The 57671-nt window shown below is 41.9% G+C and carries 29 protein-coding genes and 1 riboswitch; of the genes, 5 read left to right on the plus strand and 24 right to left on the minus strand.

The window, feature by feature from the left end; translation table 11 throughout:
- Positions 1 to 1137 precede the first annotated feature (1137 nt).
- From abc-f to trpX, 6 genes are all read right to left on the minus strand, one after another.
- Positions 1138 to 3054, minus strand: a complete 1917-nt coding sequence (gene abc-f / locus E4T79_RS00940) for a ribosomal protection-like ABC-F family protein (RefSeq protein WP_135026863.1) — start codon at positions 3052 to 3054, stop codon at positions 1138 to 1140.
- A 33-nt stretch (positions 3055 to 3087) separates the two neighbouring features.
- Complete coding sequence (locus E4T79_RS00945) at positions 3088 to 3873, minus strand: alpha/beta hydrolase family protein (RefSeq protein ID WP_135026864.1); 786 nt, start codon at positions 3871 to 3873, stop codon at positions 3088 to 3090.
- Positions 3874 to 4060: 187 nt separating this feature from the next.
- Positions 4061 to 5722 carry a ribonuclease J gene (locus tag E4T79_RS00950; RefSeq protein ID WP_135026865.1) on the minus strand — a complete coding sequence of 554 codons (1662 nt, stop codon included), beginning with the start codon at positions 5720 to 5722 and terminating at the stop codon, positions 4061 to 4063.
- 931 nt (positions 5723 to 6653) lie between these two features.
- Positions 6654 to 7412, minus strand: a complete 759-nt coding sequence (locus tag E4T79_RS00955; RefSeq protein ID WP_135026866.1) for an ABC transporter ATP-binding protein — start codon at positions 7410 to 7412, stop codon at positions 6654 to 6656.
- The gene (locus tag E4T79_RS00960) at positions 7409 to 8275 is read right to left on the minus strand and encodes an ABC transporter permease (RefSeq protein WP_135026867.1); all 867 of its coding nucleotides are present in this window, start codon (positions 8273 to 8275) and stop codon (positions 7409 to 7411) included. Before E4T79_RS00960 ends, E4T79_RS00955 begins: the two co-directional genes overlap by 4 nt.
- A gap of 178 nt (positions 8276 to 8453) precedes the next feature.
- Entirely contained in the window at positions 8454 to 9452 is a 999-nt protein-coding gene (gene trpX, locus E4T79_RS00965) for a tryptophan ABC transporter substrate-binding protein (RefSeq protein ID WP_135026910.1), read from the minus strand.
- Positions 9453 to 9959: 507 nt separating this feature from the next.
- On the opposite strand from trpX, the gene E4T79_RS00970 reads away from it, so the two are divergent.
- The gene (locus E4T79_RS00970) at positions 9960 to 11621 is read left to right on the plus strand and encodes an NFACT RNA binding domain-containing protein (protein WP_135026868.1); all 1662 of its coding nucleotides are present in this window, start codon (positions 9960 to 9962) and stop codon (positions 11619 to 11621) included.
- Between the two features lie 16 nt (positions 11622 to 11637).
- The gene (locus E4T79_RS00975) at positions 11638 to 12108 is read left to right on the plus strand and encodes an 8-oxo-dGTP diphosphatase (protein ID WP_135026869.1); all 471 of its coding nucleotides are present in this window, start codon (positions 11638 to 11640) and stop codon (positions 12106 to 12108) included.
- An 880-nt stretch (positions 12109 to 12988) separates the two neighbouring features.
- Here E4T79_RS00975 and budA read toward each other — a convergent pair.
- From budA to E4T79_RS00990, 3 genes are read right to left on the minus strand one after another with little or no spacing between them, the layout of a single operon-like run.
- A complete protein-coding gene (gene budA, locus E4T79_RS00980; protein WP_135026870.1) occupies positions 12989 to 13705 on the minus strand; it encodes an acetolactate decarboxylase in 717 nt (238 codons plus the stop codon).
- A gap of 3 nt (positions 13706 to 13708) precedes the next feature.
- Entirely contained in the window at positions 13709 to 14938 is a 1230-nt protein-coding gene (locus E4T79_RS00985; RefSeq protein WP_135026871.1) for a tetratricopeptide repeat protein, read from the minus strand.
- Positions 14931 to 16100, minus strand: a complete 1170-nt coding sequence (locus E4T79_RS00990; protein ID WP_135026872.1) for an AI-2E family transporter — start codon at positions 16098 to 16100, stop codon at positions 14931 to 14933. Before E4T79_RS00990 ends, E4T79_RS00985 begins: the two co-directional genes overlap by 8 nt.
- Before the next feature lie 135 nt (positions 16101 to 16235).
- Here E4T79_RS00990 and E4T79_RS00995 point away from each other — a divergent pair, with 135 nt between their 5' ends.
- Positions 16236 to 17240, plus strand: a complete 1005-nt coding sequence (locus E4T79_RS00995; RefSeq protein WP_194183748.1) for a lactonase family protein — start codon at positions 16236 to 16238, stop codon at positions 17238 to 17240.
- Positions 17241 to 17511: 271 nt separating this feature from the next.
- Here E4T79_RS00995 and E4T79_RS01000 read toward each other — a convergent pair whose 3' ends face one another.
- The 3 genes from E4T79_RS01000 to rexB form a co-directional block, all read right to left on the minus strand.
- The gene (locus tag E4T79_RS01000) at positions 17512 to 30531 is read right to left on the minus strand and encodes a DUF1542 domain-containing protein (RefSeq protein ID WP_228063750.1); all 13020 of its coding nucleotides are present in this window, start codon (positions 30529 to 30531) and stop codon (positions 17512 to 17514) included.
- A gap of 693 nt (positions 30532 to 31224) precedes the next feature.
- The gene (addA, locus tag E4T79_RS01005; RefSeq protein ID WP_135026875.1) at positions 31225 to 34833 is read right to left on the minus strand and encodes a helicase-exonuclease AddAB subunit AddA; all 3609 of its coding nucleotides are present in this window, start codon (positions 34831 to 34833) and stop codon (positions 31225 to 31227) included.
- Positions 34823 to 38068, minus strand: coding sequence for an ATP-dependent nuclease subunit B (gene rexB / locus E4T79_RS01010; RefSeq protein ID WP_135026876.1), 3246 nt, complete (start codon positions 38066 to 38068; stop codon positions 34823 to 34825). Before rexB ends, addA begins: the two co-directional genes overlap by 11 nt.
- A 162-nt stretch (positions 38069 to 38230) precedes the next feature.
- Between rexB and E4T79_RS01015 the strand changes: the two genes are divergently transcribed.
- The gene (locus tag E4T79_RS01015) at positions 38231 to 38437 is read left to right on the plus strand and encodes a hypothetical protein (protein ID WP_135026877.1); all 207 of its coding nucleotides are present in this window, start codon (positions 38231 to 38233) and stop codon (positions 38435 to 38437) included.
- 587 nt (positions 38438 to 39024) lie between these two features.
- Here E4T79_RS01015 and pcrA read toward each other — a convergent pair.
- The 12 genes from pcrA to E4T79_RS01080 all read right to left on the minus strand — a co-directional run bounded on the left by pcrA (position 39025) and on the right by E4T79_RS01080 (position 56790).
- The gene (gene pcrA, locus E4T79_RS01020; RefSeq protein ID WP_135026878.1) at positions 39025 to 41295 is read right to left on the minus strand and encodes a DNA helicase PcrA; all 2271 of its coding nucleotides are present in this window, start codon (positions 41293 to 41295) and stop codon (positions 39025 to 39027) included.
- A gap of 449 nt (positions 41296 to 41744) precedes the next feature.
- The gene (locus E4T79_RS01025) at positions 41745 to 43115 is read right to left on the minus strand and encodes an FAD-dependent oxidoreductase (RefSeq protein ID WP_135026879.1); all 1371 of its coding nucleotides are present in this window, start codon (positions 43113 to 43115) and stop codon (positions 41745 to 41747) included.
- 506 nt (positions 43116 to 43621) lie between these two features.
- Positions 43622 to 43858: a CsbD family protein gene (locus tag E4T79_RS01030; RefSeq protein WP_135026880.1), complete on the minus strand. Its 237-nt coding sequence runs from the start codon at positions 43856 to 43858 to the stop codon at positions 43622 to 43624.
- Positions 43859 to 43969: 111 nt separating this feature from the next.
- Complete coding sequence (locus E4T79_RS01035; protein WP_135026881.1) at positions 43970 to 45673, minus strand: sensor histidine kinase; 1704 nt, start codon at positions 45671 to 45673, stop codon at positions 43970 to 43972.
- Complete coding sequence (locus tag E4T79_RS01040; RefSeq protein ID WP_135026882.1) at positions 45670 to 46404, minus strand: response regulator; 735 nt, start codon at positions 46402 to 46404, stop codon at positions 45670 to 45672. Before E4T79_RS01040 ends, E4T79_RS01035 begins: the two co-directional genes overlap by 4 nt.
- Before the next feature lie 218 nt (positions 46405 to 46622).
- On the minus strand, positions 46623 to 47741 hold the full coding sequence (msrB, locus tag E4T79_RS01045) for a peptide-methionine (R)-S-oxide reductase MsrB (protein ID WP_135026883.1): 1119 nt from the start codon (positions 47739 to 47741) through the stop codon (positions 46623 to 46625).
- Positions 47742 to 47755: 14 nt separating this feature from the next.
- Positions 47756 to 48409, minus strand: a complete 654-nt coding sequence (locus tag E4T79_RS01050) for a redoxin family protein (protein ID WP_135026884.1) — start codon at positions 48407 to 48409, stop codon at positions 47756 to 47758.
- A gap of 34 nt (positions 48410 to 48443) precedes the next feature.
- Entirely contained in the window at positions 48444 to 49151 is a 708-nt protein-coding gene (ccdA2, locus tag E4T79_RS01055) for a thiol-disulfide oxidoreductase-associated membrane protein CcdA2 (protein ID WP_135026885.1), read from the minus strand.
- 762 nt (positions 49152 to 49913) lie between these two features.
- Entirely contained in the window at positions 49914 to 51239 is a 1326-nt protein-coding gene (gene brnQ, locus E4T79_RS01060) for a branched-chain amino acid transport system II carrier protein (protein WP_135026886.1), read from the minus strand.
- A gap of 642 nt (positions 51240 to 51881) precedes the next feature.
- Positions 51882 to 53702, minus strand: a complete 1821-nt coding sequence (locus E4T79_RS01065; protein ID WP_135026887.1) for a heavy metal translocating P-type ATPase — start codon at positions 53700 to 53702, stop codon at positions 51882 to 51884.
- Positions 53703 to 53760: 58 nt separating this feature from the next.
- A riboswitch (NiCo riboswitch) is annotated at positions 53761 to 53867 on the minus strand.
- Positions 53868 to 54346: 479 nt separating this feature from the next.
- Positions 54347 to 55654: a surface-displayed alpha-enolase gene (gene eno / locus E4T79_RS01075; protein ID WP_135026888.1), complete on the minus strand. Its 1308-nt coding sequence runs from the start codon at positions 55652 to 55654 to the stop codon at positions 54347 to 54349.
- A gap of 125 nt (positions 55655 to 55779) precedes the next feature.
- A complete protein-coding gene (locus tag E4T79_RS01080; protein WP_135026889.1) occupies positions 55780 to 56790 on the minus strand; it encodes a putative sulfate exporter family transporter in 1011 nt (336 codons plus the stop codon).
- Positions 56791 to 57119: 329 nt separating this feature from the next.
- On the opposite strand from E4T79_RS01080, the gene E4T79_RS01085 reads away from it, so the two are divergent.
- Positions 57120 to 57566 carry a DUF1694 domain-containing protein gene (locus E4T79_RS01085; RefSeq protein WP_135026890.1) on the plus strand — a complete coding sequence of 149 codons (447 nt, stop codon included), beginning with the start codon at positions 57120 to 57122 and terminating at the stop codon, positions 57564 to 57566.
- Positions 57567 to 57671: the final 105 nt, after the last annotated feature.

Genomic DNA, 57671 nt, shown 5'->3' on the forward strand with positions numbered 1-57671 from the left:
TTGTAGCTCGAGTTCGGTTACGCAAGATACGAGAGCGTTCGACGCGAGTTTCACTCGTTTTATTTCCAATCTCCCACAGTCTATTCCTAGACTGTGGGAGCAACTCCTAGACAAAATAGGCGTCGAACAGAAGTTGCAAGTAACTTCGTCGTGAGCCCCCTAGGCTCGTCACAAATGCAATGCAGGGAGGAGCCAGCTAGCTACCGCTAAGATACAACATTTATCTTGTGATTTTTATAGTCATTTTTTGACTGTTTTGTCAGAGAGTTGTAGCCCGAGTTCAGTTACATCAAGATACAAAGCCCGTAAAACTCAAGGTAAAAATAGGAAACTTTGCGAAGACGTTTCGTCTAGCAAAGGCTTCTCTTTTTTACGCAGAGTTTAGGGCGGGTTCAGTTACATCAAGATACCAAGTCCGTAAAACTCAAGGTAAAAATAGGAAACTTTGCGAAGACGTTTCGTCTAGCAAAGGCTTCTCTTTTTTACGCAGAGTTTAGGGCGGGTTCAATTACATCAAGATACAAAGCACGTTAAAAACTCAAAGCGAAAATAGGAAATTTGACGAGTGAAAAGCTCCAGTGGAGGTTTTCAGCCTACTTCCTAAAAGTATCCGTAAGCGAACATAATTCGCAACGGCTTCGTCTCTTTTTTACACAGCTCTTAGCCCGAGTTCAGTTATGCAAGATACAAAGCCCGTAAAACTCAAGGTAAAAATAGGAAACTTTGCGAAGACGTTTCGTCTAGCAAAGGCTTCTCTTTTTTACGTAGAGTTTAGGGCGGGTTCAATTTCACAAGATATACGGGTAGCCAATGTTCAAGAAACTCTTCACTGGAGTGCGCACATTTTCCAATTTCGGGCCTGCTAGGTTTGTCTTAGCCCCTGCTTTTGAGTCTCTAATCTCCATAGTCAAGAGATGATGGAGGCTTTCTATCTATTATAGTCATTTCGTTTATCTTTTATGACTTCGTTCACTCGCTTTGCCGTACTCCAGTACAGCCTGCAGCTCCTTGCCTAGTACTAAGAGATAAACGAAAAGACTATATCTAAATATTTACACTTTAAAAGGAGCCTCCATTAGCGGATAGGCTCCTTAAACTATGTATATCCTCCCTTTTCCCTAAAAAAACCATAGTCTGTTATACAGAAGCAAGTATCTCAAGCTTCTCTGTTAAGTTCTCCCATTCCTGCATGAAATCAGCTTGTTGGTGCATTAAAGTATCCATTTCCTTTTGGAGTTCGGTCAATTCACCAACATCATTGGTCCCAAGCATCGCCTCTTGAAGCTGGGCTAAGCGATTTTCTAGATCGTCAATTTCAGTTTCGAGCTGCTCAATTTGGCGGGCTATTTTTCGCTGCTCTTTTTGGTTTTCTTTCTGCACTTGATAATCGCTAGCTCCGCTCGAATTCATTGTCTTTGCAAGGTCTCTTGGCTCTTCTACACTTGCTGATTGCTCAGCTTTTTTCTCCAAATAATAATCGTAATCCCCTAAATAAAGAGTACTGCCTGTCTCGGATAGTTCGAGAACCTTGGTTGCTACCCGATTGATAAAATAGCGGTCATGACTGACGAACAGTAGGGTTCCATCGTACTGAATCAAAGCATTTTCCAAGACTTCCTTGCTATCAATATCCAAATGGTTGGTCGGCTCATCCAGAATTAGAAAATTATTGTTTTCCATAGACAGTTTTGCCAACAAAACCCGCGCTTTTTCTCCACCAGAAAGCATAGAAATTGATTTTTTGACATCATCACCTGAAAAGAGAAAGGCTCCCAAACGGCTACGGATCTCCACTTCAGGAATTGTTGGAAACGCAGACCACAGTTCTTCTAAAACAGAATGAGAGGGGGTCAAGACAGACTGGGTCTGGTCATAGTAACCAACTTCAACATTGGCACCAAATCTCGCTTCACCTTTGATAAAAGGTAGCTGACCAATAATCGATTTTAAAAGGGTCGTTTTTCCGATACCGTTAGGACCTACAATAGCAATAGCATCAAGCTTCCGCTGGTCAATGTGAATCGGTTCCGAGAGAACCTCACCATTGTAGCCCACTGCAGCCTGCTCGACTGTAAGAACAATATTCCCAGAGGACTTGTTCGAATGGAAAGTCATCTTAGCAGATTTTTGCTCCAAGCTCGGCTTATCCAATCGCTCCATTTTCTCCAGTTGCTTACGCCTTGCTTGAGCCCTCTTGGTAGTGGAAGCTCGGACAATATTCTTCTGGACAAAATCCTCCAACTTAGCAATCTCTTTTTGCTGCTTTTCATAGTTTTGCCATTCGGTCAACAACTTTTGTTCTTTTAATGCAACAAAGGTCGAATAATTCCCTACATAGCGCTCCAGAGAAGTCGCAGTCAAATCAAGCGTAATCGTTGTAACCTTGTCTAAGAAATAGCGGTCATGGCTAACAATAATAAGCGCCCCCTTGTAATGAACAAGATAGTTTTCCAGCCAGGCAATCGTTTCAATATCCAGGTGGTTAGTTGGCTCATCAAGAACCAATAATTCTGGCTTTTCTAACAACATTTTAGCCAAAGACAGGCGGGTGTTTTGTCCACCTGATAGGGCTGAAATCTTCATCTGCCACATGGACTCGTCAAACTTAAAGCCGTTTAAAATAGCGTGAATATCTGCCTCATAGGTAAAACCGCCCGCTAGGCGAAATTCTTCTGACAAATGATCATAGGCTTGAATTAACTGATCCAATTCTAAGCCTACCAATTCCCCCATTTGAATTTCCATATCCCGCAAGCGTTTTTCAATCTGGCGAAGCCCAGAAAAGACCTGTAGCATTTCCTCATAAATAGTATTTTCTGATTCAAAACGGCTATTTTGCGCCAGATAAGACAGGGACAAATCTTTCTTACGTATCATTTCCCCACTAGTCGGCGCTTCCTCACCGACTAAGATTTTGAGCAAGGTTGACTTACCAGCACCATTTTTCCCTACAATGGCAATCCGATCTCGTTCGTCCACCTGCAAATTGATATTTTCAAAGAGCGCTTCCCCTGCAAAGGAGCGCTCAATTTTAATTCCTTGTAGTATCATCATAATTATTGCATCACATCTTCTATTCATCTTCTATTAAGACAAACGTTCTTCTAATTGAAAATCAATTGGAAGCCAAGACAAAACCACTTCTAACTGCTTATCCCAATAGTACCATTCATGCCTACCAGGCGCTGTCTGATAATCAACCGTATAGCCTAGTTCTTTAAAGGACTGAGCTGCAAAGTTATTGGAAGCTAATAGGAAATCTTGCTCCCCACACCAGATATACATCTTCGTCATTTTATCTGCTTTTTTTGCTAGATTGACGAGGGAATAAGGATTCTCTGGACTTTCCCAATCTGTAATCTCGCCAAAGGTTCCTGTCCAATAGGCAAGATTTCCCAAACTTTCCTTTCTTGGGTCAAACTCCTTAAAGCTAAGAGCACCTGATAGACTGGCAACATGAGAAAAGCGATTGGTTTCTAAGGCCAAATACATAGCTCCATAGCCTCCCATAGACAAGCCTGCAATGAAAGTCTTCTCACGTTTATCTGTCATATTGGGAAAAAAACGCTTTAACACATCTGGCAGTTCAATTGCTAACGCATCAAAATAAGGATACCCATACTGGGTATTAACATACCAACCATTATGGGTATCTGGCATGACAACAATTAGATTGGTCTTGCGCACCAAGCGTTCCAAGGCTGTCAATCGCAACCAAGTCGTATCTCGCCCACCCATTCCATGCAGAAGATATAAGACAGGAATATCTGTGTCATCAGGCTTGTCCACTCGTCCCCTATCAGGGTACAAGATTTGGACTGATAAGTCCAAGTCCATCACAGATGAATAATAAGTAATACTCATTAGGGCCATAATTCTTCTCTCCTTCTCAATAGAAAAAGTGCTGCTTTACCTTGTTCACAACTGCCACCTGTTTCTGGTCATACTCAATTAAAAATCAACAGCATAGTAACAAGTGAAATGAAAAGTCGAACTAGCTTTCACCAAAGCAAGTTGACAAAGTATAGTGTTGATTTTAGTAGAGTATCATTTTGCTATGCTATTTGACTTCCATAATAACAGGTAGAATAGCAGGGCGTCTCTTGGTTTGGTCAAAAAGGTATTTTGCGAGTTCGTCACGGACAGATGCCTTAAGCTCTGTCCAGTCAAAATTATCTTTTGTAAAGTAATTTTCTACCGTTATATTGACTAATTCTGAAGCCTCACGTAAAATATCACGACTCTTTTTCACATAGATAAATCCACGTGTATTAACCTTGGCTTTTGAAACAATCCGTTTTTCACGACGATTGACCGTGATTGCTACAATGAAAATACCATCTTCTGATAAGATTTTACGATCACGAAGAACGATGTTGCCAACATCTCCAATTGCATTTCCATCAATCATGACATCGCCTGCTGGGACAGAACCATTATGGACAAATTCGCCTCGCTCATAGCTCATAATATCCCCACGTTTAACAATGAAAATATTTTCCGGATACAAACCTATTTCAAGTGCTGCTCGTGCATGAGCATCTAGCTGTCGATATTCCCCTTGCACTGGGAACAAATACTTAGGACGCAAGATATTCAACATTAGCTGCAAATCACGCGCGTTCCCATGCCCTGATACTCGCAAATTCTTGGTGATTGATTTAACCACACCGCCTGCTTGGTAAATCATATTTTCCACCCTTGCCACAACTGCTTCTTTTGAAATAGTCGGTGTTGTGACAATGTAAACCAAGTCTCCCTCCTTGATTTCAACATAACGATGGCGACCGATTGACATCTTACGTAAGCCATTTAAAGGTTCACCCATACGGCCTGTTTCTAAGATAATCAACTCATGTTCCTCAAACTTACTCATTTCTTTTGGCTTAATCAATAAACGTTCACTAACTAAGCGCAATTTCTTCAACTGAATAGCAGTGCGAACGATATTTTCTACGTCGTAGCCTGTCAACACCACACGGCGACCTGTTGCTTCAGCAGCATCAAAGATTTGCTGGATACGGACAATATTACTGGCAACCGCAGCAACGATGACGCGCCCTTCCCAATCTGCAATGGTATTGAGAATTTCTTCTGCTTCCTCATGCATACTGGCAACCTGAATATTGCTATCTGCATTGGCTGAGTCAGACAAGAGCGCTAGTACACCTTCATTTCCAATTTCTGCTAAACGACCAAAATCTGTCTTGTAAAAAGAATCTGCAGCTTGGTCAAATTTAAAATCGCCTGTATAAACAATATTTCCCTCATCTGTCTTAATGACAACCCCTAAACTTTCAGGAATCGAGTGGGTCGTTTTAAAGAAAGACACAACAGAGGTCCCAAAATCAATCTCTGTTTCTGAATTAATGACATGAAAATCCTTGAATTTTTTAGTTGCATTATAATTCTTAACAACCAATTTAGCCAATTCAATGGTCAAATGAGATCCAAAAACGGGTACCCGTACATTTTCTAGCAAATAAGGCAAGGCTCCAATCGCATCCGCATGCCCATGGGTCAAAAATACACCCGCCACACGTTGCTTATTTTCCACCAAATACTCAAAGTTTGGTACGATTACATCTACACCAAGCTGTTCATTCTCTGGATATTTCAGCCCAGCATCCAAGACAAAAATTGTGTCATTGACTTCGGTAATGTAGAGATTTTTTCCATTCTCACGAACACCGCCCAAAGCCACAATATTGATATCAGTCATGATAACTCCTTTATTTATTTTTTCTCTTTAAAGAAAATCGAAATCAGATTTAGCTTCCCAGACAAAAAAACGAGCTTTCAATCATAGAAAGAAACGAAATTCCGCAAGTTAATCCAACAAAGTATGATAGATTTGATTTTCAAAGAGTATTACTAACGGTCCTTGGTATCCCAAGTCGAATTACAGTCTTGCAATTTCTTGCATATCTGTACTATTATACCCTTTTTCCAATATTTTTTCAAAATATAGCTCAAAACAAGATACGAGGTGTTGAGGCGCATAGTGTACTCCTAGGGCAGCCGTATCTGTAAGCAGGCACAGCCCTGCAACAGCTACGGTAAAATTAGGAAATCTGAAGGGAGTGGGAAAGAACTCTATAGGTCCGTTTTTCCTTATTTCCTGCATTCTAGCTTAGGAGTGAAACGGTATATTCCCAGACCCTTTCACTCCCACCCCACACAGCTCCAATAGTCTGAGTAGTGACTGTTGGAAGTTGAACATGAAGCCAACGAGTTCGCAACAGTCGTAGAGGTCAGATTTGGAGTGTGAAACAGGAACAAAATATGAGTAAAAACTCCAGTGGAGCTTTTTAGTCTGTTCCCTTAAAACAAAAAGGAGCAGCCGTTCATCTCCAACTTTCAAGTGCATAGCAATCAACCACTGCGCCAACGTCATTCGGTTCATAAAGTGAGAAAGCTGGGACTTTGTGCTAGCAAACGTCTATTTTCCCCTCCCAAGTATGGTATACCTAAAGATAGCCCGTACCTGTAATCAGCGAAAGCCGAAATAGCTGCAGCTCTTTTTCCGAACTTTTAACCCGAATTCAACTCCGTAAGATGAGATAAGATAACAAAATGTTGTTTTGAGCTCCAAAGAGAATGTAAGAGCTAGCCATCCAAAAATCCCCAGTCTTTGACTAGGGATTTGCATTCTATTCAAACAAGCGATAGTAATCTTCCAAGGTCAGGGCTTCTTTTTCTACTTTATTCAAATCCTGAATGATATGGCCGTCCTTCATGACTAGAAGACGATTGCCATATTTGAGAGCATCTTCCATCTGGTGGGTAATCATAAGGGCAGTTAACTGATCCTTGGTCACAAAGTGGTCAGTCAATTCCATGAGAGCCACACTAGTTTTGGGGTCAAGAGCCGCTGTATGTTCATCCAACAGCAGTAATTCTGGACGCTTCAAAGTCGCCATTAGAAGACTTAAGGCCTGTCGTTGCCCACCAGAGAGAAATTCAATCGGAGTGTCTAGGTGGTTTTCAAGACCATTACCAATCTGAGTAACTGTTGCTTGAAATTCTTTCTTATAGCTATTCAGTTTTCGCGGAACAAGCCCACGACCTTCTCCACGGAACTTCGCAATCAAAAGATTTTCTGCAACCGTCATCCGCGGAGCTGTTCCCATTTTGGGATCCTGGAAAACCCGTGCCAGGTACTTGGCCCGCTTTTCAGGTGAAAGCTTGGTCACATCCTCTCCCAGGATACGAATAGTACCGCTCGTAAGAGGCAAGGTCCCTGCAATCACATTGAAAAGAGTTGATTTTCCCGCACCGTTTCCCCCTAAAATTGTGATAAAATCATGCTCATGAATGGTCAGTGAAACCTGATGTAAAATCACTTTTTCTTCATCCAAGCCATTATTAACCACTTTTGTGGCATTTTCTAATTCTACAATTACTGTCATTTGCTAATGGTCACTCCTTTGAAAAATTTTGTTTTCAGAGTTGGAATCATGAGACAGAGAGCCAAAATCACAGCGCTGTAAATACGAAGATAACTAGTATTAAAGCCAAGTGCAATCACCGTCCAGATAAGAAATTGGTAGATAATCGCTCCCACAACAATGGTTATCAAACGCTCTGCCAAGGTTAAGCTCTTAAAGAGAACTTCTCCAATGATAAGACTAGCAAGACCAATGACAATAACTCCAATGCCACGCGAAACATCTGCATATCCCTCCTGTTGGGCGATGAGCGCCCCTGCTAAGGCAATCACACCATTTGACAAGACCAAGCCCATCAACTCCATACTATCAGTATTGATACCAAAACTCCTCGCCATATCGGGGTTGTCTCCTGTTGCAATATAGGCCTGCCCCAACTTTGTATCAAGGAAAAAGAGCAAGGCTACAATAACTAAAACCACAAAAATCAAGTCCGCAACCAAATTATTGACAGGATTGCTAAAAGGGAGATAATCTTGAATCTGTTGGGTCCCTAATAGACCGAGATTAGCTCGCCCCATAATCATCAACATAATGGAATGGCAAGAAGTCATGACTAAAATTCCTGAAAGAAGAGTCGGGATCTTTCCCTTGGTATAAAGCAACCCTGTTGCTAGACCTGCTACGCAACCTGCCAGAACGGCTAAGAGGGTTGCAAGAAATGGGTTCATACCACTACTAATCAAAGTGACAGCAACCGCACCGCCCAAAGGAAAACTTCCCTCAGCTGTCATATCTGGAAAATTCAAAATCCTAAAAGTCATATAAATGCCAAGTCCCAAGATGGACCAGGCCAAGCCCTGTGATACTATTGATACAATCATATTTTCTTCCTATGTTTTAAGAAAAGAGCAAGCCATTATTGGGCAGTGATCTTTCCTTACTCTCTTTTCTCTTCTTTATATAGTCTTTTATTACTTCGTTCACTCGCTTTGCCGTACTCTAATACAGCCTGCAGCTCCTTGCCTAGTACGAAAAGTAAACTAAAAGACTATACTTCCTTTATTCTACAATTTCGCCAGCAGCTTTTTCGATTTCTTCTGGAATCATAATCCCCAATTCTGCTGCCACTTTTTTGTTAATGATTGGTGCACCTTGGTCCACCACATCAACAGGTGTCTCAGCCGGTTTTCCACCTCTCAATATCTTAGCTGTCATTTTTCCTGTCGAAACTCCAAGACCATATTGGCTGACAACAACAGATGCCAAGCCACCTTCTTTTACCATAGTATCCGCACTTGGAAAGATGGGGACTTTTGCTTCTCTATTACTTGCAACTACTGTCTTAAAGGCTGAAGCAATAGCATTGTCTTGAGGAATCCAGATAACATCCACCTTACTGGTCATGACTGACATGGTTGAGGCAATCTCATTGCTGGATGGAACTGGGTAAGCCAGTACGGTGTATCCGTCTTTTTCTGCTAATTCGGTGAATTTTTCCACGTTTAATGTGGAATTGTCTTCGTTACTGGAGTAAAGAACACCGATGACTTTTGCCTTTGGAGTGATTTTCTTCATTAAATCCAGCTGTTGAGCAATCGGTTGAGGACTGGCAACTCCTGTCACATTTGCACCTGGTTTTTCAATACTTTTAACCAACTTGGCACCAACTGGGTCGGTGATTGCTCCCATGACAACTGGTAAATCACTAGTTGCATGAGCAAGTCCCTGAGCTGCTGGTGTCGCAATACCTACCAAAACTTGATTGCCGTTTGATACCAATTGCTTGCTCATGGTAGTGATTTTTCCTTGATCACCCTCAGCATTCATAAAGTCAATCTTGATATTGGCTTCTGTATAACCCTCTTCTGCAAGACCATCTTGAATCCCGCGGTAAATTTCATCAAGGGCTTCGTGGGTCACAAACTGAAGTACCCCGACCTTAACCGTCTTCCCCTCAGTCTGCACTTTCGTATCTTCTTTTTTATTTGTTAGGAAAATTCCCCCAACAACAATGACTACCAATGCTAAAATAGTTAGCAATAAATTCTTGTTTTTCATCATTTCATCTCCTTTTTACCTACAAACTATCTCTATATTTCTATTTCATACTTTATAAAAACCACCTTCGCCAACGCTTTTTCATCCTCTAATCCCTCCTCATATAGTGTCTATTATCCATAACACTATAGAAAAAGCCCTTGCATACAAAAAACTGTATGCAAGGGCGTCAATGACACGGTGCCACCTCACTTATGGAAACTGTCTAGAATGGTTCCATATCTCCACCTCCTCTATCAAGGAGTTGCACGGTAAGGGGTGCCAACCGAATTCTCATTGTTTTGAATTCAACATATGACCTCAGCCCATTTCATAAATGTCCGCTACTTGTTCACAATACCCACAAGCTCTCTGAAAACTTACCATTTACTACTTCTTCTGATTAGTAAACATTATAGAACTTCCACCTTACTTTGTCAATAGTTTTTTATAAATTTTCTAAAAAATGGTATAATTGGAAAGCAGGTTATATATAAACCGCAGGAACTAGAAATACGAGGAATAGATATGTCTTTTGACGGATTCTTTTTACATCATATGACAGCTGAATTGCGAGAGGCGCTTGAGGGCGGTCGAATTCAGAAAATCAATCAGCCTTTTGAGCAGGAACTAGTCCTCCACATCCGTAACAATCGAGCCAGCTACAAGTTACTTCTTTCTGCTCATCCCGTCTTTGGACGCGTCCAACTGACCCAGACTGAATTTACCAATCCCAAAATCCCAAACACCTTTACCATGATTTTACGGAAATATTTACAGGGTGCCATTATTGAATCAATCCAACAGTGGGATAACGACCGCATTCTGGAATTCATTGTATCCAACAAAGACGAGATTGGAGACCATATCAAGGTCAGTCTTATCATTGAAATCATGGGCAAGCATAGTAATATTCTCCTCCTTGATAAGATTGAGGAGCGAATCATTGAAGCGATTAAACACGTCGGCTTTTCTCAAAATTCCTACCGAACTATCCTACCGGGGGCAAGCTATATCCGCCCTCCTGAAACCCAGAATTTTAATCCCTTTACGATTGGCAATGAGAAATTATTTGAACTCTTGAGTACAGAAGAGCTCACACCCAAACGGCTTCAGGTTCTTTTCCAAGGTTTGGGACGCGATACTGCAACAGAATTAATGCGGCATTTGACAACTGATAGACTCAAGAATTTCCGTAACTTTTTCGAACAAGCCTGTCAGCCAAATGTAACGTCGTCATCCTATTCTGCCGTACCTTTTGCAGACAGTCAAAAAGACTTTGCGAACCTCTCCCAACTCCTTGACTACTACTATCAGGATAAGGCAGAACGCGACCGGGTTGCCCAGCAAGCTCAGGAATTGATTAAACGGGTAACTAGTGAACTGGATAAAAATCGCAAGAAACTCATCAAGCAAGAACAAGAACTTCTTGATACTGAAACTGCCGAACTCTTCCGCCAAAAAGGGGAATTGCTAACGACCTACCTCCATCAAGTGCCAAACAACCTAGCAAATGTCACTCTAGACAATTATTATACAGGAGCGCCTTTGACCATTGAATTAGATATCGCACTCACTCCAAGCCAAAATGCCCAGCGCTATTTCAAGAAATATCAGAAACTAAAGGAAGCTGTCAAACACCTAAATAGTTTGATTACAGAAACAACATCAACTATCAATTACCTCGAAAGTGTTGACACTATGCTGAAACAGGCAAGTCTTTCTGAAATTGAGGAAATTAGGGAAGAATTAATTGAGACGGGCTATCTAAGACGTCGTCATCGCGAAAAAATAGTTAAGCGCCAGAAACCAGAACGCTATCTAGCAACAGACGGTAAAACAATCATCCTTGTTGGGAAAAATAATCTCCAAAATGATGAAGTAACATTTAAAATAGCTAAAAAAGGCGAATTATGGTTCCATGCCAAAGACATTCCAGGAAGTCATGTCATCATCACAGACAATCTTGACCCTAGTGACGAAGTGAAGACTGACGCTGCAGAATTAGCTGCTTACTTCTCCAAGGCCCGCTACTCCAATTTGGTACAAGTCGACATGATTGAAGCTAAAAAATTACACAAGCCTACTGGTGGAAAACCAGGATTTGTTACCTACAAAGGCCAAAAAACGCTGCGAGTTACTCCAGATGAAACAAAGATTAAGACCATGAAGCAATCAGCTAAACAATAGGAAGAGTGCAAGAAATATGAACGAAACGATTCAAAGCTATGTCAATGTTTGTATTAAAAAGGAAAATCAAGTTCTCCTGCTAAATCGTCAGCATGATGATTTCAAGGGCTGGATTCAACCTGGTGGTAAGGTTGAATTTCCAGAGACTTTCTTTGAAGCAGCTATTCGTGAAGTCAAGGAGGAAACCGGACTGACCGTCCTCAATCTGCAATTAAAAGGCATCTCTGGCTTTACCAATCCAATCGGAAAAGAGCGTTATGTCTACTACGACTTTCTCTGCGAGAACTTTGAAGGCGAAATCTTGAGGGCATCGCCTGAGGGTACGCCAAAATGGTGGTCGATTGACCAACTTGACCAACTCGATATGCAAGATGATATAAGAGAGCGATTGCCTCTTTACTGGCGCAAGGGATCTTTCGAACGTATTCACTACTGGGATGAGAAAAATCAGTGCATTTCCCACACGGAAGAAAAACGATATGACTGAGGGAATGTAACAGATAGTCTTTCAGTTTGCTATTCGTACCCGAGATACAGATATATCAGAACCTGGGAAAGTGGTCTATTTGCTATCAAAATAGACAGCTTTCAGCATCAGGAAATAAATGTTTCGTCAGTAAAGACTTTTTCCTGCTGTATATTCGACTTCTCCTCCCATTAATAGCCTTATCAGGGACTAAATGCTCACCCTATTTCCCTATTTTTGATTGTTATTGATGAAGAATTGACATGTCGTAAAACATACACCGATGTCTGTAAAACGAGAGCAAACTCTCTTTCTGATTTAAGAAAAGAAGCTGGGCAAGACATCCATGATGGGGCTCCGCCCTCACCCACAGAATCATGAAAACGAAAGGAGCTGTGCAAAAGCTCAGCTCCACTTTTCAGAGTTCAAATCAACATCTCAGATCAGCGTTTGATTTTAAGGAAATAGGCTAAACATCTCCACTAGAACTCTTACTCATATTTGTCCGCTTTTTAAGCTCCAAATCTGACCTCTACGACTGATGACTGATGCGAACTCGTTGGCTTCATTTCCAACCTCCAACAGTCACTACTCTGACCGTTGGAGCTGTGCGGAGACAGTGAAGCAGTCTGGAGATAGACTGCTTCAACCCTAACCTAGAATATAGGGAGTTGGAACAACCGAGCTCTTTTTTCTACCAATTCAGTTCTTTTCCGCTCCCAACTTTCTCCCCCCCCTTTTCGTTACTCGTTTAGAATGAAAAACTCTTAAAAAGTAACTTCTATGCACTTTTTAAGAGTTCATTAAACGATTGTATCATTTCACACTCATTTTTAGACTTTTTGCCCTATGGAAAGTTTGACTACATTCTGAAAAAGGCAAAGGTCTCTTTTTGTGTCTTTCATTCTACCTTATCAATATCCTCTCGCATCTCTTTTGCATTGAATTTAGCAAAAAGAAATTGGCGATCCTGAACTGGGAAACGTTGGTCCAGCTGGTCAACAGCCCCTAATTCAACAAAGCCTTGATGAATGACATAATCCATAACATGCCCACCAAAACTATAGTCGTCTGAGATAAAATGCAGATGATAGCCTGCGACACTCACTCCGTGAAAAATTTCAGGTGTCCAGATACCGACAATGGTGCCTGAAATATTCTCTGCTGTATATTCTGGCTGTTGGGTTGCAACCTCTGCAAATTTCATATCTGATGTCGATTTTGGAATCATTCGAACATGCATTTTTGAGAAGTGACCGCGAATTTTAATCGAACGAAAGAGATTTTCACCATCGTAATAAGACTCAATCCGCGCCTGCAATTCCTTATCAGTCATTTCAAAACGTTGCTTAAAAATCACTTCTGCTTGATGGAAAATCACCGCCGCATAAGGCACCTTGATATCGTGCGATACCTCTACCACCTCTGGCTTGTCACCAGATCCTTTCGCTTGGTAGGCTTTCCCGTCTAACACAATCAATTCCCCGTCAATCGAATCAAGCGTTCCCAGCCCTAGATCACCATGTTCTAGCAATTCACCAACTGTCAGAGAGCCACCGTACAAGCCAGCCATCAAGGCACCGAGTGTATTATACTGAAATAATTTATTTGCTTCCATTCCTTATCCTTGATTATAAAATTCTTGTATGAGGAGATCATCTGGCACCAAGTGCAGGTAGTGACTCGCCAAGTTTCTGGCTTCTTGTACTCGACCTAGTTGCCGCAATAACTCGATATAATCTGCCAAAAACTCAGGATTTTCAGCCAAATCCTGCTGTAATTGTTCAAAGAGAGCAAGCGCCTCAGTATCTCTCTCCAAGGCTTGATAGGCTTTGGCAATATTCCAAATCGCTAAGACATGATCCAATTCTTCCGAATACAGGCGAACAGCTTCTTCATAGCGTTCCTGTTCTAAGTAGAGATTACTTAGGCGCAGAACGACTTCATTTTCATCATCAATATTTGACTTTGCTTGCAAGAGATATTCTTCTGCAGCCTTCACATCGTGATCCTCGTAGGCATACTGGGAGGCCAGTAAGAGCAGGGCTGGATCATATTCGTTTTTGGCAAGCCCCTTTGCTATCATCTCCCGTGCTTCTGTCAACTGATGCTCTCCGTGAAGAGCTTTAGCATAAGCATATTCATAGCCCTCAAATTCTGGATTCATCGCATCCAACTGCTTGAAATAGAGGGCCGATTTTTGATAGTCTTCCAGGTCTAACAACAAAGTCGCCAATTCAAAGACAGTCTGATCATCATAGGCCAGCTCAACTGATTTTTCAAAAAATTCAATCGCTACTTCAAATTTTCCAAGGCTAGCATAGGCCAGTCCAATCCGTTGATAAGTGGAGATACCTGTCCATTCATAGATTTCACGATTGTCTAGCTGAGCATAGTATTGAATAGCTTCCTTATATTCTTGCAACTCCATATCTAGTTCAGCTAGCCCAAACAAAATCACTGGTTCATCGGTCAAATGGCTAGCTTCTAATAACTTTTCCCTTGCTACATCAGCCAATCCCTCTGACTGATACAAGTCAGCTTTCACAAGCAAGGCTTCCAGGTAGGCTGGACTATCTGGAGTAATCAGCTCCAAATAACCAAATGCTTCATCTATCAAACCATCTTCATTAGCAATTTGAGCTAGTTGAATAGCAAGCTCCGGATAGTTTTCCTGCAAACGCAGATAGATTTCTTTTGCTTGTGGCAAAAAACCAATACTTTCCAGATACACTGCCAAATCTAGCAAAACCTCATCTGAATCAGTCTCCAAGGCCCGTTGGAAATATTTTATAGCCCTATGTAAATCTTGTTGCTCTAAACAAGTCAACATTTTTTCACTATTATTCATCCATCTCCTCAATCACTTCATCTTCTGGTTCGTACAAGCCACTATACTCCTTATACCAGTCAAAAATGGCTTTCAAGACCACCTTGATAGAGGCATAAATCGGAATTCCAAGAAGCACACCTACCACGCCAAACATCTGTCCAGCAGTCAAAAGGACAAAAAGAATGGTAATGGGATGAATATTCAAGGAACTACCGATAATCAGCGGTGTTACAAAGCGTCCCTCAATCGTTTGCTCCACTACAAAGACAATGACTACTTTTAGCAGCATAAATGGTCCTGCAATAGCTCCCAAAATAAGAGCAGGAATCATGGCAAGAAAAGAGCCAAGGTAAGGAATTAGGTTCAAAAAGCCAGCTACAATCCCCAAAGTAATCGGATAACTAAGTCCAATCACTGAAAACATAATCGAAAACATCAAGGCAACGATAACCGCAACCGTTACCTGACCGCGGACATAGTTGGATAATTGAGTATTGACGTCGGTCAAGACATTACCGATTGAGGTTCGCCATTTGATGGGCAGATATTTGGTAATATGTGCTTTCAAGTATTGCCCATCGCGCAAGAGATAAAAGAGTATGAAAGGCATAATCAAAACAGCTACCACCACCTGCGATGTCGCACTGATTAGCTCTTTCGCCCAATCCACTGCACTTGAAGATAATTTTTGGGCGAAAGAAATAATTTGACTATTAACATTGTCTAACGCTTCTAAAGCTGTTGGACGAAACTGCTCAAATCGTTCATCCTGTAAGAGAGAAGTCACCTGTAACTCGATTTCTTGAATATAGGTCGGAAGATTGCGAGTAAAGCTAGCCACCTGCCTTTGAATACTTGGAATGACAACTGCCAACCCCCAAACCAAGAGAAAGGCAATCACGACAAACAAAATAGCAATAGCGATGGTTCGGGACACCCTGCATCGTTCCAATACATCAACTATTGGATTGATTAAATAGTAGAGTAATCCTGTCAGTAACATAGGCAAGAGGATAATCTCAAAAAAACTAGCAATCGGGCTAAAAATAAAGCTAATCTTGGTTAGGACTAATATAGTCAGTAAGACCAAGAGCGTTACGAGAAAAAACGTGACTGCTTGATTATTAACAAACCATTTAAAAAACCAAGACACGTAAAACTTTTGTTTCTTATCGTCCATATGAAACCCTTTCTTGTATTTTTTTCTATTATACCATGTATCTTGGATTTTCGTGTTATAGAAATCAATAGAAAGCGGACTTTCTCCTCAAAATATGATATAATTTTTTCAATAACACAATGGGAGAACTTGATGATGACACTTTATTTTGGAACCTATACTCGTAGAGTTTCTGAAGGTATTTATGTTGCAGACTTCAATGCTGAAACAGGTGAGTTGAGCAACCGCCGCCTAGTTGTCGCTGAGCCAAATCCAACCTATCTTGCTTTATCAGCTGACCAGTTTCTTTACTCTGTAGGAACGAAAGGCAACCAAGGGGGGATTGCTGCTTTTTCTCCGGATCTTGACTTAATCAACCACGTAGTAGCAGACGGTGCACCGCACTGTTACGTGTCAGTTGATGAAGAGCGCCAACTGGTCTACGGTGCCAACTACCATAAAGGACAAGTCTTGGTCTACAAACGGTTGGAAAATGGGGGACTAGAGTTAGCAGACTCTCAACAGCATGAAGGATCTGGCCCTCATGAAAATCAGGCCAGCCCCCACGTTCATTTTGCTGACCTAACTCCCGATAAATACCTCGTCACCTGCGATTTAGGAACGGATCAGGTCATCACTTACACGGTATCTGACCAAGGAAAACTAGGGCCACTCGCTCGCTATCAGGCAACACCAGGTGCTGGTCCACGCCATATCGTTTTCCACCCAACTGCAAAAATTGCCTATCTCATCTGTGAGTTGAACTCAACCATTGAAGTACTCATTTACGACGGTTTGGGAGAATTTGAACTCATGCAAACTATCACTACCCTACCAAGCGACTACACCGGCTTTAATGGCACTGCAGCTATTCGTATCTCTCAAGACGGAAAATTCCTTTACAGCTCAAACCGTGGACATCATTCGATTGCGATTTACAAGGTGCTAGGGGATGCCAGTCTTGAACTGGTTGATATTGTTCCAAGCCTTGGCAAAACACCTCGTGATTTCATTCTCAGTCCTGACAATCGCTTCCTCATTGTAGCCCACCAAGATTCAGATAATATCAGCGTTTTTGGTCGCGATGAAGAAACAGGAAAACTCACTAACCTATCTTCTGACTTTATCGTCCCTGAGGCTGTCTGCATCACATTTGCATAAAAGAGTAAGGCTGAGTAAATAGTCCTAAAATAGATAAACCACGCTTACATCAAAGGCTGAACAACCGCTGATGTAAGCGTGGTTTATGTTTTTAGTACTAGGAAACAAGCTGCAGGCTGTACTAGAGTACGACAAAGTAAGTTAACGAAGTAATAAAAGATAAACGAAACGACTCTATGACAAAAAGCCCTCTAAGATTAAGACATAACTGTCAATCTTAAAGGGCTCTTCTCACATAAAGAGAAAGGAAAGATTTATCTAATAAGAACTTTTATTCTTCCTCTTTTTTCTTTTTACCAAGAATCGGTAAGATACCAAGTAAAGCCATCACTCCTCCCAGCACAGCGAGTGATTCTGTACCTGTATCTCCAGTATTTGGTAAGGTTCTTGTATCAGTATTCTTAGAGGCTTTTTGAGAAGCTACTGGATTAATCTGCGCGATAGCGATTAGACCTCTTTCTAGACCACTATTGACTTCTGCAAGAGTTTTTGCCTGGTCAATTGCGTCCTTAGCTTTCCGAACTTCTTCATCTACTTGTGCCTTAGCTGCCGCTTTTTCTTCAGCTGTCAAATCTGAGCGGGCGTCAATTTCCGCTTTCTTAGCGGCTGCCGCCGCATCGATGTCGGACTTAGCGATATTCTTAGCAGTCGCTTCTGGATTAATAGCAGTGATTGCGTCTATACCAGCTGTCTTAGCATCCGCTACACCTGCATTAGTCGTTGCCGCATCAATCGCATCTTTGGCAGTTTGTGCCTTGCGTTCCACCTCTTCCTTAGCGGCTGCTTTTTCCTCAGCTGTCAAGTCTGGACGAGCGTCAATCTCTGCCTTTTTAGCATTAGCTGCTGCATCGATGTCGGACTTAGCGGTATTCTTAGCAGTCGCTTCTGGATTGATAGCAGTGATTGCATCTATACCAGCGGTCGTAGCGTCCGTTACACCTGCATTAGTGGTTGCTGCATCTATTGCATCCTTAGCTTGTTTAGCTACTGCATCTACTTGTGCCTTAGCGGCTGCTTTTTCCTCAGCTGTCAAGTCTGGACGAGCGTCAATCTCTGCCTTTTTAGCATTAGCTGCTGCATCGATGTCGGACTTAGCGGTATTCTTAGCCGTTGCTTCTGGATTGATAGCAGTGATTGCTGCTGTACCAGATGTCTTAGCATCCGTTACACCTGCATTAGTCGTTGCCGCATCAATCGCATCTTTGGCAGTTTGTGCCTTACGTTCCACATCTTCCTTAGCGGCTGCTTTTTCCTCGTCTGTCAAGTCTGTGCGAGCGTCAATTGCTGCTTTCTTAGCATTAGCTGCCACATCTATGTCGGACTTAGCGGTATTCTTAGCCGTTGCTTCTGGATTAATAGCAGTGATTGCATCTGTACCAGCTGTATTAGCGTCCGTTACACCTGCATTAGTGGTTGCTGCATCGATTGCATCCTTAGCTTTCCGAACTTCTTCATCTACTTGTGCCTTAGCGGCTGCTTTTTCCTCGTCTGTTAAATCTGAGCGAGCGTCAATTCCTGCTTTCTTCTCTGCTGCTACAGTATCAATGTCAGACTTAGCAGTATTCTTAGCAGTCGCTGCTGGATTAATAGCAGTGATTGCTGCTGTACCAGCTGTATTAGCGTCCGTTACACCTGCATTGGTCGTGGCCGCATCGATCGCATCCTTAGCTTTCTTAACTTCTGCATCAACCTGTGCCTTAGCAGTTGCTTTTTCCTCGTCTGTCAAGTCTGTGCGAGCGTCAATTGCTGCTTTCTTAGCATTAGCTGCCGCATCGATGTCGGACTTAGCAGTGTTCTTAGCAGTCGCTTCTGGATTGATAGCAGTGATTGCTGCTGTACCAGCGGTCTTAGCGTCCGCTACACCTGCATTGGTCGTGGCCGCATCAATTGCATCCTTGGCTTTCCTAGCTTCTTCATCTACTTGTGCCTTAGCGGCTGCTTTTTCCTCGTCTGTCAAGTCTGGACGAGCGTCAATTGCTGCTTTCTTAGCTGCTGCTACCGCATCTATGTCGGACTTAGCGGTATTCTTAGCCGTTGCTTCTGGAGCGATAGCAGTGATTGCGTCTATACCAGCAGTCTTAGCATCCGCTACACCTGCATCAGTGGTTGCTGCATCTATTGTATCCTTAGCTTTCCGAACTTCTTCATCTACTTGTGCCTTAGCGGCTGCTTTTTCCTCAGCTGTCAAGTCTGGACGAGCGTCAATCTCTGCCTTTTTAGCATTAGCTGCTGCATCTATGTCGGACTTAGCAGTGTTCTTAGCCGTTGCTTCTGGATTGATAGCAGTGATTGCTGCTGTACCAGCGGTCTTAGCGTCCGCTACACCTGCATTGGTCGTGGCCGCATCGATCGCATCCTTAGCTTGTTTAGCTACTGCATCTACTTGTGCCTTAGCGGCTGCTTTTTCCTCAGCTGTCAAGTCTGGACGAGCGTCAATCTCTGCCTTTTTAGCATTAGCTGCTGCATCTATGTCGGACTTAGCGGTATTCTTAGCAGTCGCTTCTGGATTGATAGTATTAATGCTTTGCGTGCCAGTTGTCTTAGCACTTTCTACAGCATCATTGCTAGTTGCTGCATCGATCGCATCCTTAGCTTTCTTTACTTCTGCATCAACTTGCGCCTTGGCGGCTGCTTTTTCCTCAGCTGTCAAGTCTGGACGAGCGTCAATCTCTGCCTTTTTAGCATTAGCTGCTGCATCTATGTCGGACTTAGCGGTATTCTTAGCAGTCGCTTCTGGATTGATAGCAGTGATTGCATCTGTACCAGCTGTCTTAGCGTCCGTTACACCTGCATTGGTCGTGGCCGCACCAATCGCTTCCTTGGCTTTACGAGCTTCTTCATCTACTTGTGCCTTAGCAGTTGCTTTCTCCTCGTCTGTTAAATCTGAGCGAGCATCAATTTCTGCTTTCTTAGCTGCTGCTACCGCATCGATGTCGGACTTAGCAGTATTCTTAGCCGTTGCTTCTGGATTGATAGCAGTGATTGCTGCTGTACCGGCGGTCTTAGCGTCCGTTACACCTGCATTAGTCGTGGCCGCATCGACTGCGTCTTTAGCAGTTTGTGCCTTACGTTCCACATCTTCCTTAGCGGCTGCTTTTTCCTCGTCTGTCAAGTCTGTGCGAGCGTCAATTGCTGCTTTCTTAGCATTAGCTGCCGCATCTATATCGGATTTAGCAGTGTTCTTAGCAGTCGCTGCTGGATTGATAGCAGTGATTGCGTCTATACCAGCAGTCTTAGCATCCGTTACATCTGCATTGGTCGTGGCCGCATCAATCGCATCTTTGGCAGTTTGTGCCTTACGTTCCACATCTTCCTTAGCGGCTGCTTTTTCCTCAGCTGTCAAGTCTGTGCGAGCGTCAATTGCTGCTTTCTTCTCTGCTGCTACAGTATCAATATCTGACTTAGCAGTGTTCTTAGCATCAGCTGCTGGATTGATAGCATTAATGCTTTGCGTACCAGCTGTCTTGGCACTTTCTACAGCTTCATTGGTGGTTGCTGCATCAATCGCTTCCTTAGCTTTCTTAACTTCTGCATCTACTTGTGCCTTGGCAGTTGCTTTTTCCTCAGCTGTTAAATCTGGGCGAGCGTCAATTGCTGCTTTCTTAGCTGCTGCTGCAGTATCAATGTCAGACTTAGCAGTATTCTTAGCAGTCGCTTCTGGATTGATAGCAGTGATTACGTCTGTACCAGCGGTCTTAGCATCCGTTACACCTGCATTGGTCGTGGCCGCATCAATCGCTTCCTTGGCTTTACGAGCTTCTTCATCTACTTGTGCCTTGGCAGCTGCTTTTTCCTCATTTGTTAAGTCTGAGCGAGTATCAATTGCTGCTTTCTTAGCTGCTGCTGCAGTATCAATATCTGACTTAGCAGTGTTCTTAGCATCAGCTGCTGGATTGATAGCATTAATGCTTTGCGTGCCGTCTGCCTTAGCATCCGTTACATCTGCATTGGTCGTGGCCGCATCAATCGCATCTTTGGCGGTTTGTGCCTTACGTTCCACATCTTCCTTAGCGGCTGCTTTTTCCTCAGCTGTCAAGTCTGGGCGAGCGTCAATCTCTGCCTTTTTAGTAGTAGCTGCTGCATCTATATCGGATTTAGCAGTGTTCTTAGTGGTCGCTGCTGGGTTAATAGCAGTGATAGCTTCTGTACCAGCTGTCTTAGCATCCGTTACATCTGCATTGGTCGTGGCCGCATCAATCGCATCTTTGGCAGTTTGTGCCTTACGTTCCACATCTTCCTTAGCGGCTGCTTTTTCCTCAGCTGTCAAGTCTGGGCGAGCGTCAATTGCTGCTTTCTTCTCTGCTGCTACAGTATCAATATCTGACTTAGCAGTGTTCTTAGCATCAGCTGCTGGATTGATAGCATTAATGCTTTGCGTGCCGTCTGCCTTAGCGGTATCTACAGCTTCATTGGTGGTTGCTGCATCAATCGCTTCCTTAGCTTTCTTAACTTCTGCATCTACTTGAGCCTTAGCGGCTGCTTTTTCCTCAGCTGTTAAATCTGGGCGAGCGTCAATTGCTGCTTTCTTAGCTGCTGCTGCAGTATCAATGTCAGACTTAGCAGTATTCTTAGCAGTCGCTTCTGGATTAATAGCAGTGATTACGTCTGTACCAGCGGTCTTAGCACTTTCTACAGCATCGTTGCTAGTTGCCGCATCGATCGCATCCTTGGCAGTTTGTGCCTTACGTTCTACATCTTCCTTAGCTGTAGCTTTTTCTTCAGCTGTCAAGTCTGGACGAGCGTCAATCTCTGCCTTTTTAGCATTAGCTGCTGCATCTATGTCAGACTTAGCGGTATTCTTAGCCGTTGCTTCTGGATTGATAGCATTAATGCTTTGCGTACCAGCTGTCTTGGCGGTAGCTACAGTATCATTGCTAGTTGCCGCATCAATTGCATCCTTAGCTTTCTTAACTTCTGCATCTACTTGCGCATTGGCAGCTGTTTTTTCCTCAGCTGTCAAGTCTGGGCGAGCGTCAATCTCTGCCTTTTTAGCATTAGCTGCTGCATCTATATCGGATTTAGCAGTGTTCTTAGTAATCGCCTCTGGATTGATAGCACCAATACTTTGCGTGCCAGATGTCTTAGCACTTTCTACAGCATCATTGCTAGTTGCTGCATCGATTGCATCTTTGGTAGTTTGTGCCTTACGTTCCACATCTTCCTTAGCGGCTGCTTTTTCCTCGTCTGTTAAATCTGAGCGGGCGTCAATCTCTGCCTTTTTAGTAGTAGCTGCTGCATCTACTTCTGATTTAGCAGTGTTCTTAGCATCAGCTGCTGGATTGATAGCAGTGATTGCTGCTGTACCAGATGCCTTAGCACTTTCTACAGCATCGTTGCTAGTTGCCGCATCGATCGCATCCTTGGCAGTTTGTGCCTTACGTTCTACATCTTCCTTAGCTGTAGCTTTTTCTTCAGCTGTCAAGTCTGGACGAGCGTCAATTGCTGCTTTCTTCTCTGCTGCTACAGTATCAATGTCAGACTTAGCAGTATTCTTAGCAGTCGCTTCTGGATTAATAGCGGTGATTGCGTCTGTACCAGCGGTCTTAGCGTCCGCTACACCTGCATTGGTCGTGGCCGCATCAATTGCATCCTTGGCTTTCCTAGCTTCTTCATCTACTTGTGCCTTAGCGGCTGCTTTTTCCTCGTCTGTCAAGTCTGGACGGGCATCAATTTCCGCTTTCTTAGTGGCTGCTACAGTATCGATTTCTGACTTAGCAGTGTTCTTAGCATCAGCTGCTGGATTGATAGCACCAATACTTTGCGTGCCAGATGTCTTAGCACTTTCTACAGCATCATTGCTAGTTGCTGCATCGATTGCATCTTTGGCAGTTTGTGCCTTACGTTCCACATCTTCCTTAGCGGCTGCTTTTTCCTCAGCTGTCAAGTCTGGGCGAGCGTCAATCTCTGCCTTTTTAGTAGTAGCTGCTGCATCTATATCGGATTTAGCAGTGTTCTTAGTGGTCGCCTCTGGATTGATAGCACCAATACTTTGTGTGCCATCTGCCTTAGCGGTATCTACAGCTTCATTGGTGGTTGCTGCATCGATCGCATCCTTAGCTTTCTTAACTTCTGCATCAACTTGCGCATTGGCAGCTGCTTTTTCCTCGTCTGTTAAATCTGAGCGAGTATCAATTGCTGCTTTCTTCTCTGCTGCTGCAGTATCAATATCTGACTTAGCAGTGTTCTTAGTATCAGCTACTGGATTGATAGCACCAATGCTTTGTGTGCCGTCTGCCTTAGCGGTATCTACAGCTTCATTGGTGGTTGCCGCATCGATTGCATCCTTAGCTTTCTTAACTTCTGCATCAACTTGCGCATTGGCAGCTGCTTTTTCCTCATTTGTTAAGTCTGTGCGAGCGTCAATAGCAGTCTTCTTAGCATCAGCTGCAGTATCTATCTCTGACTTAGCAGCATCCTTAGCAGTCGCTGCTGGGTTGATACTACTAATGCTTTGCGTACCAGTTGTCTTAGCAGTATCTACAGCATCGTTGCTAGTTGCTGCATCAATCGCTTCCTTGGCTTTACGAGCTTCTTCATCTACTTGCGCCTTAGCGGCTGCTTTTTCCTCGTCTGTCAAGTCTGGGCGAGCGTCAATAGCAGTCTTCTTAGTATCAGCTGCAGTATCTATCTCTGACTTAGCGGCATTCTTAGCAGTCGCTGCTGGGTTGATATTACTAATGCTTTGCGTGCCAGCTGTCTTAGCACTTTCTACAGCATCGTTGCTAGTTGCCGCATCAATCGCTTCCTTGGCTTTACGAACTTCTTCATCTACTTGAGCCTTAGCAGTTGCTTTTTCCTCGTCTGTCAAGTCTGTGCGAGCATCAATAGCAGTCTTCTTAGCATCAGCTGCTGCATCTATGTCAGATTTAGCAGTGTCCTTAGCAGTCGCTGCTGGATTAATAGCAGTGATAGCTTCTGTACCAGCTGTCTTAGCACTTTCTACAGCTTCATTGGTTGTTGCTGCATCGATCGCATCCTTAGCTTTCTTCACTTCTGCATCAACTTGCGCCTTGGCAGCTGTTTTTTCCTCGTCTGTTAAATCTGAGCGACCGTCAATTGCTGCTTTCTTCTCTGCTGCTGCAGTATCAATGTCGGACTTAGCAGTGTTCTTAGTATCAGCTACTGGATTGATAGCACCAATGCTTTGTGTGCCGTCTGCCTTAGCGGTATCTACAGCTTCATTGGTCGTTGCCGCATCGATTGCATCCTTAGCTTTCTTAACTTCTGCATCAACTTGCGCCTTGGCAGCTGCTTTTTCCTCATTTGTTAAGTCTGGGCGAGCGTCAATAGCAGTCTTCTTAGCATCAGCTGCAGTATCTATCTCTGACTTAGCAGCATTCTTAGCAGTGGCAACCGGATTTACCGAAGATATAGCGGTGGAGCCGTCTGTCTTAGCCTTGTTTACTGCATCTTCAGTTCTTGCATTATCAATCGCTGATTTGGCAGTTTGTGCCTTGCGATCTACATCTTCCTTAGCTGCGACTTTTTCTTCGTCTGTTAAATCTGTACGAGCTTCAATCTCTGCCTTTTTAGCATTAGCTACTGCATCGACTTCTGATTTAGCAGCATCCTTAGCAGTCGCTGCTGGATTGATAGCAGTGATTGCGTCTGTGCCAGCTGTCTTAGCAGTAGCTACAGCTTCATTGGTCGTTGCCGCATCGATTGCATCCTTAGCTTTCTTAACTTCTGCATCTACTTGTGCCTTAGCAGTTGCTTTTTCCTCGTCTGTCAAGTCTGTGCGAGCGTCAATAGCAGTCTTCTTAGTATCAGCTGCAGTATCTATCTCTGACTTAGCGGCATTCTTAGCAGTCGCTGCTGGGTTGATAGCACCTATGCTTTGCGTGCCAGCTGTCTTAGCACTTTCTACAGCATCGTTGCTAGTTGCCGCATCGATTGCATCCTTAGCTTTCTTAACTTCTGCATTTACTTGCGCCTTAGCGGCTGCTTTTTCCTCATCTGTTAAATCTGAGCGAGTATCAATTGCTGCTTTCTTCTCTGCTGCTGCAGTATCAATATCTGACTTAGCGGCATCCTTAGCAGTCGCTGCTGGGTTAATACTACTAATGCTTTGCGTGCCAGTTGTCTTAGCAGTATCTACGGCTTCATTGGTAGTTGCCGCGTCAATCGCTGCCTTGGCTTTACGAGCTTCTTCATCTACTTGTGCCTTAGCAGCTACTTTTTCTTCGTCTGTTAAATCTGTACGAGCTTCAATCTCTGCCTTTTTAGCATTAGCTGCTGCATCGACTTCTGATTTAGCAGTGTCCTTAGCAGTCGCTGCTGGGTTGATAGCACCTATGCTTTGCGTGCCAGCTGTCTTAGCACTTTCTACAGCATCGTTGCTAGTTGCCGCATCGATTGCATCCTTAGCTTTCTTAACTTCTGCATCAACCTGTGCCTTAGCAGTTGCTTTTTCCTCGTCTGTTAAGTCTGTGCGAGCATCAATAGCAGTCTTCTTAGCATCAGCTGCGGTATCTATCTCTGACTTAGCGGCATCCTTAGCAGTCGCTGCTGGGTTGATACTACTAATGCTTTGCGTACCAGCTGTCTTTGCAGTATCTACAGCATCGTTGCTAGTTGCCGCGTCAATCGCTTCCTTGGCTTGTTTAGCTGCTGCATCAACCTGTGCCTTAGCAGTTGCTTTTTCCTCGTCTGTTAAGTCTGTGCGATCTTCAATAGCAGTCTTCTTAGCATCAGCTGCGGTATCTATCTCTGACTTAGCAGCATTCTTAGCAGTGGCAACTGGATTTACCGAAGAAATAGCGGTGGAGCCGTCTGTCTTAGCCTTGTTTACTGCGTCTTCAGTTCTTGCATTATCAATCGCTTCCTTGGCTTTCCGAGCTTCTTCATCTACTTGAGCCTTAGCTGCGACTTTTTCCTCGTCTGTTAAATCTGTACGAGCTTCAATCTCTGACTTTTTAGTAGTAGCTGCTGCATCGATTTCTGATTTAGCAGTGTCCTTAGCAGTCGCTGCTGGGTTAACACTACTAATGCTTTGCGTACCAGCTGTCTTTGCAGTATCTACAGCATCGTTGCTAGTTGCCGCGTCAATCGCTGCTTTGGCTTTCCGAGCTTCTTCATCTATTTGAGCCTTAGCTGCTGCTTTTTCCTCGTCTGTCAAGTCTGTGCGAGCGTCAATAGCAGTCTTCTTAGCATCAGCTGCAGTATCTATCTCTGACTTAGCGGCATTCTTAGCAGTGGCAACTGGATTTACCGAAGAAATAGCGGTGGAGCCGTCTGTCTTTGCACTTTCTACAGCATCGTTACTAGTTGCCGCATCGATTGCATCTTTAGCAGTTTGTGCCTTGCGTTCTACATCTTCCTTAGCCGCTGCTTTTTCCTCGTCTGTTAAATCTGTGCGGGCATCAATAGCAGTCTTCTTAGCTGCTGCTGCATTGTCAAGTTCAGATTTAGCATTATCCTTATTTCCATTAACCTCACCGTTTAGCGCTGTCTTTGCATTCTCAATCGCTTGAATAGCTTGATCAATCGCAGCTTGATCTGAATCAGGATTATTTAAAACTGTTTGTCCCTCTTGAAGAGCTGCATCGTAAGCTGCTTTTTTATCTGGATCAGCTTTCTCATAGTTAAGAGTTGACTTAACAGTATTTTGTTCATCAACCTTAGCAACTAGCTGACTCTTATCTACAACGGTTATTGTGAAAGTTTGCGCATCTGATCTATTTCCAGTCGTATCTTCAGCTGTAATCGTAACAGTATAAGTTCCTGGAGGTGCTGTAATTCTTCCTGTAATCTTTCCTTGAGCATTGGCAGTCAGACCAGCTGGTAATCCGCTTACAGTAACAGCCTTAACCCCAATATTATCAGCTACTTGTGGAGTAATATCAACTGAACTGTTTTTCTCAAATAGGCGGTTCTCAAGTGGTTCAACGGTCGGTTTCGTTTCATCAGGTCTAACGGTTGCCTGATAGCTTCCTGTTGCCTGTGTCCCGTTCACATCTCTACGAACCACTTGAAGCTTGGTTCCTAAACCTACAAAACTCTTTTCAGGAGTAAAGGTCACTCGACCATCTGCAGCAAGGGTATAGCTTCCTTCACCTACGATTGTCTTGGACGTTGTTCCATCTACAAATGTCGCTGCTTGAGTATCATCCATTGGTACAGAGGCATCACCTGGAGTGAAAGGAACTAGTTCAGACTGTACTTGACCTTGTTCACCTGTCGTCGTGACATCTCTACCACTTGGAGTAACAACTCTTACTGTTGGAGTGTAGGTACCCGTGGCTGTTCTTAGAATTGGAGTTCCATTCTTATCTAATCCCACACTAGTAGTTAGCTGAACTCGAACAGGAGTAGCCGTTCCAACAAAACTTTTTTCAGGAGTAAAGATCACTTGCCCTGTCGTTCCATCAACAGTATAAACACCTTGTCCACTCACAGCAACAGGAGTTGTAGTAGGAGAATTAGCTCCTGGTGCTAGAAGTTTTACTGGATAGGCAAGGCTAGGATTGACTCTAGACTGATCATCCGTTCTTTGGAAAACAAACTCAGCACTTTGAGCCTGCCCTTGTAAACCACTAGTTTCTTTGTTAGAGACCCTAATATCTGGAATGAGTACTTCTGGGATGTAAACCGCATCCATGGTTTGTCCACTGATAGTATTGATATTAGCTAAACCTGAACGGGCTTCTGCTGTCCAACCTGTATCAGCCCCGTTCTCATCCCAAGCTCGGATAACTACTCCAGTAGCCTTTCCTACGAAATCAGCCTCAGGAGTAAACGTAATAGCTCCGCTTTGCGGATTTAAGCTATAAACACCTTGACCTGCTACATTCAAAGTTGTGTTATCAGATACTTGACCATTGACTACAAATTTATAGGGTCTGCTTGTATCCAAACGGTTGGCAGCATTAACATTATAGGAACGTTTTCCATAGGCGGTAAAGGTTACAGTTGTAGATTGCTGCTCACCCTTTTTGCCCCGAGTTTCTTTCTTACTTCCTCTCGGTGGAATAGTTTGTTGAATTTGGAAGTCTTCCACCTCACCAGAATAGGCGGTTCCAGTAGGGTTTTCAATATCGTTACGATCCAGCGCAATTCGCACCCGTCCCCCAAGAACCATCTTCGTAACATCTACGTTTTGAGGAATTCCTCGGAAAGTAAAGGTCACTTTCTGATTATCCCCTGTTACTTGGACAATATCTGAAGACTCTACTGCACCATCAAAACGACCGTCAGCATTAAAATCAATAAAGGCTCTAGCATAGGCAGTTGCATTACCATTTTTACTTGCTAAAACTGTCAAGCGATACTCAGACTCTCCAGCCTTTTGAAGAGGATAATTTCCTTGGGTATTGACACCATTCTTATCCAGAATCTCCCCATTTCCTAAGAGCTGACGTGTCCCTTCATCAGCAGTACCAGTTCGGTCATCTCCCTCCCAAGGTGCTGCACTAGCAGTATTGCTCGCTATATCAGTATCTGGGGGAGTCGTTCCTAGATAGGGTTGTTGTAAGTTTTGCCCTACACCTTTAAAGATGGTATGACGAGCTTCACCGTAGGAGGCTGGGGCATCTCCAGTATCAAAAATCACAAACCCAATCATTGCCCCTTGTTTTCCAGTAGAATTCAAGTAGACACCAACGTTACGAGCGTCTTTCGTTAAGACAACAGGTACTGAATAGGTATGATTTTTGGCGATAATCGGTCCAAAAACTCGTGTTCCCAATCCATCTGTATAAGTTACACCATCTCTCGTACTTGTCTGCTGCGTTGCTGGGGTCACTTGGGTATTGAGCCAACCCTCATCAATCTTGGTGACGCGATTCCAGAAAGATCCAGTTGTATATTTTGCACTATTTGGAGCAGCCCAGGGATTATCCACCGGTTTATACGAACTCGTTGTTCTGGGACCAGATAATTCTGTCAAAAGCTCAAAGGGTTGACCATCTGTTGTATAGAGCTCTAGCTCGTGCTCTGTCGGCTCCTCACCAGTCATCAAGACAACATTAGCAGGAACCTCCCGACCATTCAAATTAGCCTTAATTGAGAACTCCACCCCTACATTATCCCCATCATTTTGCGATTGGATAACCGTTTTTCCCCGAGTATCCAAACCTGCATTTTTAGCAGCAGAATAATTCTGATCTTGGGTTGTTAGGATAATGGAAGCAGGTGCGTTCGTGTTGTTATTACGATTGGTCGCATTGGCATTATAGTTCTTTCCACCACGTTGACGATATAAATCTGTCGCATTAAAAGGACGGAGCTTAGTCACTTCGAGTGTAATGGTATAACCTGGTACAATTTCCTTGACAAAGCGTGTTCCCACTTGCAAGGTATTATTCGGTCCCACATTGGTCAAGGCTCTTTTATCATTGAAATCTAAGAAGACAATCTGATTTTTCAAACGTTCAACGCTTGTCCCAACATATTTTCTATAGTTTTCACTAGGATTTGAATTCGCTGCTGGAGTTGCATTTCGTAAGGCGGATCTTCTGACACGACGACCTCTTTCTCGCACCTCATCTGGTGTAATCTGTGGAGTTGTTGCAGCCTCTACTCTTTCCACTTCCTTACTTGCCTGCTTTACTTTTTCCACAACTGTAGCATCAGCAAGTGCTAACTTGTTAGCGGATGCAATTGTTTCCTCTCGTTTTAACTCTTTTGCTTGATTGTCCTTATTCTCTACAATAGCTGAGTTTCCTGTTTGAGGTAGTGAATCAGCTGCTATTGGTTCTTCCTGACTAGGAAGTGGCAATGCTGGAATTTCTGATACCGGTTGATCTGAACGAGAATCAGAAACTGGACTCACTCCCTGCTCCACTACCTGGCTAGCTACTAAGGTAAGCTGAGTTCCATTCGGTAGAGAAACTGTAACTTGACCATTATCAGCTACAGTAACTACAGAAGCTGCTGGCAATTCTTGGTTACTTTTTCGAATCTCCGCCTCAATCTGAGCTTTCTCTTCAGCTGTCAACTTTGAAAGATCTTGGACAGATACCTTGTGGGATAAGAGAAGACTAGAAATTGAAGCGTTTTCAGTTTCAGCCATGACAGAATTTAATCCTGTTGAATCTTCCGAAATCTTATCCTCATTTTTTTCTTCGACAAGCTTCACTATATCACTAGGCTCTTCTGTCACCTTTGTTGCATTTTCTTCTACAACTCCAAGACCAGAGCTGACCTCCACACTTTCTCCATCAGCCTGAACAGTTTGAATAGGCAGAAATGCCAAAAATGCAGAAACACCCAATAAGACCGATACAGTTCCAACATTATACTTGCGAATTCCAAATCGAAACCTTGTTAATTGTTTAAAAAATGATTGCATCACAATATTGACCACCTTTGTCTTAAAATTTATAGTTCTGTTATGTTCGTTTGAGCTTAGAATTTTTCTAAGTTTCTATAAAAATACATGAAAAGCGATACTAGTAGATTTATAGAAAACTACCCATCTATAATTAAAACAGATTTATTATGTAAAGTAAAGTATTTCCTCCTATATATTCGTTTTTTTCATCCCCCCAAGTGCTACAAGTTCATTCTTCAACTATGGTTCATTGCTTAGGCTATTTTGGCTAGCATAAATAATGAGAATCAAGTATCCTTTTCAGCTTATTCTTTATGAGCAAAATATGTTCCAATCCCCTGAATCTATACGTAAATTTAATAAAATTCCTTTTGAGAAAAACTCTCTAGCAAGTCCATTGAACTTCTCATTGTTCCTTTTCTCACATGATTGTTTGTCCTCCTGCATGGCTTTCCTCCTCCTAAAAACAAAAAGAGGCTGGGACCTTATGTCCCAGCTTTCTAACTTTAATTAACCGAGCTACGTTGACGCAGTGGTTGATTGCTTCAATGGCTACCATGCCGTTGAAGGTTGGAAATGAAATGCTGCTCTTTTTTCAGGGAGCAGGCTAAAAAGCTCCAATGGAGCTTTTTACTCATATTTGTTCGTGTTTCACACTAACTTAGGTGCTCCTGAACCAGTCCCTCTTACTCGTGATAGCCGTTGTTTATTTCATGGTAATTTAACAACCTCAATCTTTTCTCCCCCCAGTAAAATGAGGTATTTTTCCACTATTTCTACCGGGTAGACTTGCTTAAGAGCATCAGCATAGAGTTGCATTTGCCCGCGATAACGCTCAACTAACTGGCTCGGATGCTGATAATAATCCGTTTTGTAATCAAAGAGGACAATGCGGTCTGGATAATGGATAAAGCCATCAATAATCCCCCGTAAGACATAATCTTCCCCAGAATGCGCATCACGTTGCAAGACAGCAAAGGGCTGCTCCCTACGAAGCAGATTCTGCTGTGCTAAGATTTCCTGACCAAGTGGCATTTCAAAAAAGGCGGCAATCTTACTCACATCAATCTTTTCTTTGACAGCTTCTGTTGCATTTACATGTACGAGCGTATCTGCCACAATATCAGCTGTAATAGACGATAAAAGGGGCAAACGCTGCATCAACTCATGGACAGCAGAACCAATCTGTGCACCTGTCACTTTCTGCTCGTCACTAAAATCAGGCAGAACAAATTTCCTATTTGGGACATAGTCTTCCATGATTTCAAGACCATCATCTGTAAGAATAGGCTCATAGAGTTTCTTAATCTGACTAGGTGTCCGAACGCTCGGCAAGTCAATCGCAGCTCGATACTCTTGGTTGAGCTTTTCAACAGCTGATAATTGATCCAGAACAGCTACAATATCCTCTGACTGACGGTTATCTTTCACATCATCTTTTGGCACATGCGACGACACAAGCAACTGACCAATCTTATCTGGGGTCAAATCTCCTGCCTCCACGAACGTCTTTTTGAAATGCAAATCCTGTCCCTGAAAAGCTTCTTCAATCGCCAAAATCCAATCCTGAAAATTAGTCATCGATTCCCGCGTGGACTGGGCTAATACACCAAAACGAGACTTACCGTCATATTTATTGGACAATGTTTCCCGACTTCCTTTTCCGACCAGATAGAGTTTTTGCTCAGCGCGTGTCATAGCAACATAGAGCAGACGCATCTGTTCAGATAAGCTCAAACGTTTCAATTCTTCTTGATTAAGCTGATAAGGTAGAGTGTTCATCTGGACACGCACATGAGGCAACGGTGTCGCAAACTTATCTTTCATATCAGCCAAATATTGGGCTCCAATCCCATTTTCTCTACTGAGGACAATCGGACTTCTACTTTCTTGACGGCTAAAATCTTTATCCATATTGAGGAGAAAGACATACTTAAATTCCAAGCCCTTACTCTTATGAATCGTCATGAGCTGAACCGCATTTTGCGGAAGTGCAACCTCTATATCTGCCAAATCATTGTCGCTAGCAATCAATTTATCAATCATAGTGATAAAACGCGCCAAACCTTTAAATCCCGTCTTTTCAAACTGATTTGCTCGCAAACCGAGAGCATAAAGATTTGCTTGGCGCTTTTCACCATTAGGCAAGGCTCCAACATAGTCATAATAAAACTTTTCATTGAAAATCTTCCAGATTAAATCATAGATTGAATGGGTCTTGGAGTAAAGCCTCCAACTGACCAGATAAGTCTCAATATGGGCTAACTTTTGCTTCAAGGCAGGGGAAATCAACTGAGGATGAGCGCCATTAGCTTTCAAAGCCTGCTGAAATTTTTGATAAAAATAAGCCGAATCTGCCTGCAAGGCAATCCGTGTCAGCTCATCTTCTGTCAAGCGAAACATTGGTGATTTCAAGAGGGCAATCAAGGGATAGTCGTTGAGCGGATTATTAATGACCCGCAAAGTATCCAGCATGACCATCACTTCCAAAGACTTGAGATAATGAGCCTCACCACCGTCAGACACCAATGGGATACCATGCTGCTCAAAGCTGGTCAAAATACGCTCATTACGTGTCCGTGAAGAGACAAGCAAAGTAATGTCTGAAAAAGCAACCTGTTCTTCATTATGCAATCGAATGATTTCCTTGGCGACCAGCTCCACCTCACCTGCGCTGACTTCACCCTGTTCTAGCTTCTCTTCCTCTTCACTGTCAGTATTGTAAATCAAATATTCCATTCGATGATTGGGTTGTTGAATTTTCTGACGCTCGCTTCCTGCAACCAGACAATGGGTCTCGTCATAGGTGATTTGACCGACTGCCTTATCCATAAGACGTGTAAAGATTGCATTAGTTGCATCCAGTACCTCGCACTGGCTCCGGAAATTTTCTTTAAGAAGAATTAATTTGCCAGCAGTTGGATCTGCTTGATAGAGTTCAAATTTCTCTTGGAAAATACGTGGATCTGCTTGACGAAAACGGTAAATAGACTGCTTGATATCTCCTACCATGAAACGATTATGACCATTTGACAATAAGTCTAGCAGCCGCTCCTGAATATGATTGTTATCCTGATATTCATCGACCATGACCTCGTGATAGGTCGCCTGATAAAGTCCACGAATCTCTGGATAACCTGCTAATATTTGAATGGCAAAATGACTAATATCTGTAAATTCGTAACTATTTTCCTGCATCTTACGCTGAAGATATTGGTACGAAAAATCGAGGACAAAATCTCTCAAAAGACTGAGGATAGGTATCATCTGAGGCTGGTAGCTAAGAACCGTTTTCAAGTGTTTTAAATTAGCCAAGCGTACCTGCAAGTCCTTAAAGACAGGATATTTTTCACCTGCCACCGTCACATCTGTACCAGACGGCAGGATATCCACCAATTGTGCAGTCACTTCTAATAGCTGCTCCATTTCGTTGCATCTATCGTACTCCACCAACAATTCCCTCAACTGACGAATAATCACCAGATGCTTGGTATAATTAACTGTTGGTTTACCAGCCTTGGTCTCCTTTTTATAGGTAGGCAAATCCGTCACGTCCTGCAAATCATTAGCAGCCCGTTCCATGCTATCTAAGAGTCCTTCAAAAGTCGAAACTGGAAGACTTGCAAGAGTTGTAAACTGCTCATATCCCTTTAAAAAAGTTTCCTTTAGCCATTCTTGAGGATTGCTAGTCGATTGGCTAAAAGTATGGATCTGATAGACCACCTCCCGAAATCCTTTCATATCCTTACGATTATTAGAAAAATTCCGCACCAGTTGCTGAAAGCTTGCCTGATCCTTTCCCGCCATATAATCGCTGACTAAGTCCGAGAACACTTCCTGTTTAAGTAGATCCTGCTCGTTTTTATCCTGTAAAATTCGAAAAGTCGGTGCAATGCCTAAAAGATAGCCATAAGTCACCACCAACTGTTGGGTAAAGGCATCCATGGTTCCAATAGCAGCATTGGGAAGATCGGTCAACTGTCGAGATAAATGCCTCTTTAGCTCCTCATCTTGACTGTCAAAAATAGCCTTGGTCAGCTGTCGTTCAATCCGCTCTCTCAACTCACCTGCTGCCTTGACTGTGAAAGTCGAAATAAAGAGTTGGTCCACACCAATTCCTCGCTTCAGCTTGTCCAAAATCCGCTCCACCATAACGAAAGTCTTTCCTGAACCAGCAGAAGCCGACACCAGAACGTTTTGCCCATCGGTATAAATGGCTTCAATTTGCTCTGGTGTTCGTTTTTGCGCTTTCTCTGAATGGGCTTCTTCTCTCTGTAACACTGCAATCTCAGCTGAGCTTAAAAATGCCTTAGATTTCATCAGCAACTCCTTTCCTCATTCTGTCTAACCACTCCTCTTTCTTGCCACCTTTCAACAGTGGGCGAGCTAATGAGAAATGACGATCAGCTTCAAATCCCGTAATAGCCTTTAATTGCTCACCTGCCACGGATTGTCCATCTTCGGTATAAGGATTAACCGCAAACTGCCCCGCTACAATCTTCTCTGCTGCTCGCTGATACAAGGTCTGATTGTAAGCTAGCATAATGTTCAAATCCTGCTGGGTAAAAAGTGAAGCCTTGGTCTTAGCATATAGTTGGTTGAGGCGATTGCTCTCTTCTTCCAAAAATAATCCCTTATACACTAGAGCTTTATAAGCCTTTGCAAGCACCTGATCCGCTGATTTAGTATCTGTCAATCTGACAATCGGGTCTAACATGTGCAAATACATGGCTCCAAAAACCTTGTCTAACTGGCTAAATTCTGGCATTTGCTGAACTGCTGCAATGTAAGTCATCAACTGTGGACTAAGCCCATTGTAAAATTTGTCAATGTGGAACTGCTTGCTACTTGATTTGTAATCCACTACTCCGAAAGCCTGATTTGAAATTAGCTTATCCAAACGGTCAATCTTCCCCACTACTTGGACAGACCGTCCCTTTTCTAAAGTCAAAAAAGGCACTTGTTCTCCGCCAAAGACGGCTTCATTTGCCACGACTTGCGTCACAGGCTCCTCCTGTAAGACCAAGGATGTCGCCCGAGCAATGTCTAATAAAACTGCTTCTGAGAACTGACTTTCAGCATTGAATTGGTAAAGTGCTTCAAAAGATGGCTCCTTGCGAGTCTCGGTTATCGCTTGTTGTAATTTTTCATCAAACGATTGATTGCTATCATTCGTTGTTACTCGCTCAAAAATCCGGTGCAGGAAATTTCCATGACTGCGTGCATCCGGATGAATACTATCTCGCTCCCTCAAGCGTAGGACATGCTTGACAAAGTACACATATTCATTCTGGTAAAAGTCTGTCAAACTAGAAGCAGACAAAACAAGTGGCACTCCTACTGGATAGAGAACATCGAGTGTATCAACTGCCAATGGACTGGTTTCAATCTCACCTGTAATGGCTGGAATAACAATCTGTTCTTGTTCCAATTTCTTGCGCAAGTAACGAATAGCAACCAACCAGAAAGTTTCCTCTTCCTTACTCCACTCCGCATCAAACGGCAAGCGATTCGCTTCAATCACCCGAGCTAATAAACTCTTATAGTGTGCCAAATCGTCCAGCTGAAAACCAGTGGTCTTCCCTTTTTCCTCTTTTGGAATCCCCACATCTTCCAAGAGTTGCAAGTAGGGAGACATCCCATCTTCTGCTTCGTTAGCAAGCTGCGGAGCCGACAAAACTAGCTGCGTACTAGCCGCATTGAGTAGCGACAGCATAGCAAAATGATTTTTCTTCCCATTCTCACGACTCATCACATCAAACTTAGCAAACTGACCTGTCGCTTCATTAATCCGCATCCGTTCCACATCGGTCAATAAACTAGTATTTTTAGCTAGCTTTGGAAAATTGGTCTGGGTTAAGCCAATAGCAAAGACATACTTGGCTGTGTGGGGTTCAATTAAGTCGTAGGATTTAACCCGCACCACATCAACGGTCGCAGGTACAATACGATAAGTACTTGCAAGCATGCCTGCCCGCAAAATGGCTAGAAAATCAGCTACCGTCAGCTTCTCATCCCCAAAAATCTGGTTCATCTCCTCTAAGAGATGGACAAAGCAATTCCAGACCTGCTCATCCCTTTCCTGCTCCAACTCTCCGAATGACGCTGATAGATCTTTCATGTTATCTGGTAAGGCAATACCCTCACAAAAATCGCGAAACTGTCCTAATAGACTCTTTCCTAATTGAGGACGAGCCTTAAAAAAGGCTGTCAATGGTTTCATGACCTTCTCACGAATATGGTTGAGTTCTTTCAAATCGTAGCGACTGCCATTTTCTGCTGTAAATGCTCGTTCAAACTGGTTCTGCCCCTTGACATCTGCAAACAATAGATACTGCTCAAACCTATCTACTGTTTCCTGAGACCACTGCTGATAGAGGCCTGATTTCAAGAGATTGAGCATATCCTCGGTCCTAAAACGATAACGCTTTAAGCGCTCCAAAGACTCAATCAAATGCACCAAAGGATGATGGCTCATCTCCTCAGCTCTCCCTAAGTAGTAAGGAATATCATATTGGTCAAAGGTTTTCCCAAGTTGCAAATAATAGCTCTCCACATCACCTAAAAGAACAACAATATCTTTGTATCGTACTCCTTGATGAAGTAGCTGTCGGATTGCAAGTGCCACCTGACGAACTTCCTCTTTCTGGTTGGTCACCTCCCATAGCTGAACAACTTTTTTATCTTCAGCCGTCAATTCTATCTGATAATCAGAAAAATTATAACGATTTTCAATATTCTTCGAAATCTTTCCAAAAGCATCTAGCTCATCTGAAGCTACTAGATAGCTAGGATTTGTCTGAAAAGTTTGCGCCAAATGGCGGAGAAATTCCACACCGGCTTGATAGAGATTGCCCTCAATATACGTTGCTTGATAGGCTTTTTGGCTCGCATAGGTTGCAATGACCAATTCCGCCACACGTTCATTCAATGCTGCAATTAGCGCTTCTTCTTCAGCTGAAAAACGGGTAAAGCCATCCACAACAAGGACAACACCTGCTAATTCCTCATCGAGCTGACCGGTTTCAACAAGCTTGCGAAATTGGGCTATTTTAGTAGAAATTTGAAAATGTTCCGCCAACATCACTTTTTCAAAAGCCGCCAATAGCTTGACCAAATCCGTTTCTTTATCGGATGATTCTAGTTGTACCAGGTCCGCAACTGTTAGATTAGACCGTTGCATTTCCTGATATAAAGTAACTAGTTGCTGGATAAAGGCAATATCCTGTTTGACCTTGCCATAGACTTGAAATTCCGCTTCATCCATATGTGATAAAAGTCGGAAAAAGAGCATGGCTAGCCCTGTATCATCCAGCGTTTTCATCCACTCAGCCTGATTGAGGGTAAAATAGCGCGCCAGCTGTTCAAAACGGGTCACCACCATATCAAAAGATCCTTTCTCCTTTAAGGTAGTCAACACGGCGCGCTCTTTTTCAAAGGAGAGAGAATTGGGAGCAATGTAAAAGACCCGCCTCCCTATCTGTGTGTAGTTCCTTGCCAGTTCTGCCAAAAAGGGAGTCAAAGGATAACGAATATCTGCATAATATAATTTCATAGAATCTTCTTTCTATCATTTGCTCTGTGAATATTGTTCCCTCTATTATACCAAAAGTCGGAAAAACATGCCTCTTTACTAGATTACTTGAAAGACTGTAAAAAATAGGATATACTGGTCAATAAAGATGACATCCCCTCATTCAATAGAAAGGAGTTCTCTATGTTCCATTATCTGTCTGCCCTACGCCTTGTTAGCGTTATCATTTTACTCGTCTATATGGTGCTTGGTATCAGCTTTATTCGCTCTTTTCACCAAATTAGTCTACCAAAAGCCATCAAAGCCATTTTCTTACTTGGTTACCTACTTCTTCTAGCGGGGCTCCTCTATCTTACCTTTTTTATCCTCCTTCTAGGATTTAATTCTTAGACTGTAAAAGGAGTAGAACAAGGTCATAATTTCGTAGGAAGCAAGAAATCGCTTTTTGCTTTCTAAATTTAAATTTCCATAGTCACTATCCGGACTATGGAAATGCGTCAAATTGTTCATACTATAAAATTTTAAGAGGTTGGTGCAGTTCAAAACACCAACCTCTTTTATCTTTTAATACTCGTCAAACATCAACTTCTTACGTTGTTATAGTCATTTCGTTTATCTTTTATTACTTCGTTAACTCGCTTTGCCGTACTCCAGTACAGCCTGCAGCTCCTTTCCTAATACTAAAAGTAAACTAAAAGACTATAACTCACCCTGCTGAACCCTCGTTCTCCTCTCAGTTTAGAAGAGAAGAGCTCTACTATCCCCAAAACTTTTTACAATTACGGGTTAGAAAAGCTCGTCAACTCTTAATTTTTATACAGTAGAGAATTTGTATTCACAACCTGAGTCTACCATTCAAGACTGATTTTTCCCTGCTCATCATTCCTGAAATCAGGCAAGACCAAGCAACGACATGATAAATGAAAACTGAATGATTATCTCTCCTAAATCAAAACAGTCGCCGGTGCTCTAAGAACCTATTCCTCTTTTTCAATCGGTGCAAGGCTTGCTAAGACTTTTTTTAGCCCCATCTCTGGAAAATTAATTTTCAATTCTTGACTGCTACCATTACCCGTGACTTCAAGAACAGTCCCTCGTCCCCATTTGCGGTGAATAGCAATATCTCCCACCGACCAATCTACTTGCGGTGTAGCGCTAGATTTTCCAAATGGCAAATCATTTTCTAAACTACGAGGCTGAATCTGAGACTTACGAGACTGAATAGCCTGTTGTAGACTCATACCTTGACCGAATTTGCTAGTCTGACCATTGATATAAGATGCCTTAAAGGATGTGTTGGCGGGTCTAGCCAAACCTTGATAATCCAGTAAATCACTCGATATTTCTCTGATAAAGCGACTAGGCTGATTGTAGCTACTCCGCCCAAATAAAAGGCGCGAGTTCGCATTCGTCAAATAAAGCTGCTTTTCCGCACGAGTAATTCCCACATAAGCAAGGCGTCGTTCTTCTTCTAATTCATCCTCATCGTCAGTCGCTCTACTGAGTGGAAAGACATTTTCTTCCATACCAATGAGAAAGACAACTGGAAATTCAAGCCCCTTGGCTGCATGCAGGGTCATCAAGGTCACTTCTGAACTCTCACGATCACCATCATCCGTATCCGCAATTAAAGCCAAATCATTGAGGAATCGGCTCAGAGTTTCCAATCCCGCCTCTCCTTCTACCTCACTTTCCTCATCAAAATGCTTGGTTACAGATAGAAACTCCTGCAAGTTTTCAATTCGAGCATTGGCTTCCAAGGTCGCTTGAATCATGAGTGACTCAAGATAACCAGTCTTATTCAAAACTAGCTCAACCAATTCTGTAATCGAAACATCATCCAACTGTTCTCGCAATTGGTAAAGCAGGTTTGACAAATCAAAGACCGCCTGAGCTGCCTTGCCCTTAATCCCAGATAACATAATATTCTGGCTCGCTTCTAACAAGGACATCTCCTGCATTTGGGCAAAATCACGGATTTTATCCACCGTACCAGGTCCCACTCCACGCTTGGGCTCATTCACAATTCGCTCAAAGGATAGATTATCCGCTGGATTTGCAATCACATTAAGATAAGCAATAACATCACGAATTTCTTTCCGACTATAGAACTTAGTTCCACCGACCATGGTATAGGGAATATTCGCCTTTAAAAAGGCTTCTTCAATCGTACGAGATTGAGCATTGGTCCGATACAGCACAGCCATATCACGATAAGAACGACCTGCTCGTACTAGTTCATCAATCTGACCTGCCACATAAATCGACTCATCCTGCTCATCACTAGCGCGATAGTAGGTAATCCTATCTCCCTCATCATTTTGGGTCCAGAGATTTTTTGGTCTTCGGTTGCGGTTGTTATTGATGACATCATTGGCTGCATGTAAAACGGTTTTAGTGGAACGATAATTTTCTTCCAGCAGCACAACCTTACTTTCTGGATAATCCTTTTCAAAATCAAGAATATTTTGCATATCTGCCCCGCGCCAACCATAGATGGACTGATCCGCATCCCCCACGACACAAATATTTTTAAAACGTGAAGCAAGGAGCTTGACCAACTGATACTGGGCATGGTTGGTATCTTGATACTCGTCAACGTGGATATAGTGGAATTTCTGCTGATAGTAGGTCAGCACATCCGGATTCTGATCAAACAAGCGCAGGGTCAACATAATCAAATCATCAAAATCTACCGCCTCACTCATGCGCAATTCTTTTTGATAGGCAGCATAGCATTTGGCTACAATCTGTGTATAGAAATCCCCAGCCTGGCTCTCATAAGCTACTTCGTCGAGCAAATCATTTTTAGCATTGGAAATCGTACCTAGAATAGAGCGTTCGCTCCACTTTTTCGGATCCAAATTTAGATTTTTCAAAATCCGTTTCATCAAAGTCCGTTGCTCACCTGGATCCACAATAGTAAAGTTACGGTTATAGCCAATATGATCCGCATCTCGGCGCAAAATCCGTACACACATAGAGTGGAAAGTCGCAATCAAACAATCCTGAGTTCTAGGATTTAGCGCAAAAGCCCGCTCTTTCATCTCTCGAGCTGCTTTATTGGTAAACGTAATCGCCAAAATATTCCAAGGATTAACCAATTTTTCATCAATCAGATAGGCAATACGGTGAGTCAAAACTCGGGTCTTACCAGAACCTGCCCCTGCCATAATTAACAAAGGCCCCTCTGTTGTCTGAACCGCCTCTGCCTGCTTATCATTCATTCCATTTAATAAAGGATTCATCTTCTCTCCCATCTCTTATAGTCATTTCGTTTATTTTTATTACTTCGGTCACTCGTTTTGCCGTACTCTAGTATAGCCTGCAGCTCGTTGCCTAGTACGAAAAGCAAACTAAAAGACTATCCCTTTCAGAAAATCAATGCTCAATAACAGACCGTCTTCTGATTTTCCAAGACCTCCAATTCCTTTATTATATCAAAAAGTATGAAAAAAAGCGCCAATCTTTTAGAGTTGGCACTCCTTTTCCACTAGCCAAACCTCACTACTCAAACATAGACTCTTTAGCTAACAAATGGATATTCAAGTTGTTTACCAATACCATAGCGATAGTAGCCACATCTACATTTACATCCTATTTTCGCTATGTTGATTTTTAAAGAGTTGATTCTTCTATTTCCTCAAATCATCCCCTAAAAAAATCTGGAAACGATTGTCCCAGATTTTTACAGCTCTTATTCAGCACCCAAAGCTGCCATTGTAATGTAGTTGTATGGCTTGTTGAAGTGTGGCAAGAAGAAGATATCAAGAAGCGCCAAGCGTTCGATTGTAACTTTTTCTTGGATAGCAAGTGAAAACATATGAATTCCCATTGACATATCTTCTTTAGAAGCCATTTGTGCTCCAAGAACGACACGTGTATCTTTATCGTAAACGATTTTAAGTGTTACTGGGAAATTATCATGTTCAATAAATTCTGGTTTTTGGTTATCTGTGAACTCAGTCACTACTGCATTGTAACCAAAGCGTTTCGCTTTTTCAAGAGTCAAACCAGTTGACACCATCTTAAGATCATAGATAGCGATACCATTAGAACCTTGTACACCGATTGATTCAAGTTCAGTTCCACACACATTGTGAGCTGCTACGATACCTGAACGAACAGCGTTTGTTGCAAGAGCGATATAGTTGGTATCACCGATTGCGTTATCATAAACAGTCGCACAGTCTCCGATTGCATACACATCTTTCATGCTGGTTTCTTGTTTTTTATTTACAAGGAAAGCACCGTTGCGGAAGAGCTCAAGCTTCCCATCTCCAAGACCAGTATTTGGACGGAAACCAACTGCCAAGACAACCATGTCAACATCAAAGCTTTCTTTATCTGTTACGATACGTTCTACTTTACCGTCACCTTCGATTGCTTGTACAGTTTGACCAAATGCCAACTGGATACCGTGGCTTTCAAGATTTTTGCTCATCATCTCTGTCAAATCGCGGTCATAGTAACCTGCCAAGCAAGTGTCCACAACATCAATCAAAATGACTTCTTTACCTTTGCGTTCAAAGGCTTCTGCAAGTTCAACACCAATGTAACCAGCACCGACAACTGCTACGCGCTTGATGTCTTCGTCTTTCAATTTCTCAATAACATCCGCTGAGTTTTGGTACAATTTAACAAATTGAAGATTTTTAAGAGTTGCTTCAAATTCACGTGAACCTTCTTTGATTTCTGCACCTTTAATTGGTGGTAAAATTGGTTGTGAACCAGTAGCAAAAATCAATTTATCATAAGACTCGACATGCTTGCTACCATCCTCTAAAAGAACATGTACTTCTTTCTTATCATAGTCTACAGACTCAACCGGTGAGTTCATGTATACTTTTGCACCAAGGCTTTCTAATTGCTCCTTATCAGAGTAGAACAAGCCTTCTGGACCAGAGATTTGCTCACCAATCCACAGTGCCATTCCACATCCAAGAAACGAAATATTTGAGTTTTGGTCAAATACAACAATCTCGTTATCAGCACCATAATTTGTTAACATAGTTTTGATACAAGCTGTACCAGCGTGGTTTGCACCAACAACAACAATTTTAGACATAAGTAAAACTCACTTTCCTAAAAAAATATTTTTACGCTTTACATTATACTAGAATTTGGTACCGATTACAAAAATTATGCTCAAAAAATCACATCATTTTTTTATGGTTACCAATCCTCTGTAAAAAGATTCACCATCTAGCTAGCTTTCACAGGTGAGAATTGTGAAAGAAAAGCAAACCTCCTCTGTACTGAAGATAGAACGGAAGTTGAGCAAGATGAGCCAACGATGAAAGAGGTGGATATTTGACGAATAGTAAGATATCAAAACTTATTTGTCATTTGATGTTTTGTTAGATGCTACAGATACAATTCAACTTCACTCACACCTCCTTTAGAGGGAGCAACTTATCAATACCTGAACCCAGCAATTCAAGCTAGTGGTCGATGTTCGCCTGAATATAGAAATGAGAGGGTGGGGACTTCGAAAGCATGATTGGATCTCGCTCCTCTCATTTTTTAAAACATGAAAAAATACCTCTTGCGAGGTATCATTTTAAGAGTGGCTTACTTGCTAAAAACATTTTTAAGACCTTCTACAGCGCCTTCCACAGCACCCTTTGCATCTTCAGCAAGGTCTTTTGCCTTATCGACTGCATCATCAGCCAATTCCTTTGCTTTACCGGCTGTTTTTTCAACTAAGCCTTCCACTTCTGCTTTTTTATCACCAACAACTTTTCCAGCTGTTTCTTTCAAGCTACCTGTTACTTGATCTAATTTTGCTGACAATTTTTCTTCTGACATATAAGTGTCCCCCTTTTTTTTATTTACACTTATTATAATAACATAATATAAAAGGAACTTCAACTATTTTGTCTAAAACAAGATAGTTTTAGACAATCTAACATAAATTGTCTAAAAAGTTTCGTTTTTAGGGAAGAAAAGCGAAATAAGTGTATGAGAGTTCTCTTTTGAATCAATCAGCATCTTATACTGCTCTCCAAATTGCAAGCGCAAGCGTTGATTGACATTTTTAAGACCAACACCTCCTAGTTTGACTAGAAGATTTTCCATCGTATCATGGACAGTAAAGCCACGTCCATTGTCATAGATAGAAACAACTAGAAAGCTACCTTGTTCCTCAACAGACACGCGCACCAATCCTTGGCCTTTTATTTCTTTAATTCCATGGTAAATGGCATTCTCAACCAAGGGTTGCAAGACTAATTTCGGCAGTTGAAACTCGTCAAATCGTGCATCTTCTTCGATTTCAAAAGTCAGTTTCTTCCCATAACGCTGCTTTTGAATAAAGAGGTATTGACGTACGTGGTCAATCTCATCTTTTAAGGAAATCTGCTCATTGCCTTGGTTAAGGGCTAAGCGGAAATACTTAGCGAGCGACTTGGTCACATCCACCACTTTCTTACTATTGTTAAATTCTGCCATCCAAACAATCGTGTCTAGAGTATTATAAAGAAAATGCGGGTTAATTTGACTAGAGAGGGCTTGGAGTTCATATTTACGGACATTTTGCTCCTCTTCTTTCACTGCTCTCATCAATTTGTCAATCTGATCTAACATACAATTAAATCGGTAAGCCAAATCCACCAATTCAGGTGCCCCCTCTTCCCGTGCACGCAGGCTAGCATCCCCATTTCCAATCGCCAAAATAGTTTCCTGCAAATCTCGCAAGGGCTTAATCCAATGACGCAAAATAAACCAGATGCCCAAAAAGCAAATGCCTAAGGCTAAGAGACCCGTTCCCACAAAGGACATCATAATCTGCCCTTGTAACTGATGAAGATTTTCCATAGAGGCAACTCCAATCATCACCCAATCACTCTGTGAAATCTGGTACTGATAAACGTAAGAGGCACCTTGGTTGACATATCCGTTTTCGGCAAGGATATAAGGCTCTAAGGCTTTCATCTCTTGACTAGATGAAAAGACGCTTTTTTGAGGATGATAGACAAATTCATGGTTATGATTGATGATAAAAGTAAAGCCATTCGCTCCTAATTGCAAACTATCCAAATAACGCGACAGAGTATCGTAAGCAATGTCAAGGCGAATGACTGCAAGATTATCGCCTTTTGTATCCACCACTTCTTGGGTGATAGATACAACCCATTTGTCACTCGATTCTGATAAATTTTGGCGAGCAGGGGTTAGTACAGGCATGGCCCCCTCCTGGATAGCAGCTTGGTACCAAGGCTCTTTCATCATATCGCTAGAGGTTTTCATGCTAGTCGCCTCATCCGTTGCCACCAAGTAGCCAGATTTGGTGACAAGAACAGCTGAAACCAAGTCCCGATCCGTTGATAGAACTGTATCGAATAATGTTCGGAGATTCATTTCATTTATAATAGTGGACTCTTCGGCATAGGTCTTGACCAACTCATTTCTTGCAAGACTATTGGTTGTTTCTTTTAGTTTTTCCAGGTAGGACTGGACAAATTGTCCACCTTGGGAAATAGTATTTCGCGTGCTGTTCTCTGTAGTTTCTCGAATAACAGTAGAACTCGTATGGTAGTAAACTGCGCCGACAATACCTAAAAGAAACAGCATAGCTACAGCGATATAAACGACCAGCTGAACAAAGAGGGAATAGCGTTTCATCCTTGTTCCCCTTTCTTAAATTGGCGAGGTGTGACTCCCACAACCTGCTTGAAACGCTGAGAAAAATAGTTCATATCTTCAAATCCTACCTGTTCTCCTATTTCATAAATCTTTAAATCTGTCGTTAGCAATAGAAGTTTGGCCTTTTTCATCCTCTCCTGAATGAGGTAGTCTTGAAAGGGCATGCCTAGCTCTTTTTTCAAAATAACACTGAGGTGAGAGGGACTAAAGCCCATGTCCTGAGCTAAAGACTTGAGTGATAACTCTTGATCTGCCAAGCGTTTTTGAATCAACTGAGCCAGACTAGATTCCTCACTTTGCTGGAGTAAATCATGAATTTGCTGCCGTTTTTCTTCTCTATCAAGCTTCTCCTTAACCTTTAGTAACATCTCCTCCACATCAGATTTAGAGAAAGGTTTGAGGAGATAGTCATCCGCTCCTAGCTTAACAGCTGAAAGAGCATAGTCAAATTCATCATAGCCAGTCAAAAAGACAATATGAGTATCTGGATAGTGTTCCTTGACCAATTGTGCTAAACGAAGACCATTCATGAGGGGCATATTAATGTCCGTTAAAAGGATATCCACCTGCTCTTTCTGGAACAATTCCCAAGCCTCTACACCATTTTCAGCTTCTGCCAAAACTTCCATACCTAACTTTTCAAAATCAATCAACGATGAAAGCCCCTGCCTGACAAGGTACTCATCTTCTACAATCATCAATTTATACATGTATTTCTCCTTGTCTTGTACTCATGCTCATCAAAATGCAAACAAAGGTACATTCTATCTCTAGTATAGCAAATTCTAACTGAAATGACTTCTTGCTTACAATAAATAAGGCGAGTTTCCCCGCCTTATCATTCATATAATCAAGTGAAACTGAGAATTGTTGCATTGCAGCATAATTGGAGTTAGGAAAGATGATATCTCAGTTTCAAATGAGTATATTACACATAATCTAAAAGGTAGCCATAGCCTTTACTTTCCATTTCTGATTTTGGAATAAACTTGATTGAAAGGCTATTGATACAATAGCGAAGACCACCCTTGTCTTTCGGACCGTCTGTAAAGACATGACCTAGATGAGAATCGCCAACTCGGCTTCTCACCTCAGTCCGTACCATATTAAAGCTCCTATCATCTTTATAAGTTGCTACATCTGGACTAATTGGTTTTGAGAAACTTGGCCAACCACAACCTGAATCATACTTATCTTTTGAAGAAAAGAGAGGCTCACCAGTTACAATATCTACATAAAGACCATCTTTAAATTGATCCCAATAGCGATTTGAAAAGGCACGTTCTGTATCATTTTTTTGAGTCACAGCATACTCTTCTGCTGTCAGCATCTTTTGAATGTCTTCATCGCTTGGTTTTGGATACAAACTTTCATCAATGACTGGATACTGAGCTTGGTTGACGTTAATATGGCAGTAACCATTCGGATTTTTCTTGAGATAATCTTGGTGGTATTCCTCTGCTTCTACAAAGTTTTCCAAGGCTCCTGCTTCAACGGAAAGTGGTTTGTCAAGTTTCTTAGATTGTTCATCAAAGACTTCTTCAATGATAGCTGAGTCGCCCTTATCAGTATAATAAACTCCTGTTCGATACTGACTCCCGCGATCATTTCCTTGTTTATTAATACTAGTTGGGTCAATAATCCGGAAATAGTGGAGCAAGATTTCACGTAAAGACACCTGGTTTTTATCATAAGTAACTTTGACTGTTTCAGCATGCCCTGTCTGGCTAATCAATTCATATTTGGTACTATTTCCTTTTCCATTGGCATAGCCAGATACAGCATCTGCTACGCCTGATACACGTGAGAAGTATTCTTCTACACCCCAGAAACAGCCACCCGCTAGATAAATTTCTCTAAGCTCTTCGTTCATTTTAACTTCTTTATCCTTTCTTGTGACTTCATTGCCTCGGCTTATTGTAGTATCCTTGAGTTGTGCAGTAGATGATGAGGAATAAGTCGTTAACAAACGACTTCCTAATACCCAAACGATAGCCACAATCAACATGCTACCAAGGATGAGGAATAATTTTGACTTATCTTCCATATCCTACTCCTACCCTAATTGATTTCTTTGAGTTTTTCTTCAATACTAGCCTTGTCCATAAAACCCGGATGATTTTCTACCAATACTCCATCGCTACCGATGAAAGCTGAAGTTGGGTAGGCACGGACACCGTATTCTTGTAACAATTTTCCACTTGGATCAAGAAGAACAGGGAGGTGTTGGTAACCAAGTCCATCATACCATTTTTTGAAATCTTCTGCAGACTTTTCACCCATATGGTTAGGAGAAACCACTGTCAAAACAACATAGTCTTTCCCGTCTTCTTGGCTTGCAAGTTCATCTGTGTCATGTAAGGTCGAAAGACAAATGGAGCACCATGAAGCCCAGAATTTCAGATAAACTTTTTTACCCTTAAAATCAGATAACTTGTACGTTTTCCCGTCCACACCCTCTAAATTAAAATCAGGTGCTGCTTTTCCATCATTCATTGCTCTATTCTCCACTTCTGACATCTCATCTTTTTTCATAGCATCTTTATCAGACATTTTTTCGTCTGTCATGTCTTTCTTTTCACCAGACATTTGGTCCTTATTTTCCATTCTCAAGCTATCATCTATTTTTTTCATATCATCTGAATCTTGAGCAGAGCAAGCTGCTAGTACTCCAACAGATAAGAGACTTGCAAATAGTAACGTTTTAAGTTTCATGATATTTCTCCTTTTATAGTCATCATTCAATTTTTTATCCAAATAATTGCGCAAAGATATTTACATTTCCTAACATGAGCAAGATACCCATCAAGACAATGAGAGCCCCGCCAATTTTCTTCAAGATACCCAGGTAGGGTTTGAGTTTACTGAAATAGCGTAAGACAAATGACGAAGCCAGAGCTACCAGTAAGAACGGAATGGCAAGTCCTAAGGTGTAGACCAACATTAAGATTGCCCCTTGCCAAGCACCATCTCCTCCAGATGCCGCAATTGCAAGCACGGAACTGAGAACCGGACCAACACATGGTGTCCAACCGAAACTAAAAGTCAAACCGAGCAAGAAAGCATTGTAGAAATCATTGCGTTTTTTTGTTTGTTTGAATTGAACACTTTTTTGTTTCTGCAACTGAGCAATAGTGATAATCCCCATTTGATGAATTCCAAGTACAATAACGATTGCTCCTAGGACATATCGAAACCAGTCGGTATAGAGAAGATTTCCGAGAAAACCAGCGCCATAGCCCAAGGTGACGAAGACCATGGATAGTCCTGCAATGAAAAACAAGGTTTTAACGATGCCATACCAAGCAAGCTCAAAACCTAAAAATCGCACTGTTCGTGGCTCATCTGCATCCAATAAAACCCCAACATAGACTGGCAAGAGTGGCAAGATACAAGGTGAAAAGAAGGATAAAATTCCTGCTAAGAACACCGATAATAGAAATACAACTGAGGTCATTTCGTTACTCCTTATCCTTTTGTATCTCTAGTATAGTCTTCTTTAGCTCCAAAAACTAGAGAGTTTGATGTGAAAAAACTTGAATTTGATAAGAATAATACCCAGCATACGTCAAAGGTTGGGAGAAATAACAAAGAAAGTGAGCTAAAAAGGATGGTTTCGTCATAAGGTATGCTAAGAAATAGCAACGTCCGTTAACTTAGAATGCCCTAAACACCCGAAATCGACATTCATCAGCAGTCAATCCCTAAGCGCTGAGGCTAGCTAGGTTCGTCATCAGCGTACACCAAGGATAGCCCCATATCTGTCAGGTAGGTACAGTCTGCAACAACTAAAGAAAATTTGAGAAAGAACCTAAAGAGCATTTGCTGTCTGGTTTTCATTGAGTATTCGCTCACCTTAGTTAGAGAATTGATGTCACATACATGAAATCAACTGTCTTCAAAATAAATTATAGTCATTTAATTTATCTTTTATTACTTCATTAACTCGCTTTGCCGTACTTCCAGTACAGCCTGCAGCTCCTTACCTAGTATAGTCATTTAGTTTAGATTTTTATTACTTCGTTAACTCGTCTTGCTGTACTCTAGTATTACCTGCGACTCATTGCCTAGTACTAAAAATAAACTAAACGACTATACTAAAAGTAAACGAAAAGACTATAACACAGAGGATAGAGTGTAAGAAAATATCAAAAAGGGATCCTGCTGAAATTTTCTGAAAAAGAAAAACCTACCACACTTGCGTGGTAGGTTTTACGGATTATTCCATTTCAAAACATTCTGCTGTTTGTCCGTCAGACATACAAATAGAAAATAGAATTCCAACAATTACTGGTACCAACCATGGCAAGGAAGCATCTGCAAATGGTAAGACATTGATAACCCGTTGCAGAGCTTCTAATTTGAATTGAGTCCCGATAATCGTCATCAATGCAATAATGGTGACAAAAGCAATCGTGAGCTGCATGCCAATTTTTGACAGTGGAACCAAACGATTGACAATAACCAGAAGAACAATGGCAATAGTAATCGGATAGAGAATCTGTAAAACAGGTACAGAGTAAGAAATAATAGCTGATAGACCAATATTCGCAATCCCAAAGCCAATCAAGGTAAAGAGGGTCGCATAGACTTTATAGCCTAAACGTGGGAAGCTTTTAACAAAAAACTCTGATGTTGACACGATTAGGCCAACCGTCGTTGTAAAACAGGTCATGGTGACCATAATAGCTAAGAAAATCTGAGCGGTTGACCCAAAAATTGCTTGTGTTGCTTGTGACAGTACATAGACACCCTTGTTAGCATCAGATGCCATTACTTCTGCTGGAATTGGGAAATGATTCCCTAAGAACCCCAGACCAATATAGAGGGCACTGAAACCTATGGCTACTACCACTCCTACAATCCAAATTGTAGAAACATATTCTTTCTTAGACGCAAACCCAAGCTGGTTCATGGTCTCAACTGCAATAACGCTAAAGGCAACAGAAGCAAGAGCATCCAGCGTATTATAACCCTCTAAAAATCCTGTTCCAAAAGCTGCTGTTTCATAAGCTTCTGATGCCGCCATAGGACTAACACTGCCATACTTTGTAGCTCCTAATACCACCAATGCTACAATCAGTAAGGCAAAGACAGGAGTCAAGATTCTTCCTACCAAATCTAAAATTTTAGATGGATTGAGCGAGATAAGATAGGCTGCAATAAAGTAAAAAACAGTAAAGATAAGTAAGCCCCACTGACTATTATCAGCTAGGAGCGGAGCAATTCCCACTTCATAGGCTGTCGTCGCTGTCCGTGGAATGGCAAAGAAAGGACCGATAGACAGATAGAGAGCTACCAGATAAATCGTTGCAAACCATGGCGCAATTTTACGTGAAATTTCATAAACATAACCTTTTGGATTTAAAGTCCCAATAATGAGTGTCAAGACAGCAATCCCTACTCCTGATAAGACAAATCCGCTAATGGCTGGCCAAAAATTCTGACCTGATAAAGCACCGAGTGTAGGCGGGAAAATTAAATTTCCTGCTCCAAAAAATATACCAAACAGAAGTAATCCTGTTAAGGAACCCTTTTTAATCATGAACATCTCCTTTTTATGTAATCCTTTTTATTATACCAAAAAGTCCCCTCAAGATAAACGTACTCGCATTATTTTTAAAGGTTTTGTAAATTCAGAATCTTCATGTAATTACTTGTTTTTTTGTTTGAGCAGTCTGCCTTAGTCCTTAGTAAAGAAAGGAAAGCCTAGAACAATCGTCTACATATACTCAAATAGACCAATGAAAATCCCTTTAAGGATAGCAATAATCAAGGGAGTGATTATTTCATTTTTAAAATAGAAAGCGAAATCAGTAAAAAATGTCTGCAACCACCCCCTAATGTTTCTTCGGCAGATTTCCTATTTTTACTGTAGCCGTTGTGACACTATGTTCGCTTACGGATACGAAAGAAACGAGTTTCTGAAATATGAAACACTCTTGTATCTTGTGTAATTGAACCTGTCCTAAACTCTGGGGGAAACAAGGGAAACTGCCTAAAATGACTGCCGGTGGAATTTCTTAACCGTGGCTGCTAGCTGGCTATTTCTTGCACATCAGTTGGTGACAGACCTAGCTATCTTCTGCCTAAATCTCAAGACGAAGCATGCCGCATCTGTTCAGCCGCCTATTTTTACCCTGAATTTTTCACAGGTTTCGTACTCGTGCAATTTCCTATTTTGTTTTTATTTCAACAACCTCAAGCCATTTAAGATAACGAGAATAGTGGACACCTCATGAAAAAAGACACCTTTAGTCAAATCAAGAATTCCCATAAAATTCAATACTATTAAGAAAAGGATGACTGCTATTGAAAAAACAATATTAAAGCGTGTAATCTTGCCATATTTTCGGCTAAGTTGACAAAGTAGATTTACTTTAGTCAAATGATTATGAATAATGATCACATCACTCATCTCAAGCGCTACATCTGTTCCACCACCCATGGCAATTCCAATATCGGCATGAGCCAAAATCGGAGCATCATTCAGACCATCACCAATCATACCAACCACGTGCCCCTCTTGCGCATACTCTTTCAGACAAGCTACCTTGTCCTCTGGCAAACACTGGGCGTGGACTGTTTCAATCTGCAACTGTTCAGCGACAGATTGAGCTACCTCCCTCCTGTCCCCCGTCAACATGACAACTTCTATGCTGGATTGTCGCAAAGCTGCAACTGTTTCTCTTGCTTCATCTCGTAAGGTATCGACCAACTCAATAAAACCAACAATCCGATTCTTCTGCGCAACGAACAACATAGTCCCATAACTTTCTTTTGTCAAATAACCCTGCGGGTCAGTACAAGATTGAACAAACTGCTGATTGCCAATAACAATATCCCCCATTTGAATACCGTATCCTATATGTTCCTTAACAGGCAGGGCCGATTCAGGTGCACGATAAGGAATATCCTTAAAATGAGCCAAGATAGAAGTTGCTAAAGGGTGTGCAGATCTACTTTCCATATATAAAAGCAAAGGCAAAAGTTCTGCATTTTCCAACTGATAGTCATTGATTCGAAATTCTCCCCTTGTCAGAGTTCCGGTTTTGTCAGTACAGAGGATGGATAATTCCATCATATTTTCCAAGACCTGACCACTTTTAATCAACATTCCATTCTTAGCACCAAAACTCATGGCACTGAGCATGGCAGGCGTAATGGAAGCAATCAAGGCACAAGGACTTGCTACCGTCAATAAAATCATGCCACGATAAAAGGATTCCGTAAACGATTGTTTTTGAACAGCCATCAAACACACAATAAAAGCTATGACCCCCACCAAGACCAATATAACATATTTCTTTTGCAGTTGATGAATTCTCTGATCCCGCTTGCCCTGGCTACTACTGGCTGCTTGAATCAATGAAACAATCTGGGCATAACGACTCTCACTGCTTTCTTTCGTGACCTGATAAGTAGCAGTATCTCCTATATTTAGCGTTCCAGCAAAGACCTGATCCCCTTTTTCTTTTATGACAGGCAGACTTTCACCCGTCAACAAACTTTCATCTATCAGCATGGGTTCTTGAGCTTTCCCATCTAGAGCAATTTGCTGCCCTTTTGCCACTACAAGGACATCGTAGAGCTGTATCTCTTCAATATCTCTCAGCTCCACTTGTCCATCACTTCGTAGAACATTAGCCTGCTTGGGAACCTGAGTCATTAAACTTTCCATAGTTGCCATAGACTTTTGGTAAACATAGTCTTCTAAGACCTCAGAAGCTGCAAAGATAAACAGCAGAATTGCTGCTTCGCTAAAATAACCAATAGCAACCGCTCCAATAGCCGATAAAATCATCAATAAATCAACCTGAAAGTCCCCTGTATCAATCATCTCTTTGAGAACATTTTTACCTATTGGACTGCCTAGCAATAGAATCGCCAGGCAGAAAAAACCAGTGCTCCCATTTCTCGAAAAATTCTCCAAGACCAGTCCTACTCCCAGGCTAAACGTTCCTATCAGAAAGAAGAGTCCCCTTGTCGTTTTTACGATAGCATTCATTGTAATTCCTCCTTTTTAATATGAAAACAGAAAAAAGAGCACACCTATGGACAGTTTGTACTGTCTCACAGATATGCTCAGTTTGATACTAAACCACTTCTGCTGTCTATACATTCATAGACCCGGCTACGTAAAAATTTTTACTGCTTGTTCATATTCTATATAATTATGGTGCCAGTATATCATATATCATTAAAAGTGTCAAGAAGATGAAATAGAAAAACCACTCAAGAAGTCGTCTTAGATACTTCTGACGAGTTATAGTCATTTAGGTTATTTTATTACTTCCTTAACTCGTCTTGCTGTACTCTAGTACAAACTGCAGCTCCTTGCCTAGTACTAAAAATAAACGAAACGGTTATAACACTAGCCCAAAGATGTACAATATAGTTTAGGACATTCTAACTTGATGATAACAGAAAATGGTTACGGGCATACAAATCAAGAAAATGCAAAAAGCCGCCTCAATCTTTGAAACAGCTATCGACAAATACGGGGCGCTCTAGCTTGTGCTCCCCTCTACTATACCTAATTTTTACTAGGGGTAGGGAGTACAAAGGGTGGTAAATTCTAAAAAGCACCTTGGAATAATGCTCCAAAGTGCTTGATATCCGGGCTTTTACGCCCTTACCCTGTAAAAGAGATTATTTTTTCAAGTTGTAGAAAGAGTTCAACCCTTTATAAACTGCAACTTCACCAAGTTGATCTTCAATGCGAAGTAATTGATTGTATTTCGCAATACGGTCAGTACGTGATAATGAACCTGTCTTGATTTGACCAGCATTTGTTGCAACTGCGATGTCTGCGATTGTTGAATCTTCAGTTTCACCTGAGCGGTGTGATACAACTGCAGTGTAACCAGCTTCTTTTGCCATTTCAATTGCTTCAAATGTTTCAGTAAGTGTACCGATTTGGTTCACTTTGATAAGGATTGAGTTAGCAGCTCCTTCTTTGATACCGCGTGCTAGATAGTCGGTATTTGTAACGAAGAAATCATCACCAACCAACTGAACACGTTTACCAAGACGTTCAGTTAGAGCTTTCCAGCCATCCCAGTCATTTTCATCCATACCGTCTTCGATAGTAATGATTGGGTATTTATTTACCAATTCCTCAAGGTAGTCAATTTGCTCTGCAGAAGTACGTACAGCAGCTCCTTCACCTTCGAATTTAGTGTAATCGTAAACCTTACGCTCTTTGTCGTAAAACTCAGATGATGCACAGTCAAAACCAATCATGATTCCATTTTCACCAGCTTCGTAACCAGCTGCTTCAATTGCTTCAATAATTGTTTCAACACCGTCTTCAGTTCCTTCAAACTTAGGAGCAAATCCACCCTCATCACCGACAGCTGTTACCAAACCACGAGATTTAAGGATTTTCTTCAAAGCGTGGAATACTTCAGCACCCCAACGAAGACCCTCTTTGAAAGTTGGAGCACCAACTGGCAAAATCATGAATTCTTGGAAAGCGATTGGAGCATCTGAGTGAGAACCACCGTTAATAATGTTCATCATTGGTGTAGGAAGAACCTTTGTATTGAAACCACCAAGATAGCTGTAAAGTGGGATTTCAAGGTAGTCAGCAGCAGCACGTGCTACAGCGATAGACACACCAAGGATTGCATTTGCACCCAATTTACCCTTGTTTGGAGTACCGTCAAGCGCAATCATAGCGCGGTCAATAGCTTGTTGGTCGCGGACATCGTAACCGATGATAGCATCTGCAATAACGTTATTTACGTTATCAACAGCTTTTTGTGTACCAAGACCAAGGTAACGAGATTTATCTCCATCACGAAGCTCAACTGCTTCGTGCTCACCAGTAGAAGCACCTGACGGAACCATACCACGACCAAATGCGCCTGATTCAGTGTAAACTTCTACTTCAAGTGTTGGGTTACCGCGTGAGTCTAGGACTTCGCGAGCGTAAACATCAGTAATAATTGACATTTTTTACTCTCCTTTGAGTTAATTTTATTTACTAAACCATGTTACCTCAAAAACGCATTTTTTTCAAGGAAAAACTTATTTTTTTCGCATATATTGCCATGATAGCGTTTCCTCTTGTCCCCTTCCTAACCAATTCGGAAAACAAAGATTAATAGCAGTGCCATCACCAGCTGAAACAGTCCAATTAAGCCCATGTAAATGAGAAATCTGGGCCCTTCTTGAAGGAATTTCTTAAAGTCCAAACGAAGACCAATAGCAGCAAGGGCGGTAAGTTCAAACCAGGAGCTAAACAATTTCGACCCTGTACTGAAAAAGACGGGCATCGACAGGCTGCTATTTAAAAAACAAAGAATGAGAAAGGCTAGAATATACCAAGGAATACTCGCAAAAGTAAACTGTTTAGAGGTATTTTCAGGTATAACGGCCTGTTTTCTCTTAGTTATTAACCGTTCAAAAGAAAAGACAACCACTACCAGGAAAAGAATGCGTGTAATCTTGAACAAGGTAGCATATTGGATAACTGTTGCATTAATAAGGCTAGCAGAGGCTACAACCTGCCCAACGGACTGCAAAACACCACCTGTCAGAGCACTATTTGCTAAATCTGAAAAGCCAAAAATCTGTACACCAACCAAGGGCAATACAAACATCAAAATAGTCCCTAAGAGGTTGATTAAAACAATCGCCTGCCCCTTATCCCTACTATCTGCCTTGATAGCGGGTGCAATCGCTCCAATGGCTGATGAACCACAAACTGCATTTCCACCCGCAATCATGAGAGATATTTCATCCTGAAATCCTAGTCTTAACCCCAAAAAATATGTAAAGAAAATCACGCTAATCATCATAAAAATGATGTAAAACAGACCTGAAAGACCTAGGTTTCCAATTGTCTGAAAGGTTACCGTCAATCCCAGTAAAGCTACTGAAATCTCTAACAGTTTACTTTCTGAAAACTTAGTTCCTTTTTCAAAATACTCACTTCTACAAACTGTATTACCTAAGATAATTCCGATACAAATCGCTAGACTAGCTGCACCTATACTAGGAAAAAAGACTGCTAATCCTTTTGCCATGACCGCTACTAGAAAGGATAGAAAAAAACCTGGTAACATTTCCCCATTAAGTAACTTCATAAATACCTCCTTTGTTATATTTGACCTTATTGTACCATAGTTCTACTCTCTTGTTCTAGTTCAAAGAAAAACTCTCCCTGTCGTGCACATGAAGAAACTGCCTCTACCCATTGCCTAACTTATAGACTTTTTTATAGTTTAACATTGTTCATTCCTCATGATTGTGCTCGTTCATTCCCTAAGCCCTCCTATCGGATTCAAGGTTAAAGAATTGACACTGAACCCGATGAAATCAAGGGACTTCTAAGTTAACGACTATACCACATTTAAATTATGGGGTACATTTCACCCTATTTCCGAAACCACTCTTTTGTGCTATACTAGAAAATATGAAAGACATCAACAACATCATTATGCAACAAGCTGCTGGCGGATTAAAAATCAATCCAGACGAGCAACGAAAATTTTTAAATACCTTTGAGGAACGTGTAATTGGCTTGTGCAGTATTGAAGAAGCCAATTCGCAAGAGCTAGAAGATCATTTTAAAGAAATTCTAAGACAGATTACTCAGGATTACAAGCCTGTCTTGGTCAAAATTTCTCCCTTTATCGATAGTCAGAAACAGATTTTCTATCTGAAAGTCACTCAAAATTTAGGATGTGAAGCCACAATCGTCGCTGAAAACTGTGCTGCTATCTTTGGTTTAGTGATTCATACCGATTGCCCAACTCAGATTGAGGAACAAGAACTCTCAGCTCAATTTGCTACACTCCTCCACCCTACTCCCACCAAAACAGAGAAAAAATCCTCTTTTTGGAAAAAATTATTTGGTTAATACATACTGCAAGCTGTACTAGAATACAGCAAAATGAGTGAACGAAATAATCTAAATGGCTATAACACATTCCATTCATTATTATAGCCGTTTCGTTTATTTTTA

The sequence above is a fragment of the Streptococcus sp. LYSM12 genome (assembly GCF_004569635.1).
Taxonomy (GTDB): Bacteria; Bacillota; Bacilli; order Lactobacillales; family Streptococcaceae; genus Streptococcus.

What these genes read in the sequence shown, in the direction of transcription:
- E4T79_RS01030 (WP_135026880.1), bottom strand. Translation starts at nt 43,858, where the DNA reads ATGTCAGAAGAAAAATTGTCAGCAAAATTAGATCAAGTAACAGGTAGC.
- E4T79_RS01025 (WP_135026879.1), bottom strand. Translation starts at nt 43,115, where the DNA reads ATGTCTAAAATTGTTGTTGTTGGTGCAAACCACGCTGGTACAGCTTGT.
- budA (WP_135026870.1), bottom strand. Translation starts at nt 13,705, where the DNA reads ATGGAAGCAAATAAATTATTTCAGTATAATACACTCGGTGCCTTGATG.
- E4T79_RS00955 (WP_135026866.1), bottom strand. Translation starts at nt 7,412, where the DNA reads ATGACAGTAATTGTAGAATTAGAAAATGCCACAAAAGTGGTTAATAAT.
- eno (WP_135026888.1), bottom strand. Translation starts at nt 55,654, where the DNA reads ATGTCAATTATTACTGATGTTTACGCTCGCGAAGTCCTAGACTCACGC.
- E4T79_RS01050 (WP_135026884.1), bottom strand. Translation starts at nt 48,409, where the DNA reads ATGAAACTTAAAACGTTACTATTTGCAAGTCTCTTATCTGTTGGAGTA.
- E4T79_RS01000 (WP_228063750.1), bottom strand. Translation starts at nt 30,531, where the DNA reads ATGCAATCATTTTTTAAACAATTAACAAGGTTTCGATTTGGAATTCGC.
- E4T79_RS00950 (WP_135026865.1), bottom strand. Translation starts at nt 5,722, where the DNA reads ATGACTGATATCAATATTGTGGCTTTGGGCGGTGTTCGTGAGAATGGA.
- E4T79_RS00990 (WP_135026872.1), bottom strand. Translation starts at nt 16,100, where the DNA reads ATGGACGATAAGAAACAAAAGTTTTACGTGTCTTGGTTTTTTAAATGG.
- brnQ (WP_135026886.1), bottom strand. Translation starts at nt 51,239, where the DNA reads ATGATTAAAAAGGGTTCCTTAACAGGATTACTTCTGTTTGGTATATTT.
- E4T79_RS01080 (WP_135026889.1), bottom strand. Translation starts at nt 56,790, where the DNA reads ATGAAGTTACTTAATGGGGAAATGTTACCAGGTTTTTTTCTATCCTTT.
- E4T79_RS00995 (WP_194183748.1), top strand. Translation starts at nt 16,236, where the DNA reads ATGACACTTTATTTTGGAACCTATACTCGTAGAGTTTCTGAAGGTATT.
- rexB (WP_135026876.1), bottom strand. Translation starts at nt 38,068, where the DNA reads ATGAAATTATATTATGCAGATATTCGTTATCCTTTGACTCCCTTTTTG.
- pcrA (WP_135026878.1), bottom strand. Translation starts at nt 41,295, where the DNA reads ATGAATCCTTTATTAAATGGAATGAATGATAAGCAGGCAGAGGCGGTT.
- ccdA2 (WP_135026885.1), bottom strand. Translation starts at nt 49,151, where the DNA reads ATGACCTCAGTTGTATTTCTATTATCGGTGTTCTTAGCAGGAATTTTA.
- addA (WP_135026875.1), bottom strand. Translation starts at nt 34,833, where the DNA reads ATGAAATCTAAGGCATTTTTAAGCTCAGCTGAGATTGCAGTGTTACAG.
- E4T79_RS01085 (WP_135026890.1), top strand. Translation starts at nt 57,120, where the DNA reads ATGAAAGACATCAACAACATCATTATGCAACAAGCTGCTGGCGGATTA.
- E4T79_RS00985 (WP_135026871.1), bottom strand. Translation starts at nt 14,938, where the DNA reads ATGAATAATAGTGAAAAAATGTTGACTTGTTTAGAGCAACAAGATTTA.
- E4T79_RS01015 (WP_135026877.1), top strand. Translation starts at nt 38,231, where the DNA reads ATGTTCCATTATCTGTCTGCCCTACGCCTTGTTAGCGTTATCATTTTA.
- E4T79_RS00970 (WP_135026868.1), top strand. Translation starts at nt 9,960, where the DNA reads ATGTCTTTTGACGGATTCTTTTTACATCATATGACAGCTGAATTGCGA.
- trpX (WP_135026910.1), bottom strand. Translation starts at nt 9,452, where the DNA reads ATGAAAAACAAGAATTTATTGCTAACTATTTTAGCATTGGTAGTCATT.
- E4T79_RS01065 (WP_135026887.1), bottom strand. Translation starts at nt 53,702, where the DNA reads ATGAATGCTATCGTAAAAACGACAAGGGGACTCTTCTTTCTGATAGGA.
- E4T79_RS00975 (WP_135026869.1), top strand. Translation starts at nt 11,638, where the DNA reads ATGAACGAAACGATTCAAAGCTATGTCAATGTTTGTATTAAAAAGGAA.
- E4T79_RS00960 (WP_135026867.1), bottom strand. Translation starts at nt 8,275, where the DNA reads ATGATTGTATCAATAGTATCACAGGGCTTGGCCTGGTCCATCTTGGGA.
- abc-f (WP_135026863.1), bottom strand. Translation starts at nt 3,054, where the DNA reads ATGATGATACTACAAGGAATTAAAATTGAGCGCTCCTTTGCAGGGGAA.
- E4T79_RS01035 (WP_135026881.1), bottom strand. Translation starts at nt 45,673, where the DNA reads ATGAAACGCTATTCCCTCTTTGTTCAGCTGGTCGTTTATATCGCTGTA.
- E4T79_RS00945 (WP_135026864.1), bottom strand. Translation starts at nt 3,873, where the DNA reads ATGGCCCTAATGAGTATTACTTATTATTCATCTGTGATGGACTTGGAC.
- E4T79_RS01040 (WP_135026882.1), bottom strand. Translation starts at nt 46,404, where the DNA reads ATGTATAAATTGATGATTGTAGAAGATGAGTACCTTGTCAGGCAGGGG.
- msrB (WP_135026883.1), bottom strand. Translation starts at nt 47,741, where the DNA reads ATGGAAGATAAGTCAAAATTATTCCTCATCCTTGGTAGCATGTTGATT.